Annotated in this window: 55 protein-coding genes and 1 riboswitch (2 of these 56 running past the window's edge); of the genes, 14 read left to right on the forward strand and 41 right to left on the reverse strand. The window is 65.6% G+C overall.

What is annotated here, in order from left to right:
- The 3 genes in view from M1D93_RS11340 to M1D93_RS11350 are tightly spaced (at most 6 nt apart) and all read right to left on the reverse strand, a layout consistent with a single transcriptional unit that may run on beyond the window.
- Nucleotides 1-691 carry the 5' portion of an NAD-dependent protein deacetylase gene (locus tag M1D93_RS11340; protein ID WP_461171655.1) on the reverse strand. It extends 230 nt beyond the left edge of the window, so the window shows 691 of its 921 coding nt (coding positions 1-691); the start codon lies at nt 689-691; the stop codon falls past the left edge of the window.
- A 6-nt stretch (nt 692-697) separates the two neighbouring features.
- On the reverse strand, nt 698-1,192 hold the full coding sequence (locus tag M1D93_RS11345; protein WP_461171656.1) for a peroxiredoxin: 495 nt from the start codon (nt 1,190-1,192) through the stop codon (nt 698-700).
- Complete coding sequence (locus M1D93_RS11350) at nt 1,189-1,608, reverse strand: DUF3052 domain-containing protein (RefSeq protein ID WP_163162713.1); 420 nt, start codon at nt 1,606-1,608, stop codon at nt 1,189-1,191. Before M1D93_RS11350 ends, M1D93_RS11345 begins: the two co-directional genes overlap by 4 nt.
- 424 nt (nt 1,609-2,032) lie before the next feature.
- Between M1D93_RS11350 and aceE the strand changes: the two genes are divergently transcribed.
- The 6 genes from aceE (at nt 2,033) to M1D93_RS11380 (ending at nt 10,001) form a co-directional block, all read left to right on the forward strand.
- The gene (gene aceE, locus M1D93_RS11355; protein ID WP_461171657.1) at nt 2,033-4,774 is read left to right on the forward strand and encodes a pyruvate dehydrogenase (acetyl-transferring), homodimeric type; all 2,742 of its coding nucleotides are present in this window, start codon (nt 2,033-2,035) and stop codon (nt 4,772-4,774) included.
- A gap of 173 nt (nt 4,775-4,947) precedes the next feature.
- Nucleotides 4,948-6,192, forward strand: a complete 1,245-nt coding sequence (locus M1D93_RS11360; protein WP_461171658.1) for a PucR family transcriptional regulator — start codon at nt 4,948-4,950, stop codon at nt 6,190-6,192.
- An 88-nt stretch (nt 6,193-6,280) separates the two neighbouring features.
- Nucleotides 6,281-7,210 carry an ACP S-malonyltransferase gene (locus tag M1D93_RS11365; protein ID WP_461171659.1) on the forward strand — a complete coding sequence of 310 codons (930 nt, stop codon included), beginning with the start codon at nt 6,281-6,283 and terminating at the stop codon, nt 7,208-7,210.
- A complete protein-coding gene (locus tag M1D93_RS11370; RefSeq protein WP_461171660.1) occupies nt 7,207-8,268 on the forward strand; it encodes a beta-ketoacyl-ACP synthase III in 1,062 nt (353 codons plus the stop codon). The genes M1D93_RS11365 and M1D93_RS11370 overlap by 4 nt, the downstream gene beginning before the upstream one ends.
- Nucleotides 8,269-8,347: 79 nt before the next feature.
- A complete protein-coding gene (locus M1D93_RS11375; RefSeq protein ID WP_009359314.1) occupies nt 8,348-8,593 on the forward strand; it encodes an acyl carrier protein in 246 nt (81 codons plus the stop codon).
- Between the two features lie 172 nt (nt 8,594-8,765).
- Entirely contained in the window at nt 8,766-10,001 is a 1,236-nt protein-coding gene (locus M1D93_RS11380) for a beta-ketoacyl-[acyl-carrier-protein] synthase family protein (protein WP_461171661.1), read from the forward strand.
- 140 nt (nt 10,002-10,141) lie between these two features.
- Here M1D93_RS11380 and M1D93_RS11385 read toward each other — a convergent pair whose 3' ends face one another.
- From M1D93_RS11385 to M1D93_RS11465, 17 genes are all read right to left on the reverse strand, one after another.
- Nucleotides 10,142-10,645 (reverse strand): DUF3145 domain-containing protein, encoded by a 504-nt coding sequence (locus M1D93_RS11385; protein WP_461171662.1) that lies wholly within the window; start codon nt 10,643-10,645, stop codon nt 10,142-10,144.
- Nucleotides 10,646-10,907: 262 nt separating this feature from the next.
- Complete coding sequence (locus M1D93_RS11390) at nt 10,908-11,834, reverse strand: tyrosine recombinase XerC (RefSeq protein WP_461171663.1); 927 nt, start codon at nt 11,832-11,834, stop codon at nt 10,908-10,910.
- Between the two features lie 96 nt (nt 11,835-11,930).
- A complete protein-coding gene (dprA, locus tag M1D93_RS11395; protein ID WP_461171664.1) occupies nt 11,931-13,130 on the reverse strand; it encodes a DNA-processing protein DprA in 1,200 nt (399 codons plus the stop codon).
- Nucleotides 13,127-14,671 (reverse strand): YifB family Mg chelatase-like AAA ATPase, encoded by a 1,545-nt coding sequence (locus tag M1D93_RS11400; protein WP_461171665.1) that lies wholly within the window; start codon nt 14,669-14,671, stop codon nt 13,127-13,129. The genes dprA and M1D93_RS11400 overlap by 4 nt, the downstream gene beginning before the upstream one ends.
- Entirely contained in the window at nt 14,672-15,028 is a 357-nt protein-coding gene (locus M1D93_RS11405; RefSeq protein ID WP_461171666.1) for a YraN family protein, read from the reverse strand.
- A 137-nt stretch (nt 15,029-15,165) separates the two neighbouring features.
- A complete protein-coding gene (locus M1D93_RS11410) occupies nt 15,166-15,492 on the reverse strand; it encodes a DUF2469 domain-containing protein (RefSeq protein ID WP_013601392.1) in 327 nt (108 codons plus the stop codon).
- Between the two features lie 51 nt (nt 15,493-15,543).
- Nucleotides 15,544-16,329 (reverse strand): ribonuclease HII, encoded by a 786-nt coding sequence (locus tag M1D93_RS11415; protein WP_461171667.1) that lies wholly within the window; start codon nt 16,327-16,329, stop codon nt 15,544-15,546.
- Between the two features lie 2 nt (nt 16,330-16,331).
- Nucleotides 16,332-17,159 (reverse strand): signal peptidase I, encoded by an 828-nt coding sequence (gene lepB / locus M1D93_RS11420; protein ID WP_461171668.1) that lies wholly within the window; start codon nt 17,157-17,159, stop codon nt 16,332-16,334.
- A complete protein-coding gene (lepB, locus tag M1D93_RS11425; protein ID WP_461171669.1) occupies nt 17,160-17,837 on the reverse strand; it encodes a signal peptidase I in 678 nt (225 codons plus the stop codon). It lies immediately after the preceding gene.
- A gap of 84 nt (nt 17,838-17,921) precedes the next feature.
- Nucleotides 17,922-18,281 (reverse strand): 50S ribosomal protein L19, encoded by a 360-nt coding sequence (rplS, locus tag M1D93_RS11430; protein ID WP_461171670.1) that lies wholly within the window; start codon nt 18,279-18,281, stop codon nt 17,922-17,924.
- 264 nt (nt 18,282-18,545) lie between these two features.
- Nucleotides 18,546-19,358 (reverse strand): tRNA (guanosine(37)-N1)-methyltransferase TrmD, encoded by an 813-nt coding sequence (gene trmD, locus M1D93_RS11435; protein ID WP_461171671.1) that lies wholly within the window; start codon nt 19,356-19,358, stop codon nt 18,546-18,548.
- Complete coding sequence (gene rimM / locus M1D93_RS11440) at nt 19,359-19,904, reverse strand: ribosome maturation factor RimM (RefSeq protein ID WP_461171672.1); 546 nt, start codon at nt 19,902-19,904, stop codon at nt 19,359-19,361.
- Nucleotides 19,905-20,009: 105 nt separating this feature from the next.
- Nucleotides 20,010-20,252 (reverse strand): RNA-binding protein, encoded by a 243-nt coding sequence (locus tag M1D93_RS11445; protein WP_013601399.1) that lies wholly within the window; start codon nt 20,250-20,252, stop codon nt 20,010-20,012.
- A 1-nt stretch (nt 20,253) separates the two neighbouring features.
- Entirely contained in the window at nt 20,254-20,670 is a 417-nt protein-coding gene (gene rpsP / locus M1D93_RS11450) for a 30S ribosomal protein S16 (protein WP_163162679.1), read from the reverse strand.
- 209 nt (nt 20,671-20,879) lie between these two features.
- Nucleotides 20,880-21,320 carry a hypothetical protein gene (locus M1D93_RS11455; protein WP_461171673.1) on the reverse strand — a complete coding sequence of 147 codons (441 nt, stop codon included), beginning with the start codon at nt 21,318-21,320 and terminating at the stop codon, nt 20,880-20,882.
- 120 nt (nt 21,321-21,440) lie between these two features.
- A complete protein-coding gene (locus M1D93_RS11460) occupies nt 21,441-22,316 on the reverse strand; it encodes a VOC family protein (protein ID WP_461171674.1) in 876 nt (291 codons plus the stop codon).
- A gap of 111 nt (nt 22,317-22,427) precedes the next feature.
- Nucleotides 22,428-23,510, reverse strand: coding sequence for an amidohydrolase family protein (locus tag M1D93_RS11465; RefSeq protein WP_461171675.1), 1,083 nt, complete (start codon nt 23,508-23,510; stop codon nt 22,428-22,430).
- Nucleotides 23,511-23,604: 94 nt separating this feature from the next.
- Nucleotides 23,605-23,712: riboswitch (TPP riboswitch) on the forward strand.
- 30 nt (nt 23,713-23,742) lie between these two features.
- Here M1D93_RS11465 and thiC point away from each other — a divergent pair.
- The gene (thiC, locus tag M1D93_RS11470) at nt 23,743-25,527 is read left to right on the forward strand and encodes a phosphomethylpyrimidine synthase ThiC (protein WP_461174999.1); all 1,785 of its coding nucleotides are present in this window, start codon (nt 23,743-23,745) and stop codon (nt 25,525-25,527) included.
- A 68-nt stretch (nt 25,528-25,595) separates the two neighbouring features.
- On the opposite strand, the gene M1D93_RS11475 is transcribed toward thiC, so the two are convergent.
- Nucleotides 25,596-26,330: an alpha/beta fold hydrolase gene (locus M1D93_RS11475; RefSeq protein WP_461171676.1), complete on the reverse strand. Its 735-nt coding sequence runs from the start codon at nt 26,328-26,330 to the stop codon at nt 25,596-25,598.
- A 102-nt stretch (nt 26,331-26,432) separates the two neighbouring features.
- Entirely contained in the window at nt 26,433-28,016 is a 1,584-nt protein-coding gene (ffh, locus tag M1D93_RS11480) for a signal recognition particle protein (RefSeq protein ID WP_461171677.1), read from the reverse strand.
- Between the two features lie 84 nt (nt 28,017-28,100).
- Here ffh and M1D93_RS11485 point away from each other — a divergent pair, with 84 nt between their 5' ends.
- Complete coding sequence (locus tag M1D93_RS11485; RefSeq protein WP_461171678.1) at nt 28,101-29,504, forward strand: glucose-6-phosphate dehydrogenase; 1,404 nt, start codon at nt 28,101-28,103, stop codon at nt 29,502-29,504.
- Nucleotides 29,505-29,645: 141 nt separating this feature from the next.
- On the opposite strand, the gene M1D93_RS11490 is transcribed toward M1D93_RS11485, so the two are convergent.
- Complete coding sequence (locus M1D93_RS11490) at nt 29,646-29,984, reverse strand: P-II family nitrogen regulator (RefSeq protein ID WP_050687078.1); 339 nt, start codon at nt 29,982-29,984, stop codon at nt 29,646-29,648.
- On the reverse strand, nt 29,981-31,336 hold the full coding sequence (locus M1D93_RS11495; protein WP_461171679.1) for an ammonium transporter: 1,356 nt from the start codon (nt 31,334-31,336) through the stop codon (nt 29,981-29,983). Before M1D93_RS11495 ends, M1D93_RS11490 begins: the two co-directional genes overlap by 4 nt.
- 225 nt (nt 31,337-31,561) lie before the next feature.
- Here M1D93_RS11495 and M1D93_RS11500 point away from each other — a divergent pair, with 225 nt between their 5' ends.
- Nucleotides 31,562-32,833: an MFS transporter gene (locus tag M1D93_RS11500; RefSeq protein ID WP_461171680.1), complete on the forward strand. Its 1,272-nt coding sequence runs from the start codon at nt 31,562-31,564 to the stop codon at nt 32,831-32,833.
- On the opposite strand, the gene ftsY is transcribed toward M1D93_RS11500, so the two are convergent.
- From ftsY to coaD, 7 genes are all read right to left on the reverse strand, one after another.
- A complete protein-coding gene (ftsY, locus tag M1D93_RS11505) occupies nt 32,830-34,038 on the reverse strand; it encodes a signal recognition particle-docking protein FtsY (protein ID WP_461171681.1) in 1,209 nt (402 codons plus the stop codon). The genes M1D93_RS11500 and ftsY overlap by 4 nt on opposite strands.
- Nucleotides 34,039-34,115: 77 nt before the next feature.
- Nucleotides 34,116-37,703 (reverse strand): chromosome segregation protein SMC, encoded by a 3,588-nt coding sequence (gene smc, locus M1D93_RS11510; RefSeq protein ID WP_461171682.1) that lies wholly within the window; start codon nt 37,701-37,703, stop codon nt 34,116-34,118.
- 133 nt (nt 37,704-37,836) lie between these two features.
- Nucleotides 37,837-38,841: a bifunctional DNA-formamidopyrimidine glycosylase/DNA-(apurinic or apyrimidinic site) lyase gene (mutM, locus tag M1D93_RS11515; protein ID WP_461171683.1), complete on the reverse strand. Its 1,005-nt coding sequence runs from the start codon at nt 38,839-38,841 to the stop codon at nt 37,837-37,839.
- Between the two features lie 5 nt (nt 38,842-38,846).
- Nucleotides 38,847-39,575 (reverse strand): ribonuclease III, encoded by a 729-nt coding sequence (gene rnc, locus M1D93_RS11520; protein WP_461175000.1) that lies wholly within the window; start codon nt 39,573-39,575, stop codon nt 38,847-38,849.
- 21 nt (nt 39,576-39,596) lie between these two features.
- On the reverse strand, nt 39,597-39,800 hold the full coding sequence (gene rpmF, locus M1D93_RS11525) for a 50S ribosomal protein L32 (RefSeq protein ID WP_009356569.1): 204 nt from the start codon (nt 39,798-39,800) through the stop codon (nt 39,597-39,599).
- A gap of 36 nt (nt 39,801-39,836) precedes the next feature.
- Complete coding sequence (locus M1D93_RS11530; protein ID WP_458782138.1) at nt 39,837-40,361, reverse strand: YceD family protein; 525 nt, start codon at nt 40,359-40,361, stop codon at nt 39,837-39,839.
- 123 nt (nt 40,362-40,484) lie between these two features.
- Nucleotides 40,485-40,985: a pantetheine-phosphate adenylyltransferase gene (gene coaD / locus M1D93_RS11535; protein ID WP_461171684.1), complete on the reverse strand. Its 501-nt coding sequence runs from the start codon at nt 40,983-40,985 to the stop codon at nt 40,485-40,487.
- Between the two features lie 43 nt (nt 40,986-41,028).
- On the opposite strand from coaD, the gene M1D93_RS11540 reads away from it, so the two are divergent.
- On the forward strand, nt 41,029-42,258 hold the full coding sequence (locus M1D93_RS11540; RefSeq protein ID WP_461171685.1) for an aminotransferase class I/II-fold pyridoxal phosphate-dependent enzyme: 1,230 nt from the start codon (nt 41,029-41,031) through the stop codon (nt 42,256-42,258).
- The gene (locus M1D93_RS11545; RefSeq protein WP_461171686.1) at nt 42,258-43,052 is read left to right on the forward strand and encodes a spermidine synthase; all 795 of its coding nucleotides are present in this window, start codon (nt 42,258-42,260) and stop codon (nt 43,050-43,052) included. Before M1D93_RS11540 ends, M1D93_RS11545 begins: the two co-directional genes overlap by 1 nt.
- Before the next feature lie 34 nt (nt 43,053-43,086).
- Here the strand turns inward: M1D93_RS11545 and rsmD are convergent, their stop codons facing one another.
- The 4 genes from rsmD to thiL are packed head-to-tail and all read right to left on the reverse strand — an operon-like array spanning nt 43,087 to nt 48,077.
- The gene (rsmD, locus tag M1D93_RS11550) at nt 43,087-43,722 is read right to left on the reverse strand and encodes a 16S rRNA (guanine(966)-N(2))-methyltransferase RsmD (RefSeq protein ID WP_461171687.1); all 636 of its coding nucleotides are present in this window, start codon (nt 43,720-43,722) and stop codon (nt 43,087-43,089) included.
- 45 nt (nt 43,723-43,767) lie between these two features.
- Entirely contained in the window at nt 43,768-46,032 is a 2,265-nt protein-coding gene (locus M1D93_RS11555; protein WP_461171688.1) for an ATP-dependent DNA helicase RecG, read from the reverse strand.
- On the reverse strand, nt 46,022-47,008 hold the full coding sequence (locus M1D93_RS11560) for a DAK2 domain-containing protein (RefSeq protein ID WP_461171689.1): 987 nt from the start codon (nt 47,006-47,008) through the stop codon (nt 46,022-46,024). Before M1D93_RS11560 ends, M1D93_RS11555 begins: the two co-directional genes overlap by 11 nt.
- 22 nt (nt 47,009-47,030) lie before the next feature.
- Nucleotides 47,031-48,077 carry a thiamine-phosphate kinase gene (gene thiL / locus M1D93_RS11565; RefSeq protein ID WP_461171690.1) on the reverse strand — a complete coding sequence of 349 codons (1,047 nt, stop codon included), beginning with the start codon at nt 48,075-48,077 and terminating at the stop codon, nt 47,031-47,033.
- A gap of 92 nt (nt 48,078-48,169) precedes the next feature.
- On the opposite strand from thiL, the gene M1D93_RS11570 reads away from it, so the two are divergent.
- Entirely contained in the window at nt 48,170-48,673 is a 504-nt protein-coding gene (locus M1D93_RS11570) for a DUF3515 domain-containing protein (RefSeq protein WP_461171691.1), read from the forward strand.
- A 32-nt stretch (nt 48,674-48,705) separates the two neighbouring features.
- Here M1D93_RS11570 and M1D93_RS11575 read toward each other — a convergent pair whose 3' ends face one another.
- The 6 genes from M1D93_RS11575 to leuC all read right to left on the reverse strand — a co-directional run bounded on the left by M1D93_RS11575 (nt 48,706) and on the right by leuC (nt 55,239).
- Complete coding sequence (locus M1D93_RS11575; RefSeq protein WP_461171692.1) at nt 48,706-49,854, reverse strand: D-alanine--D-alanine ligase family protein; 1,149 nt, start codon at nt 49,852-49,854, stop codon at nt 48,706-48,708.
- Nucleotides 49,855-49,856: 2 nt separating this feature from the next.
- Entirely contained in the window at nt 49,857-50,909 is a 1,053-nt protein-coding gene (locus tag M1D93_RS11580) for an NAD(P)H-dependent glycerol-3-phosphate dehydrogenase (protein ID WP_461171693.1), read from the reverse strand.
- Nucleotides 50,899-51,675 carry a lysophospholipid acyltransferase family protein gene (locus M1D93_RS11585; RefSeq protein WP_461171694.1) on the reverse strand — a complete coding sequence of 259 codons (777 nt, stop codon included), beginning with the start codon at nt 51,673-51,675 and terminating at the stop codon, nt 50,899-50,901. The genes M1D93_RS11580 and M1D93_RS11585 overlap by 11 nt, the downstream gene beginning before the upstream one ends.
- 10 nt (nt 51,676-51,685) lie before the next feature.
- Nucleotides 51,686-53,011 (reverse strand): UDP-N-acetylglucosamine 1-carboxyvinyltransferase, encoded by a 1,326-nt coding sequence (gene murA / locus M1D93_RS11590; RefSeq protein WP_461171695.1) that lies wholly within the window; start codon nt 53,009-53,011, stop codon nt 51,686-51,688.
- Nucleotides 53,012-53,161: 150 nt separating this feature from the next.
- Nucleotides 53,162-53,764, reverse strand: coding sequence for a 3-isopropylmalate dehydratase small subunit (gene leuD, locus M1D93_RS11595; protein ID WP_461171696.1), 603 nt, complete (start codon nt 53,762-53,764; stop codon nt 53,162-53,164).
- An 8-nt stretch (nt 53,765-53,772) separates the two neighbouring features.
- Nucleotides 53,773-55,239 carry a 3-isopropylmalate dehydratase large subunit gene (gene leuC, locus M1D93_RS11600; RefSeq protein WP_461171697.1) on the reverse strand — a complete coding sequence of 489 codons (1,467 nt, stop codon included), beginning with the start codon at nt 55,237-55,239 and terminating at the stop codon, nt 53,773-53,775.
- 112 nt (nt 55,240-55,351) lie between these two features.
- On the opposite strand from leuC, the gene M1D93_RS11605 reads away from it, so the two are divergent.
- Together M1D93_RS11605 and M1D93_RS11610 are read left to right on the forward strand one after the other, a co-directional pair.
- Nucleotides 55,352-56,071, forward strand: a complete 720-nt coding sequence (locus M1D93_RS11605; RefSeq protein ID WP_009356552.1) for an IclR family transcriptional regulator — start codon at nt 55,352-55,354, stop codon at nt 56,069-56,071.
- 53 nt (nt 56,072-56,124) lie between these two features.
- On the forward strand, nt 56,125-56,468 hold the 5' portion of the coding sequence (locus M1D93_RS11610; protein WP_461171698.1) for a DUF1697 domain-containing protein. The gene runs 238 nt beyond the window's last position; only the first 344 of its 582 coding nucleotides appear in the window; it begins with the start codon at nt 56,125-56,127; its stop codon lies beyond the right edge, outside the window.

Consider the following 56,468-nt stretch of genomic DNA (forward strand, 5'->3'; position numbering starts at 1 on the left):
CCCGCTCTTTGGGCACATTCTCGCCGAAGTACACAAAGTCCGGCTTAAGTGTTCCGCCGCAGGCAGGGCAGACAGCGACCACGAAGCTGCTGATCAACGCCTGGTCCTCCACTGTCGCGTCTGCATCCGGTGCTATCTCCACCAGGCCCGATTCCGCTGCCCCCGACAGGAAGTCCGGGTTCAGCTCCTCAAGCACTCCGGCCAAGAGGCGCCGGGAGTAGGTACGCCGGCATTGGAGGCAAACCACCTGGTCATACCTTCCATGCAGGTCAACCACATTGACACTGCCCGCGTCCTCGTGGAGCCGGTCAACGTTCTGCGTGATCAGGCCGGTAAGGTAGCCGCGCCGTTCAAGTTCGGCAGCGGCGTGGTGGCCCTGATTCGGGTCAGCATGCCGAAGATGCGACCAGCCGATATGGTTTCGCGCCCAGTAGCGCTGACGGTTGGCCTCGTCCTTAATGAACTCCTGGTACGTCATGGGAGAACGCGGAGGCGAGCCCGGTCCGCGGTAGTCCGGGATGCCTGAATCGGTACTCAGCCCGGCACCTGTCAGCAGGGCAAAGGGATTCCCGGCGAGGACCCCTCGAATCCGCAGCAGAGCGTCAAGATCCCCAGGCGAAGGCAGGGCGGCAGCCACGGGCGGCATGCTGGCGAAGCCTGTCAGGCCAACACCCGCCCGCCGCTGTTCCATGGCCGCTCAGGCCTGCCCCAGGCCAGCCAATGCGGTGCGGTATTCCTGAAGGTCCCGGGCCTGGCCGCGCGGGTTCACTACCGAGTAGCGGACGTATCCGCCGGCATCAATAATGAACGTGCCTCGCTTCGCCATGCCGCTGTCCGCGTCGAAGACGCCGTAGGCGCTGGCGACGCCGCCGTGGGGCCAGAAGTCGGCCAGCAGGTCGAAGCTGTAGCCTTCCTGCGCGGCGTATGCCCGCAGGCTGAATTTGCTGTCGACGGAGATGGCCAGGACCCGGGCATTCGCGTCCTCGAACATCGCCAGGTTGTCCCGTATCTCGCACAGCTCCCCCGTGCAGATGCCCGAAAAAGCGAACGGATAGAACACCAGGACCACGTTCTGGCCCCGTAAGGATGACAGCCGGACGGGTTCGCCAAACTGGTTGGCGAGTTCAAAGTCAGGCGCCGTCCCGCCGACAGCGGGAACAGCTGAAGTGGCAGCGTCAAGCGCTGCCGTCACTTGTTCTTCCTCATCACCAGGCGGGCTGCGCTCCAGTCCTTCGAGACGCCTGCCGAGGTTGTGACATGCAGGCCGGCCGTCGGGGCAGCTTCCTGGATGTCAGCCGGTGAAACATAGCCGGCCCTGCCGGACTTCGGGGTCAGGACCCAGACGACGCCGTTTTCGCTGAGGGTAGTCAGCGAATCCATCAGGCTGTCCACCAGGTCACCGTCGCCGTCGCGCCACCAGAAGATCACGGCGTCAGCCACTTCATGGTCGTCCTCATCCAGCAGCTCTGAGCCCGTGAGGTCTTCAATATCGTCACGTAAGTCGAAATCGACGTCGTCGTCGTAACCGAACTCCTGAATCAGATCCCCGTTCTTGAAACCCAATTTTTCCGCCACATTTACCGAAGTGGCGGCGTCGGCCTCGCTCACGTGTTCCTCCAATGCCTCATATATGCAGTGTGCATAGTGATTTCCATTACTCCCAGCCAACACCCTTTGTGCCTGCGCTTCAAGCTGACGCCCCCGGATGCCGCATATTCTGCGTCACACCTGGTGTGGCCAGCCCGCCCGCAGCGGCTTTTCGTCACACAACCAGTATGACGGCGAAATACAACCGAGCCGCCCAAGCCGCGGCTACGCATCGTGTTGCGGACAGAGTTAGAGTGGCAGGTGACAACTATGCCTGCGGGGCAACAACCCTGTAACTCCAATGCAGACGTAGGAATGCTAGGACCCTGCCCGGCACACATGACCGGGCTGTTGTAACCGATACGTCGCACACGGCGTATATACGCCGGGCGGTCACCCTGCCCGGCCTGAGTGCGCCATCAATGCGCGCAAAGAGAGGTTGGACGTGGCTGCAGGAGAAGATACCTCCCATATCCTCAGCGGGTTGACTAACCAGCTGCCTGATCGTGATCCGGAAGAGACCGCCGAGTGGGTTGAGTCCCTGGATTCGTTGATCAGGGAACAGGGTACCGAGCGTGCCCAATACATCATGCGGAGCCTGCTGCAGCGTGCCGGTGCGCAGAGCGTCGGGGTGCCGATGGTGACCACCACCGATTACGTGAACACCATCCCGGTGGACCAGGAAGCTGCGTTCCCGGGCAACGAGGAGTTCGAGCGCCGGTACCGGGCGTACATGCGGTGGAACGCCGCGGTGATGGTGCACCGGTCCCAGCGGCCCAACATCGGCGTGGGCGGGCACATTTCCACCTACGCCGGGGCCGCGACCCTGTACGAGGTGGGCTTTAACCACTTCTTCCGCGGCAAGGACCACCCCGGCGGCGGGGACCAGGTCTTCTTCCAGGGCCACGCCTCCCCCGGCATGTACGCGAGGGCGTTTATGGAAGGCCGGCTTTCCGAGGAGGACCTGGACGGGTTCCGGCAGGAAAAGTCCCGGGCCGGCCACGCCCTGTCCTCCTACCCGCACCCGCGCCTGATGCCCGCATTCTGGGAATTCCCGACGGTGTCGATGGGGATCGGGCCGATGAACGCGATCTACCAGGCCCAGTCCAACCGGTACCTGCACAACCGGGGCCTGAAAGACACCTCGGACCAGCAGGTCTGGGCGTTCCTGGGCGACGGCGAAATGGACGAGCCCGAATCCCGCGGCCTGCTCCAGCTCGCCGCGAACGAGAACCTGGACAACCTGAACTTCGTGATCAACTGCAACCTCCAGCGCCTGGACGGCCCGGTGCGCGGCAACGGCAAAATCATGCAGGAACTCGAAGCGTTCTTCCGCGGCGCGGGCTGGAACGTGATCAAGGTCGTCTGGGGCCGGGAATGGGATGACCTCCTCACCCGCGACACCGACGGGTCCCTGGTGAAGATCATGAACGAAACCCCCGACGGGGACTACCAGACCTACAAGGCCGAATCCGGCGGGTTCGTCCGCGAACACTTCTTCGGCAAAGACCCCCGGACCAAGGACCTCGTCGCAGACCTGAGCGATGACCAGATCTGGAACCTCAAACGCGGCGGCCACGACTACCGCAAGGTCTACGCCGCGTACAAGGCCGCCACCGAATTCAAGGGCAAACCCACCGTCATCCTCGCCAAAACCGTCAAAGGCTACGGACTCGGACCCCACTTCGAGGGCCGCAACGCGACCCACCAAATGAAAAAACTCACCCTGGACGACCTGAAGAAGTTCCGCGACCACCTGCGGATCCCCGTCACGGACGAACAGCTAGAAAAAGACCCGTACCAGCCCCCGTACTACCACCCCGGCACGGACGCCCCGGAAATCCAGTACATGATGGAGCGCCGCGCCGCCCTGGGCGGGTCGGTCCCGGAACGCCGGTCCAAGCACGCCGAGATCACCTTGCCGGACGCGAAGTCCTACGAGGTGGCCAAGCGCGGTTCGGGCAAGCAGCAGGCCGCCACCACCATGGCCTTTGTGCGCCTGCTCAAGGACCTGATGCGGGACAAGGACTTCGGCAAGCACATTGCCCCGATCATCCCGGATGAAGCGCGCACGTTCGGCATGGACGCCTTCTTCCCGACCGCGAAGATCTACAACCCCAAGGGCCAGAACTACCTGTCCGTGGACCGGGACCTGGTCCTGGCCTACAAGGAATCCCCTGCAGGGCAGTTGATCCACCCCGGGATCAACGAGGCTGGCGCCGTGGCAGCGTTCACTGCCGCCGGAACCGCGTACGCCACCCACGGCGTGCCCCTGGTCCCGGTCTACGTGTTCTACTCCATGTTCGGCTTCCAGCGCACCGGCGACGCCTTTTGGGCAGCAGCAGACCAAATGGCCCGCGGCTTCATCATCGGCGCCACCGCAGGACGGACCACCCTCACCGGCGAAGGGCTCCAGCACGCCGACGGGCACTCCCCCCTGCTCGCCTCCACCAACCCCGCAGTGGTCACCTACGACCCCGCCTACGGCTACGAAATGGGCCACATCATCCGCGACGGCCTCGAACGCATGTACGGGCCCAACTCGGACGACCGGAACCTCATGTACTACCTCACGGTATACAACGAGCCCATCACCCAGCCGGCTGAGCCGGAGGAACTGGACGTTGAAGGCGTGCTCAAGGGCATCTACCTGCTCGCCCCGGCAAAGATCGACGGTCCCCGGACCCAGATCCTGGCCTCCGGCGTGTCGGTGCCCTGGGCGCTCGAGGCCCAGCAGCTCCTCGCCGACGACTGGGGCGTCTCAGCCGATGTCTGGTCCGTCACGTCCTGGAACGAACTGCGCCGCGACGGCCTCGCCGCCGAAGAGGAAGCCTTCCTCAACCCCGGCGAACCCGCCCGCGTCCCCTTCGTCACCCGGCAACTCGAAGGAGCCACCGGCCCCATCGTCGCCGTCTCGGACTACATGAAAGCCGTCCCCGACCAGATCCGCCAGTTCGTCCCCAACGAATTCGCCACCCTCGGCGCCGACGGCTTCGGCTTCTCCGACACCCGCGCCGCAGCCCGCCGCTTCTTCAAGATCGACGTCCACTCCATCGTGGTCCGATCACTGGAGATGCTGGCCCGCCGCGGTGAGGTTGATCAGCAGGCACCTGCCAAGGCGATCGACAAGTACCGGCTGCACAACGTCAATGCAGGCTCCACCGGCAACGCCGGGGGCGAGTCCTAGGACACGCAGCTAACCTGCGGCGATCCTGCGGAGGTACTTGGCGGCGGCTCCCACCGAAAGGCGGGGGCCGCCGTCGTCCGTTGTGCGGCACGAATCCTCTGTGACGCACAACCAACCGGATTGTAGCCTTTGCACAAATGGAGCTTGCCGGGCAGTGGCCGTATGCTCAAAGAATGCCAGCACCAGCCGCCCCGTCCGCCAAGCGCAAACCGTCCACGCCGAGGGTTACGCCGGAGAAGTCCGAAACCCTCAAGAAGCTGCGGGCGAACGTGGGCCAGCTGTCCACCACCACGATGCGGGAGCTGGAAAAATCCCTGCCCTGGTACAGCCGGCTCAGCTCGGATGAACGTTCCGCCCTTGGCATGGTGGCCCAGAACGGCATCGCAGCGTTTGTGACCTGGTATGAACGCCCCAGTTCTCCGTCCTGGATCCTCACCGACGTCTTCGGGACAGCGCCAACGGAACTGACCCGGTCCATCAGCCTGCAGAAGGCGCTGCAGCTGATCAGGATCGTGGTGGAGGTGGTGGAGGACCAGGTGCCGGTCATCGCCCCGGAGGCTGACCAGCCGTCCCTTCGCGAGGCCGTCCTCCGCTACTCCCGCGAGGTGGCCTTCGCCGCCGCCGACGTTTATGCGCGGGCCGCCGAGTCACGCGGTTCCTGGGACACCCGCCTGGAAGCGCTGATCGTGGACGCCATCCTTCGCGGTGAAAACACTGACGCCCTGCGCTCCAGGATCGCTGCCCTGGGCTGGAAAGCGCAGGAACGCTTCACCGTGATGGTGGGCAACTCCCCCTCCGAGCCCAGCGCCAGCTACGTCAGCGAACTCCGGCGGATGGCAGGCCGCTACGCCGAGGACGCCCTCGTGGGCATCCAGGGCGATCGCCTGATCCTGATCCTGGGCGGCGTTTCGGACCGGGAAACGGCCTACGTAAAGCTCAGCGACATGTTTGCCCCCGGTCCCGTGGTGTACGGGCCCGAAGCCGGCTCGCTGCTGGAGGCCAGCAGCTCGGCGCAATCCGCCTTCGCCGGCCTGACCGCAGCCAGGGCCTGGCCCTCCGCGCCCCGGCCCGTTTCCGCCGACGACCTGCTGCCCGAGCGCGTGATCTCCGGAGACGAGGCCGCCCGCCGCTCGCTGGTCAAGAACATTTACCGCCCGCTCCTGGCCGCGTCCAACGGGCTGGTGGAAACCCTCGGGACCTACCTGGAACTCGGCCATTCCCTTGAGGCCACGGCCCGCGAACTCTTTGTCCACGCCAACACCGTCAGGTACCGGCTGAAGCGGGTTTGCGACGTCACCGGCTGGGATCCGCTCCTCCCGAGAGAGGCCTTTGTCCTCCAGGCGGCGCTTGTGGTGGGCCGTCTTTCCGCCCCGCCCAAAGCCCCCGTCGAGCGCCACCCGTCGCGGAACCAGCCCTGAGGCGTTGTAGACTTCCTACAACCTGACCCCGTGAGCTTGGTGCGGACAAACACCGCTGGATCACACAGTAATTTGGAAAGCTGGATACGTGCTTGCAATAGTCTGCCCTGGACAGGGCTCACAAACCCCGGGTTTTCTGGCCCCCTGGCTTGAACTGCCCCCGGTGGCAGGCCAACTGGCCTCCCTGAGCGACATCGCAGGCCTTGACCTGATCGCCCATGGAACCACCTCCGACGAAGAAACCATCAAGGACACTGCCGTGGCGCAGCCCCTGATCGTTGCGGCCGGGCTCGTAGCCGCGGCTTCCCTCTTCGACGTCGAGCTCAGCTCCCTGCCGGTGATCCTCGCCGGCCATTCCGTTGGTGAAATCACCGCTTCCGCCCTTGCCGGTGTCCTGACGGAGCAGGAAGCCATGACCTTTGTCCGCGAGCGTGCCAACAGCATGGCTGCTGCCGCGTCCGTCACACCTACCGGCATGAGCGCCGTCGTGGGCGGGGACCCGGCCGAGGTACTGGCAGCCATCGAAGCGGCCGGCGCCACCCCGGCAAACGTCAACGGTGCGGGTCAGACCGTTGCTGCAGGCACCTTCGAACAACTGAAGGCCCTCGGCGAAAACCCGCCTGCAAAGGCACGCGTGATCCCGCTGAAGGTGGCGGGCGCCTTCCACACGAGCCACATGTCACCCGCCGTCACCGCGCTCAAGGCGCTGGAGCCGGCGCTTAAGCCGCAGGCACCGAAGGTGCCCCTGCTGTCCAACTACGACGGCGGGGAAGTCACCGAGGGCGGCGCCGCCGTCGACAGCCTGATCGCCCAGGTGTCCCGCCCGGTCCGCTGGGACCTGTGCATGGAAAACCTGGTCCAGCGCGGTGTCACCGGTGTCATCGAACTTGCTCCTGCCGGTACCCTTGCCGGCCTCGCCAAGCGCGGCATGCCCGGCGTCAAGACCGTTGCGGTCAAGACCCCTGATGATCTTTCCGCCGCCCTGGCGCTCTTTGCAGAACTGGAGGGCAACGCATGAGCGTTCCCACGCTGAAACAGGCTCCCCTTCAGGAGCACACCCGGATCCTCGGGCTCGGTGCCTACCGGCCGGACGTCATCGTCACCAATGAGGACGTCTGCCAGTGGATTGATTCCTCGGATGAATGGATCCGGCAACGGACCGGAATCGTGACGCGGCACCGCGCCGCAGCCGACGTCAGCGTGATCGACATGGCAGAGGGCGCAGCCCGCGAAGCCATGGAAAAGGCCGGAATTGAAGCGTCGGATCTGGGTGCTGTCATAGTCTCCACGGTCACGCACCCCTACGCGACGCCCTCCGCCGCAGCCAGCCTTGCTGACCGCATCGGGGCCACCCCCGCACCTGCCTTTGATATCTCTGCAGCCTGCGCCGGCTACTGCTACGGCATTGCCCAGGGCGACGCGCTGGTCCGTTCCGGTACCGCCAAATACGTCCTGGTGGTCGGCGCAGAAAAGCTGTCCGATGTGATCGACAACCGGGAACGCACTATCTCCTTCCTGCTCGGAGACGGGGCCGGCGCGGTTGTCATCGGCCCCTCCGAAACTCCCGGCATCGCACCCTCTGTTTGGGGATCGGACGGCAGCAAGTGGGACGCCATCGGGATGACCCGCTCCATGCTCGACGTCCGTGACCTTGGCATGGCTGCCCGGCAGTCAGACTCCACCGGCGACCTCGCCCTGCTCGAAGAAGCCCAGGAGCTCTACCCCACCCTGCGGCAGGACGGCCAGACCGTGTTCCGCTGGGCTGTATGGGAGATGGCGAAAGTGGCACAGCAGGCGCTCGAAGCCGCCGGGGTGCAGGCCGAGGACCTCGTGGCTTTTATCCCCCACCAGGCCAACATGCGCATCATCGACGAGATGGTCAAGAAGCTCAAGCTGCCGGAGACAGTTACAGTGGCACGGGACATCGCCGACGCCGGGAACACCTCGGCAGCGTCCATCCCGCTGGCCACCCACCGCCTGCTGTCGGAAAAGCCGGAGCTGAGCGGCGGGCTGGCACTCCAGATCGGCTTCGGCGCCGGGCTGGTCTTCGGCGCCCAGGTAGTTGTCCTTCCCTAGAAACGCCCTCAACAGGCCGCAACCGCGACCTGAACCATTTCCGGCAGCCCTGCCGGCAATACAAGAAAAGGAGCCATCAATGGCTAGCAACGAAGAGATCCTGGCCGGCTTGGCTGAAATCGTTAACGAAGAAACCGGCCTGGCCCCCGAGGCTGTCGAGCTGGACAAGTCCTTCACCGAGGACCTGGACATCGACTCAATCTCCATGATGACCATTGTGGTCAACGCCGAAGAGAAGTTCGGCGTGCGCATCCCGGACGAAGAGGTCAAGAACCTCAAGACCGTCGGCGACGCCGTCAGCTTCATCGCCGGAGCCCAGGCCTAGTCAAGGCTTTCGCCGTTCATCGGCTTGGCAGGGCTGCCGGTCCGGACGACCGGGCCGGCAGCCCGCCGCATTTTTCCGGCACCTTGCTCCAGTTGGAACGGTGCCGACCACTATTACGCGGGACCCTCCGGACAGCCGGAGCCGGAATCCCCACCGACGAAAGAGTGATCCCATGACACGCAAAGTAGTCATTACCGGTCTGGGTGCCACAACGCCCATCGGCGGCGATGTACCCACGATGTGGAACAACGCGCTCAAGGGGGTCTCCGGTGCCCGCACCCTGGAGGACGATTGGGTAGCCAAGTACGAACTGCCCGTTCACTTCGCCGCCCGCTGCAGCACGCCCGCGCTCGAGGTACTTAGCAGGGTCGAGGCCAAGCGGATGGACCCCTCCACGCAGTTCGGTGTCATCGCTGCCCGCGAGGCCTGGGCCGACTCCGGCATCACCGACTTCGACAAGGACCGGCTGGCGGTTGCCTTCGCCACCGGCATCGGCGGGGTCTGGACCCTGCTGGACGCGTGGGACACGCTGAAGGAAAAAGGTCCCCGCCGTGTGCTTCCCATGACTGTTCCCATGCTGATGCCTAACGGTGTTGCAGCGGCCGTCAGTCTGGACCTGGGTGCCCGCGCCGGCGCCCACACACCGGTTTCGGCCTGCGCCTCCGGCACCGAGGCCCTGCACCTGGGCCTGGACCTGATCCGTTCGGGCAAGGCAGACGTGGTGATGTGCGGCGGCGCCGAAGCAGCCATCCACCCGATGCCCCTGGCGGCGTTCGCTTCCATGCAGGCCTTGTCGCGCCGCAATGACGATCCGCAGGCCGCCTCCCGTCCGTACGACATGGGCCGCGACGGCTTCGTGATGGGCGAAGGCGCAGGCGCACTGGTCCTCGAAGCTGAGGAACACGCCCTGGCCCGCGGGGCCCGGATCTACGGCGAACTCGCCGGGACCTCCGTCACGGCTGACGCGTACCACATCACTGCCCCTGACCCTGCAGGCCTCGGCGCAACCCGTGCCCTCAAGGCGGCCATGTTCGACGGCCGTATCCAGGCCGAGGACGTGGTCCACGTGAACGCCCATGCAACGTCCACGCCGGTGGGTGACAAGCCCGAGTACACGGCCCTCCGCGCCGCACTTGGCAACCACATCGACAACGTTGCGGTGTCCGCGACCAAGTCGCAGATGGGTCACCTCCTGGGTGCTTCCGGTGCCGTTGAGGCCGTGCTCACGGTCCTGGCAGTGTACGACCGGAAGGCGCCTGTCACGATCAACCTCGAGAACCAGGATCCTGAGATCCCGCTTGACGTGGTCACGTCCGCCAGGGACCTGCCGGCCGGCAACATTGTGGCCCTGAGCAACTCCTTCGGCTTCGGCGGACACAACGCCGTGGTGGCTGTGCGCAGCGTGTAGTTCTGCTCCGGGCTTTGCCGCCCGCATGCAAGAGGAGGCCCCGCCAGCCGGCGGGGCCTCCTCTTTTGCTATGGAGATTGCTTCGGGGTGTTACGGGGCTCCCGCTACAGGAGTTACGACGGCGGCCGTTGGCTAAGCGGTCAGCCCACCTGGTGCAGCCAGCGGACGGGAGCGCCCTCGGCAGCGTGGCGGAAAGGCTCCAGCTCCTCATCCCAGGCCTCGCCGAGAGCCAGGGACAGTTCATGATAGACCGCGGCGGGGTCGCCTGCGCCAGACTCGTAGGCGTAACGGATTCTGTCTTCTGACACCATAATATTGCCGTGCACGTCGGTGACGGCATGGAAGATGCCCAGTTCGGGTGTATGGGACCAGCGGCCGCCATCAACCCCCTGGCTGGGTTCCTCGGTGACCTCGTAGCGTAGGTGGGCCCAGCCGCGCAGCGCGGACGCCAGCTGAGCGCCCGTTCCGGGCACGCCCGTCCACGAAAGCTCGGCCCGGAACATTCCGGGCGCAGCAGGCTGAGGGGTCCACTCAAGATCCGTCCGCTTATCCACGACGGAGCCGATGGCCCACTCCACGTGAGGGCACAAAGCAGTAGGGGCTGAGTGAACAAACAGCACACCGCGGGTCATTGCAACAGACATTCCATCCTCCATAGCTCTAGGTACGTCTTCCCCAACGACCTCTGCCTGGATGGAACTGCCGTGCGCTGTTCTGCGGTGCAACTCCTTGCCACATATTTAATTTGTTCGGATTAAGCAGCGTCCGGACTTGCTGTTCTGCAGGAAGCGAAGGAGCTTCAAGCGGGACTTGAAAGTTGCCGGACGTGACTCTTATTGTGCCGTACGCCAGGTAATTACGCCAGTGCGATTCGCGATTACGGTTTGGCCCGGCGCCTGTTCGGTGTCATGCCCGGGGATGCGCCTGCTGGTAGCTTTGCCGCAGCCGGTCCACTGAGACATGCGTGTAGATCTGGGTGGTTGCCAGGCTGCTGTGGCCCAGGATTTCCTGGACGGCACGGAGATCGGCGCCGCCGTCCAACAGGTGGGTTGCTGCCGAGTGACGAAGGGCGTGGGGGCCCGACGCGGACGTGTCACCCAAGGCCTCCAGGAGCCCGTTGACCACCTCCCGGACCTGCCGCTGGTCCACGCGGCGGCCCCTGGAGCCCAGGAAGAGGGCGGGGCCGCTGTTGTCCTTGGCAAGCAGCGGCCGGCCGCGCCGCAGCCAGTCGTCCAGTGCCAGGGCCGCCGGAACTCCGTAGGGAACAGTGCGTTCCTTGTTGCCTTTTCCGATGACGCGCAGCGTGCGCCGGTCGGGGTCCAGGTCATCGATGTCCAGCCCTGCCAGCTCACCGACCCGGATTCCGGTGGCATAGAGCAGTTCGACGACGGCGCGGTTCCGGACAGGCAGCGGCCCGCCGCCGGCCGCGGCTTCTTCCAGGCCGGTCAGCAGCCGTGTCAGTTGTTGTGACTGCAGGACGCCCGGCAGGTGGCGTTCCCGTTTGGGAGCCTTGAGCCGTAGTGCCGGGTCCGAGCCGATGCGCTCTTCCGTCAGGGCCCACGCCGTGAAGGCACGGACGGTGGCGGCCCGCCGGGCAAGGGTGGAGCGGGAGACACCCGACTGGCTTTGCGTTCCCAGCCAGCGCCGAAGGGTGCCGAGCTCAAGGTCCTCCAGCCGGGCGGTACCTTCGGACGCGGCGTGGGCCAGGAAGCTGCGCAAGTCCCCAAGGTAGGCACGCAAGGTGTGCGCCGATACGGCCCGTTCCCCCGACAGGTAGCTTGAGAAGGCAGCTAATGCCTGGCTCAGCTCCCGCGGCAATTCCTCGTCTTTCACCCTCCTACTGTCTCAGGTGAGGCCGCTGTCCCACGGCCTGACACGGCACGCCGCAACCGCCAGTGTGAGTCCTGCTGGCCAACCGCCCTCCAGCAGTCAGGCGGTTGCCTTGCCGCGTTTCCAGCCGCCTCTTTCGGATACCGCCAGCCCGAGCAGTCCGAGCCGACCCAGCCCCGCCCGGACGGATTCCTGGCTCAGGCCGGCGACGGAACACAGTTTCTCGACCGACGTGGTGGCGCGCAGCGGAAGTGCATCCAGGAGGATCAGGTCTTCGAGGGTCAGCCCGTCCTGGACCTCGGCTCCAGCCTGGCGGGGCTGCGGCAGCCCTGTTCCACTTGGCGCTGCGAGCTCCACAATTTCCGCGGCGTCAGTGACGCAGACAGCACCGCCGTCCCGGAGCAGCCGGTGGCATCCAGCCGAATTGGCGCTATGGACCGAACCGGGAACAGCCCCGACAGCGCGGCCGAGCGTTTCGGCGTGGTGGGCTGTGTTCAGCGCCCCGGAACGCCATCGGGCCTCCACCACAACAGTCACAGCGGACAGGGCGGCGATCAGGCGGTTCCGTTGAAGGAAGCGGTAACGAGTGGGTGCCGACCCGGGCGGAACCTCTGCGATCACCGCGCCTTGGTTGCAGACGGCACGGAGGAGGTCCTCATTGCCTGACGGGTAAAAGCGGTCCACTCCCCCGGCCATCACGGCAATGGTGGGCACTGTGCCGGTACCGCCTGCCAGCGCGGCGCGGTGGGCATGCGCGTCTATGCCATAGGCACCACCGGAAACGACGGTGAAGCCGCGCTGCGCCAAGGAATATGCAATGTCTCCGGTCACAGACGCACCGTAGCTGGTGCTGTCCCGGGACCCGACCAGGGCGATGCACTTGTCCGCGCCGGGGAGAGGCTGCTCCTGTCCCCGCCACCACAGGCAGATGGGTTCCTGGATACCAAGGTCGGCGAACTGCCCGGGCCACAATTCATCCGACGGAATAATCAACCTGCCGCCAAGCCTCGCCATGGTGGCGAGGTCCCGCTCGGGAGCGAGATCCGGAATACGCGGCTGCCAACGTTTTAGGGATGCCGCCATACCGGCCCAGCTGGTGGCGGAACCACTGTCCGCAAGCAGGGCGGTGACCTCCTGCTCCAGTTCAGGTCCGTAAGCAACCTGGCCGGTGGCAATCCGAAGGGCGTCAACGGCGCCGCATACCTGCACGAGGGCCAGGCCTGCCGCATCCTGTGGCTCCATAAGCCGGGCAAGCGCGGCGCGGGAAAGCCTCTCTGCGTCCACTGCTGCCTGATTCATGCCGCGACCGCCGCTGCCTGCCGCAGCCCCAGGGCCTGCCCAATATCATCCATCTCAGGTCTTTCCCGGTGCCCAAGGTCTGCCAGCGTCCAGGCCAGGCGCAGTACCCTGTCGTAGCCACGGGCAGTGAGGACGCCGCGCTCCAGGGAATGGTCGAGGATGCGCGTGGCGAGAGGAGGCAGCCGAAGCTCTCCGCGGAGCACGCGGCCCGGTACCTGCGAGTTCGTTTCCAGACCGAAGGGGGCCAACCTTTCACGCTGCCGCCCGCGGGCATTCCGGACGCGGGCGGCCACGGAAGCGGTATCCTCCTCCGCACCCCCCTGACCGAACTCGGCCAGGGAAACCCTCTCCACCTGCAATTGGATATCCACACGGTCCAGGAGCGGCCCGGACATCCTCGCCAGATAGCGTCTGCGCATCATGGGCGTGCAGGTACAGTCCAGCCCCTTACCGGACGCCTTGCCGCAGGGGCAGGGGTTGGCTGCCAGGACGAGCTGGAACCGGGCAGGATACGCTGCGGTCCCGGCGGAGCGGTGGATTACGAGCTCACCGCTCTCCAGCGGCTGGCGCAGGGCGTCCAGCACGCGGCGCTCGTACTCCGGCGCCTCGTCCAGGAACAGCACGCCCCTATGGGCGCGGGAGGCGGCCCCGGGCCTCGGAAGGCCGGAGCCGCCGCCGATGATCGCTGCCGCCGTCGCGGAGTGGTGCGGGCTTTCGAAGGGCGGCCGCCGCAGCAGGTGGACCGACGACGAAGGCAGCCCGCAGAGCGAGTGGATGGCCGTGACTTCCATTGCCTCGTGGTCCGCGAGGTCCGGCAAAAGCCCGGGAAGGCGCTCTGCCAGCATTGTTTTGCCTGCGCCCGGTGGCCCCGTGAGGAGCAGGTGATGGGCTCCGGCGGCTGCCACTTCGAGGGCCCGCCGGGCGTCCCCCTGGCCGGAAACATCAGCCATATCCGGGTACACCCCTGCGTCCTCCGGGCCATCGCAGGTTTGTTCAGCGTCCTCCGGTTCGAAATCCAGTGCCAGTTCCTGCGGGTCCGCCCCGGAATCCAGAGCGAGCCGGGCAAGGGTCCGGTAACCCCTGACGTTCGCGCCCGGCACGAGCGCTGCCTCCGCCAGGTTCGCCTGTGCCACCACAATGTCCGGATACCCGGCTTGGACGGCCGCCATCACGGCCGGAAGAATGCCCCGGACCGGGCGCAGCCTGCCGTCCAGCCCCAGTTCCGCTATGAAGACCGTGTTACCGGTGGGTTTGATGTCGTTCGCGGCGCGGAGCACAGCCATGGTGACCGCAAGGTCGAAGCCCGACCCCCGCTTGGGAAGAGAGGCAGGAATAAGGTTCGCGGTGATCTTCCGGCGGCTCAGCGGGATCCCGGAATTTTTCGCGGCCGACCGGATGCGTTCCTTGGCCTCATTCAGGGAGGCGTCGGGCAGGCCGAGAAGCACAAATGCCGGCAAGGTCTGACCGATGTCAGCCTCGACTTCCACGATGTACCCGTTCAGGCCCACCAAGGCGATGGAGTACGTTCTTCCCAGGGCCACTCAGCCCACCCCCTTGAGGTGCTCCACCAAAGGTTCGCCGCCGCCGTCGTCCACTACTGCGATCACGTCCACGCGCCGCAGCGGCATCCGCAGCTCCCGATCGCGGCACCACGCCGAGCCGAGCCGGTGCAGGCGGGCGAGTTTCTCCGGCCCCACCGCTTCAAAGGGGTGGCCGTAATCGAGGGAACGGCGGGTCTTTACTTCGGCGATGACCAGGGCGTCGCCGTCCAGGGCCACAATGTCGATTTCGCCTTCGGTGCAGCGCCAGTTGCGCTCCACAACGAGCATCCCGAGGGACTCAAGAAAGCCGACGGCGAGGTCCTCACCGTGCCGGCCCAACAGGTCTTTCGATTTCATTTCTTACCTCCGCAACCAGCCTGCGGCAGCGTGGTTGCGGAGGTAAGGGAGCTTAACCCGTATGTGGACTAACGCCCCTGTGAAGGAAAAGTCGGCTGCGCAGATGGCCCCGCGGGCGAACCGCGGTCTGTCAGGAGTTACTGGCCCAGGTCAACGTCCTTGGGCAGGGCCAGTTCCTCGTTGCGCGGAAGCTCTTCCACGTTGACATCCTTGAACGTCAGGACACGGACGCTTTTGACGAACCGGGCCGATCGATACACGTCCCACACCCAGGCGTCCTGCAGCGTCAGGTCAAAGTAGACCTCGCCGTCCGCGCTGCGGGCCTGCAGGTCTACATGGTTGGCCAGGTAGAAGCGCCGTTCGGTCTCGACAACGTAGCTGAACAGTCCGACGACGTCGCGGTATTCACGATAGAGCTGCAGCTCCATGTCGGTCTCATAGTTTTCAAGATCCTCAGCACTCATGATTCCATCTTGCACCATGTCCGGCGCCCCTGGCGCCCGCGCCGGCCAGAGTCAGTCTTCCGGGCCGGGTTCGTCCGCTGCGGGTTCGTCCCCGCCGGACAGCCCGCCCTCCAGCAGTTCCCCGCCGAGGAGACGCCAGCTGACGCGGTGGTAGGGCGTAGGCCCGGCCACGCGGAGGACGTCACGGTGCAGCACGGTGGCATAGCCCTTGTTGATGTCCCAGCCAAAGTCCGGGTACTCACCATGAAGCTCCCGCATCATCCTGTCCCGCTCCACCTTGGCGATAACGCTGGCAGCGGCAACGCTCAGGCACTGCATGTCGGCCTTGATCTTGGTGTGAACCGGGGCGTCACAGCCCGCTTCAAGCACCGGCTCGTCAAAAAGCGACAGCTGGTCAGCCGGCGAAAGCCAGTTGTGGCTGCCGTCCAGGAGCACGAGGTCGGGAGTGACTCCCCCGGCGAGAATCTCCTGCCAGGCGCGGGTTCCTGCCAGTCGCAGTGCAGCGATGATGCCGAGGGAATCAATCTCCTGCGCCGACGCGTGACCAACCGCGGACGCCACACTCCACCGACGGACCAGCGGGTCAAGCCGTTCCCGTTCAGCGGGGGTCAGCAGCTTGCTGTCCCTCACGCCGGCCAAGGGCTTTTGGCGTTCCAGGTCCACCACGGCGATGCCAACGCTGACCGGACCGGCAAGGGCGCCCCGGCCCACCTCGTCCACCCCTGCAAGATAGCGGATGCCCTGGGCCTTGAAGGTCCGTTCGTGCCTTAGGGTAGGGGCCTTGGTGCGTGAGGGAATCTTTTTGGAACCTGGCTTGGCCTGAACTGCGGATGACATGGTCAGGGAGCTGCCGGTACGTTCCGGAACACGTCCGGATAGTTGCCCAGGGTTGTGATCCGGCTCAGCGGCCAGGCGATGACCGCGGCTTTGCCTTCGAGATCTGCAACGTCGATGAATCCGCCGTCGGAATCCATGTGCGCCCTGGAGTCAGCGGAATGGTTCCGGTTATCGCCCATCACCCACACCTTGCCTTCGGGGACAGTCACGTCGAAGTTGCGTATCTGCGGGGCCTCAGCCGGATTGACGTAGCTTTCGTTGATGGGCCTCCCGTTAATGGTCAGTCTACCGCCGTCGTCACAGCAGACCACGTGGTCCCCCGGCAGCCCGATGACCCTCTTGACCAGGTGCTGCTCAGAGTTGTCCGGCAGAAGGCCAACAAAGGTCAGTCCGTCCTGGACCCAACTGAACGGTCCTTCGGTTTTTTCCTCGGCAGGCGGCAGCCAACCCTTCGTGTCGCGGAATACCACCACGTCGCCGCGGTTCAGCGAGAAGGGTTCGGGCACCAGGAGATTAACAAAAATCCGGTCATCGATGTCCAAGGTGTTGACCATGGACTCGGAGGGAATGAAGAACGCACGGAACAGGAAGGTTTTGATCAGGAAGGAGAGCACGACGGCGATCACCACCACCGTGGCGATTTCCTTCAGCCAGGCAACCACCTGGCTCCGGCCGGAGCTCTCGCGGGCCTTGGCCGCGGCGCGGCTGCCCGCGGACGCGGGAGCAGCTGATGCCGGACCCGCGGCGGCTGCCTCGGGCGCGCCGTGCGCCCGGGAATCCGAGTCGCCGTCGGGACGCGGTTCGGGTGTCCGCGCGTGGTTCTCGGGCATCTACTGTCCGTTCTCTGTTAAGGGTCCTGCCGCTGGCGGCCGAGGTACTTCAGCAAATCTATCAAGCGGCCATATGATCTGGACCGGCCTGCCGATAACACGGTCCACCGGCACCATTCCCCCGCCGGGCGCACCGAGCAGGCTCCGGGAATCGGCGGACAGCGACCGGTGGTCACCCAGCAGCCACAGCCGCCCGTCCGGCACCTTTGCAGTGAACTTCTGCGTACTGGGGGCATCGCCGGGAAAAATGTAGGGCTCGTCCAGTGGCTGGCCGTTAATGGTGATCCTGCCGTCGGCATCACAGCAGACCACGGTGTCCCCTGGTATGCCGATGACCCGTTTTACATAGGTGGTGTCGCTGCCGGTGAGGCCAAGCCACTGGGTGGTGGCGGTCGCGGCGTCCGCCATTGGACCCTTGCCGCTGTTGAGCGGCGCGAAGGTTCCCCGGCCGTCGAAGACCACGATGTCGCCCCGCCGGATGGATTCGGACCGGAAGTCAGTCCGCGACACAAGGATCCGGTCCCCGCCCTTGAGGACCGGTTCCATGGACTCGGACGGAATGAAGTAGACGTCGAGCCACAGCGAGCGGACCAACCCGCCTACCGCAATGGCGAGGACAAGGGCGAGGAACACAAAACGCCAGCCCGTTTTCCGGGGCTGGCGTTTTGTCTGGTCCATAAGTCCGTATCCTGGGCGCTGGTGCATGGCTCCGGCGCTGGCCGGATACGGCTGCGGCCCTGCCTTTGTAGGTCTGTAAAGGACTTACTTGGCGGTGCTGAAGTCGCGCTTTTCCTTGATCTTGGCAGCCTTACCGCGCAGTGCACGCATGTAGTAAAGCTTGGCGCGGCGCACGTCACCCTTGGTGACGAGCTCGATCTTTTCGATGATCGGGGAGTGCACCGGGAAGGTACGCTCCACGCCGACGCCGAAAGAGACCTTGCGGACTGTGAACGTCTCACGAACGCCCTCACCCTGGCGGCCCAGGACGAAGCCCTGGAAAACCTGGACACGGGTGTTCTTGCCTTCGATGATGTTCACGTGAACCTTGAGGGTGTCACCTGCGCGGAACGCGGGAACATCGGTACGCAGCGAAGCTGCATCTACGGAATCGAGAATATGCATGATTGCACTCCTGGTGAACGCCACAGGTCATTCACTTTGGGTCACGGCAGCCAAGCCCGGACGCTTGCAGCGCTGCCGGGAATTTCTGCCGAAAGGTAAGTGGTCCGTCCTCTTTCACTGATTGAAGAGGCCGGTTGTCTTAGCTGTTGGTTTCGCTCCCCCTGTGGCAGGTGCGGACCCAGTAGACACAACGACTAATTTTGCCACAGTCCGCCACGTACAACCAATTCCCAGGCCTTAACACCGCCCGCACACGCAGCCGGGTCAGTGCGGCTGTTCCCCCGGCGCGTCCGGCCGGCGCCGCAGCCGGCCGTCGACGACGTCGTAGCCCAGGTCCTGCAGGGCGGCGCGGTCGGCACGGGGCAGCTTCGCGGCGTCGAACGTTTCGAGCAGGTCCGGGCGGCGCTCCGCCGTCCGGCGGAACTGTTCGCTGCGGCGCCACTGCGCTATCTTCCCGTGGTTGCCGCTAAGCAGGACGGCCGGAACTTCACGCTCCCGCCACACAGAAGGTTTGGTGTAGACGGGATACTCCAGCAGCCCGTCGGAGTGGGACTCCTCCACCAGCGACTCGGGATTGCCCACCACACCCGGCAGGAGCCTTCCGATGGCCTCCACCATGGCCAGGACGGCGACTTCACCGCCGTTCAGGACATAGTCGCCCAGGCTGACGGGGCGGACGGTGAAGTGCTCGCGGGACCACTCGATGACCCGCTCATCGATGCCCTCGTAGCGTCCACAGGCAAACGCGAGATGCTCCTGTTCCGCCAACTCATAGGCGAGGGCCTGGGTGAAGCGTTCCCCCGCCGGCGACGGAACGATCAGAACCGGCTTGTCCGCATCTTCCGGACGGTCGGCAGCGATGGAGAAGAGGGCCTGCGCCCACGGTTCAGGCTTCATGACCATCCCGGCGCCGCCGCCGTAGGGCGTGTCATCCACCGTGCGGTGCTTGTCCGTGGTGAAGGCGCGGAGGTCGTGGACGCGCAGGTCCAGGATCCCGTCCTGGCGGGCCTTGCCGATCAGCGACAGTTCCAGCGGCGCCAGGTACTCGGGAAAGATGCTGACGACGTCGATCCGCATTTACGCTTTGCCTTCAGTTTCCTGGGCGGCGTCCTGGTCTGAGTTGAGTTCGAACAGGCCGTCCGGCGGGGTGAGGAGGATGAAGCCTTCCTCGATGTTGACCTCGGGCACGATCTGCTCGACGAAGGGAATGAGGATCTCTTCCCCCTCCGGGGTTTTGACCAGAAGCAGGTCCTGCACGGGCATTGTGTTGAGGGCGGCAACCTTCCCGACCACGCGGGACCCCACCCGGGCTTCCAGACCCACGAGCTCATGCTCGTACCAGCCTTCGTCGTCGTCCTCGTCCAGCTCTTCGGTTTCGATGAAAAGCTTGGCTCCGCGGAGGGTTTCCGCTTCATTGCGGGTCTCAATCCCGTCAAAACCCAGCAGGAGGATGTCCTTGTTCCAGCGGGCGCTGTTGACGGTCAGCGGGCCGGCAGATGCCGGTTCAACAACAAATTCCGTGCCCGGCACAAACCGGTCCTCAGGGGCGTCGGTCAGGACCTGGACGGTAACTTCCCCGCGAATGCCGTGGGGTTTGCCGATTCGTGCCACCTGGAGCTGCATGTGTTCCTCTGTCTTGGATGTGGTTGGCGGTGTTCTGCGGAAAGCACTCCGGCCCCTCCACCGTTGGTGGAGGGGCCGGAGCAAAAAACTGATGTTGCTGAGCGCTCAGCGGCGGCGGTCAGTGTCGACGACGTCGACCCTTACCGGTTCGCCGCCGGCCAGGGCAGCCACAACGGTGCGCAGTGCGCGTGCCGTGCGGCCCTGGCGGCCGATCACCCGTCCGAGGTCGTCCTGGTGGACCCGCACCTCGAGGGTGTCCCCGCGGCGGTTGCTCTTCGAGCTGACCTTGACGTCATCCGGGGAATCGACGATTCCCCGGACCAGGTGCTCCAGCGCTTCTGCCAGCAATTTACTCAGCCTCGGTGGTCTCTGCTTCGGCCGGTGCCTCGGCTGCGTCAGACTTGGATGCCTTCTTGGTGATGGCTTCCGGGATGATCACGGAACCCTTTTCCGGAGCAACGAAGGCTTCCTTCTGGGTCTTGGTCCGCAGGGTGCCTTCCTGGCCCGGGAGGCCCTTGAACTTCTGCCAGTCACCGGTGATCTTCAGGATCGCGGCAACCTGCTCGGACGGCTGGGCGCCGACGGACAGCCAGTACTGGGCACGCTCGGAGTTGACCTCGATGTATGAGGGCTCCTCGGTGGGGTGGTACTTGCCGATCTCCTCGATGGCGCGGCCGTCACGCTTGGTGCGTGAGTCTGCAACGACGATGCGGTAGTACGGTGCGCGCATTTTGCCAAAGCGCTTAAGGCGAATCTTTACGGCCACTTTTGTGGTCACTCCTGTTTCAGAAAAGGGGGTGAACCCGGCGTTCTGCACCCGTGGGGCGGGCCGTACTTGCGGGTTCGAAGGACAGGATCCGGACGCGGAGAGAGGGGCCACGCAGATCGAGTACCTGTTTATTGTGCCAGATGAGCGTCCTAATTTCGACTTGACACCCCAACCCAGCTGTCACCGGTGCGAAGCGGAAGCCTGCGTCAGGAGGACCAGACGTACAGCCCGCTGCGCTCGGAATCGTCGATTCCGCCGGCCAGTTCCGCCAGCTGCTCCACATAGGCACGGGCCTGGGCAGCGTCGAAAGGCATGTCGTCCTGCGCCGCCCACTGTTCGGCGACGTCATCGAGCACATTGCCCTCCCCTTCCACCTCGTAGGTCAGGAGGTCGGCCAGGGCGCGGACCATGGCCGGTGGTACCGCCAGGAGCGAATCGCTTGCCACGTCCACCATGGTCAGCTCATAGTCGGCACCGCCGGCATGAACGGCAGTGCCTGCAAGCTCACCGAGCTGTTCAACTTCGAAGTCGCTGATTTCCGGGATCCGCACGGCCTGCGTCGCCGGCCCGCTGCCGCCCTGGTCCAGGATGCCGGCGCGCTTCAGCGCGCCGTCGTGGGTAGCGACAAAGATCTCGGTAAAGCCCATGGGAATGCCCTCATTCCGTCGACGATGCGGCCCACGCAGGGCGGCACCTGCCGCCCCGGCCGTTCCGTTTCAGCCTAGTACAAGGCCCGCCCCGGTCCACGTGGAGCAGCTGCAGCGGCGTCAGCGGACCGCTACGCGGATCCGGTTGCGCCACGGATCCTCAAACCGAAGTTCCGCCCCGGTGTGGTGCGACGGCAGTCCGGCGACCTTCAGCCGGTCTGCGAGCGCCCCGAGGTCGTCCCCGGACGGCACCTCGATGAGCACCTCGCCAAGGCCAAGGGTGTCCTTGCGGGGACCGGCGCCGCGGCTGTTCCACACGTTCATGGCCATGTGGTGGTGGTAGCCGCCGGCCGAAACAAACAAAGCCTGCCCGTGCCAGCCGGCGGTTTTCTCAAACCCGAGGACTCCTACGTAGAAGTCGCGGGCCAACTGGACGTCGCCCACCTGGAGATGGACGTGGCCCACCCCTGCCGCGCTCCCGTGCTGGCGCTGAAGGGACTCTTCGGTGAGGTGCTGCTCGAGGTACCGCTGCGGCGGCAGGGCGAGGCTGTCCATCACAACGTCAGTGCCGTTCCAGGACCAGTTGCTGCGCGGCCGGTCCCAGTAGAGTTCGATGCCGTTGCCTTCCGGATCATTGAAGTAGAAGGCCTCGCTGACGAGGTGGTCGGCGCTGCCTGTGAAGGAACGCGGCTCAAACTGCGCGGCGGTGGCGATGGTGGCGGCCAGGTCCGCCTGGTTCTCGAATAGGAGCGCCGTGTGAAAAAGACCGGCCTCTCCCCTGCCCGGGAGGTTCAGCCCCGGAGCGGGCGCGAGGTGGACCAGCGGCTTCTGCAGCCGTCCCAGGTAGAGTCCGCCGTCCTGCTCGGCGATGACCTCAAGACCGAGGGCACGCTGGTAGTAATCCGTCATCACCTTCATGTCGCCCACCTTGAGCATCACGGTGCCCATGGCGAGGTCGGCAGGAAGAAGATCCTGGCTGGCGGCTTCTGCAGTCATTGAAAACTCCCGGTGCTGGGGCCCTGCGGGTTGTGGGCCTATACCCTTAAAATTACTTGAAGCTTCAATTTATTCCAAGTGCGTTGAATGTGAGCTGCAGCCTCGCCCCGTTCACCGGATGACGCGGCCACCCAGCACAACGTGTGCCAGGTCGCTGACCACGGCCGGAACCTGCCGGGGATCCTCCCGGCACAGGACGACGTCGGCCCTGGCCCCCTCCTGCAGCCCCTCAGCACCCAGCCACCTGCGGGCGGCCCAACAGGCAGCGTCGAGGGCAGCGGCCATTGGCAGGCCCGCGCGGTGAAGGGCCAGAATTTCATCGGCGATCCTGCCGTGCCGGATGACGCTGCCGGCATCGGTACCGGCATAAATCTGCACCCCTGCTTCATACGCCTCCAGCACCCGCTCCGCCCGGCGCTCCCAGAGCGCGCGCATATGTGCGGCGTACCGGGGGAACTTGTGCTCCGCCTGGTCGGCGATGTCCGGAAACGTCGCGATGTTGATGAGGGTGGGCACAATGGGAACGCCCTGCTCGACGAACCGCGGCAGGTGCCGTGGCAGGAGCCCGGTGGCATGCTCGATGCAGTCAATCCGCGCGTCCAGCATCTGGTCCAGGGTTTCTTCGGCAAAACAATGGGCAGTGATCCGGGCGCCCTCGTCGTGCACCGCCTGCACGGCGTCCTTGACGACGTCGGCGGGAAACGACGGCGCCAGGTCGCCGGCGTCGCGGTCAATCCAGTCCCCGACAAGTTTGACCCAGCCGTCACCGTCGCGGGCCTGCTTCCGGACGGCTTCCACCAGGCCCTGCGGTTCCACTTCCTCGGCGAAGCCCCGCAAATACCGGCGGGTCCGTGCAACATGCCTGCCGGCGCGGATCAGTACGGGGGCATTGCTGCTGTCCTGAAGGAAGCGCGTGTCTACAGGGGAACCTGCGTCCCGCACCAGCAGCGTTCCGGCGTTCAGGTCGGTCCTGGCCTGTTCCTCCGAAGTTGCTGCGTCAACCGCACCTCCGGGCCCCAGCCCGATATGGCAGTGGGCATCCACGAATCCAGGCAGCACCCAGCCGTCCAGGATCCTGTCCGGTTCCCCTGCCGGCCGGTGGTACGTCAGCCTGCCGTCAACTGACCACAATCCCCGCCGCTCGCTGTCCGGCCCGGTGAGGACGGTTCCCGTGAAGTTGATGATTTCTGCCATGGATTTGCCTCTTTCCCGCCCCGTCAGGCTAGCACCGCCGGGATATGGCAGGAGCCCCTCCCCCTGGCCCCTTTCCGGGGTGTGGTAGCTTTCATCTTGACCACACGGGTGCCCCTGCAGGGGCTGAGATCGGGCTGACGCAGCCTGCGACCGTTGAACCTGTCCGGGTAATGCCGGCGAAGGAAGTGAGTATTTCTTGAGTACACCAATTTCCCAATTGAACCCTGCCCGCATGGTAGCCGGCGAGGCGGCGGACGGCCGGCTCCAGGCCCCCGTCACGCAATCGCTGCAGTCCCACTCCCTGGCTTTTGTCCACGATGAAGCATCCGGGATACAGGTGCCCGTGACGGAAATAGCCCTGGCGGCTTCACCCAACGGCGACTCCAACGGCCCGTTCCGGATCTACCGCACTGCCGGCCCGGGGAGCGACCCCGTACGCGGCCTCGACCCTTACCGCTCCGCGTGGATCGAAGAGCGCGGCGACACGGAAACTTATCGCGGCCGCGCAAGGAACCTGTTCGACGACGGCCGCTCCGCTGTGCGCCGCGGTGCCGCCAGCGCGGAGTGGAAGGGGGAACGTCCGGTGCCCCGCCGCGCCGTCGAAGGCCGGACGGTGACGCAGATGCACTATGCGCGGCAGGGCGTCATCACCCCCGAAATGCGCTTCGTGGCGTTGCGGGAGAACTGCGATGTGGAACTGGTCCGCAGCGAACTGGCCGCAGGCCGGGCCATTATTCCGAGCAACATCAATCATCCCGAGTCGGAACCCATGGTCATCGGCAAAGCCTTCCTGGTGAAGATCAACGCCAACATCGGCAACTCGGCGGTCACCAGTTCCATCGCCGAAGAGGTGGACAAGCTGCAGTGGGCCACCCAGTGGGGCGCCGACACGGTGATGGACCTTTCCACCGGCGACGACATCCACACCACCAGGGAATGGATCATCCGCAACTCCCCCGTTCCGATCGGCACCGTGCCCATCTACCAGGCCCTGGAGAAAGTCAACGGTGAAGCGAACGCGCTGACCTGGGAGATCTTTCGCGACACCGTCATTGAACAGTGCGAACAGGGCGTGGACTACATGACCATCCACGCCGGCGTCCTCCTCCGGTACGTTCCCCTGACCGCCAACCGTGTGACCGGCATCGTATCCCGCGGCGGATCGATCATGGCCGGCTGGTGCCTGGCCCACCACCAGGAAAATTTCCTCTACACGCACTTCGACGAGCTCTGCGAAATCTTCGCACGATACGACGTCGCGTTTTCATTGGGCGACGGCCTGCGGCCGGGGGCGACGGCCGATGCCAACGATGCCGCGCAGTTCGCCGAGCTGGATACCCTCGCGGAACTGACGCAGCGCGCCTGGGAGTACGACGTCCAGGTAATGGTGGAAGGCCCCGGCCACATTCCGTTCCACCTGGTCCGGGAAAACGTCGAACGCCAGCAGGAGCTGTGCAAGGGCGCGCCCTTCTACACCCTGGGCCCGCTCGTTACCGATGTGGCACCCGGGTACGACCACATCACGTCTGCGATCGGCGCCACGGAAATCGCCCGCTACGGCACGGCCATGCTGTGCTACGTCACCCCAAAGGAACACCTGGGCCTGCCCAACAAGGACGACGTCAAAACAGGAGTGATCACGTACAAGATCGCAGCGCACGCCGCAGACCTCGCCAAGGGCCACCCGGGGGCGCACGAACGCGATGACGCCCTGTCCAAGGCACGCTTTGAGTTCCGCTGGCGGGACCAGTTCGCGTTGTCCCTGGACCCGGTGACGGCCGAGGCCTTCCACGATGAAACGCTCCCCGCGGAGCCGGCCAAGACAGCGCATTTCTGCTCCATGTGCGGTCCCAAGTTCTGTTCCATGAGGATCAGCCAGGACATCCGGGACGAATACGGGTCAGCGGAGCAGCAGGCTGCCGCCGCGGGAATGCGCGGGAAAAGCGAGGAATTCCTGGCAGCCGGCGGCAAGGTCTACCTGCCGGAGCTGCAAGTTCGCGTGAAGGGCCGCCCGTAGCTGCACCACGCTTTCCGTCCGGCAGGCTATTGGGGGCCTGCCGGACGGGGAAGCTGTACCGGCAGGTTTCAGGAAGCCCTGGCAGGCTGGCTCCTGCTGACCTCGCTGATGAACGACCGGATAATGCGGTCACCTTCCCGGGAGTCATGGGGCCGGTGCCCTCCCGCCGCCGTGCGGTGCAGGGCGCCGGTCTCACGCAGGTAGCCGGCGATCTCCTCGTAGAGCGGCTCCCATCCACCGGTGAGCACCATGGTGGGAACGCCGGGAACAATATGCAGCGGCGCCTCCCAGGAGGGGGCCTGCAGCCGCAGCCTCCTGGCCGAGCGCTTCTCCTCCGCTGTGGCCGGCTGCTGCAGGTCCGTGGCATAGACCCGCCGGACGAACTCGCGCTGGAAATCCTCGTCGCTCATGTGGTCCCGGACATCGAACAGGGGCTGCATCAGCCCGATATGGGCCGCCGTGGCCGGCAGTTCCGCGGTGAGCGAGAGGCAGGCCGGTTCCACCAGCGTCAAGGAAAAGACGAGGTCGGGACGTTCGACGGCGGCCATCATCGCTGCGATGGCTCCCTGGGAATGCGCGACGACGTGCCCGCCGGCGGCGCCCCTGCCATCATCGGCAAGGGACCGCAACACAATGGCGGCGTCCTCGTCAAAGGAGGACTCAACAGGATCAGCCACAGGATGGTACCCGTGGCGGCGCAGGAACAGTGCGTCGTAGGACAGCGCCATGCCGTGCTGGCGCGGCCAGGCCGCGGAGCCGAAGCTGCCGGCGCCGTGGACGAACACTACCCTCTGCTTGAACATGACCCAACCCTATTCCACGGCACCAACATCCCAGGCGGGCAGCGCCCAGTGTCGTTTTGACCGCTCGAAACGACGCGTGGCGCTGCCTGGTTGCAGATGTGGTTACTGGCCGAGGAACTTGTCGAAACCCTTGGGCAGGTTCAGCTGCGAGGGGTCAAAGTCGCCCTGCTGCTGGCCAAAGGCCGCGCCGGTGGGCAATGCCTTGGCGGCGTTCGCGCGGCGGGCCTCGGCATCCTTGCGCTCCTGGGCGGCCTTGGCCGGGTTGCCCGACTTGGCCTTCTTCTTTGGCGCGTTCTTGGCATTCTTCCGCGCTCCGCCGCCGGCACCGGGCATACCGGGCATACCAGGCATTCCCGGCATGCCGCCCTGGGCCATCTTCTTCATCATCTTCTGGGCCTGCGCGAAACGCTCCAGGAGGCCATTGACTTCGGAGACGTGCACGCCGGAACCGCGGGCGATGCGGGCGCGGCGGGAGCCGTTGATGATCTTGGGAGCCACACGCTCGTGCGGCGTCATGGAGCGGACGATGGCTTCGACGCGGTCGATCTCGCGCTCGTCAAACTGCTCAAGCTGCTGGCGGATGTTCTGCGCGCCCGGCATCATCATGAGCATCTTCTTCATGGAGCCCATGTTGCGGATCTGCTGCATCTGCGCCAGGAAGTCGTCCAGGGTGAAGTCTTCCTGGTCGGCGAACTTCTTCGCCATCCGGGCAGCTTCGTCCTTGTCCCAGGACTTCTCGGCCTGCTCGATGAGGGTGAGGACATCGCCCATGTCGAGGATGCGGGACGCCATCCGGTCCGGGTGGAAGAGCTCGAAGTCGTCAAGGCCTTCGCCGGTGGAGGCGAACATCACCGGCTTACCGGTGACGGACGCAACGGAAAGTGCGGCACCGCCGCGGGCATCGCCGTCGAGCTTTGACAGGACGATGCCGGTGAAGTTGACGCCCTCGTCGAAGGCGTGCGCGGTGTTGACGGCGTCCTGGCCGATCATGGCGTCCAGGACGAACAGCACTTCGTTCGGCACGATGGCGCGGCGGATCTGGCGTGCCTGCTCCATCATGTCGGCATCAACGCCGAGGCGGCCGGCGGTGTCCACGATGACAACGTCGTGAAGTTTCTGGCGGGCTTCCTCAACACCGGCGCGGGCAACCGCTACGGGGTCCCCAGCGGGGTGCTCAAGCTCGCTCGAGGTGGCACCGGGGTGCGGCGCGAACACGGGCACCTTGGCGCGCTGGCCAACCACCTGGAGCTGCGTGACAGCGTTGGGGCGCTGCAGGTCGCAGGCCACCAGCAGAGGGCTGTGGCCCTGGGCCTTCAGCCACTTCGACAGCTTGCCGGCGAGGGTGGTCTTGCCGGCGCCCTGGAGGCCGGCCAGCATGATGATGGTGGGACCGTTTTTGGCCAGCCGGATGCGGCGGGTCTCGCCGCCGAGGATCTCCACCAGTTCCTCATTGACGATCTTGACGATCTGTTGGCTGGGATTCAGGGCCCCGGAAACTTCGGCACCCAGGGCGCGTTCGCGCACCCTGCCGGTGAATTCACGGACAACGGGAACGGCAACGTCCGCATCCAGGAGGGCGCGGCGGATCTCCCGGACTGTGGCGTCAACATCGGCCTCAGTGAGGCGGCCCTTGCCGCGGAGATTCTTGAAGGTTGCTGTCAACCGGTCAGAGAGTGAATTGAACACGCGCCGTGCACTTCTTTCAGTGGATGATCGGGACTCGACTATCTAGGGTACCAAGTCGGGCCCGCAAGGTGGCATGCTGGCAAAATGACGAGCCAAACAACTGTGAAAACCCTGCTCATCCTCGGTGCTTCCGGCGACCTCACCGGCCGGCTGCTCCTCCCCGGCCTGGCGCGGCTTGTGGCAACGGGCCGCGCGGCAGGGCTCCGGCTCGTCGGCGCAGGCTCCGATTCCTGGACCCCTGAACAGTGGCGGGAGAGGGTCCGTACGTCCTTCGCGAAGACCGCGGACGCGGCCGGCCCCGAGGGCGTGCGGGCACTGGAGGATCTGGAAAAGGAGACGGTTTACCACCAACTGGATGTCACGGCTGACGGTCCGCTGGCGTCACTGCTCGCCACGCTTGAGGGTCCCACCGCCGTCTACTTCGCCCTGCCGCCCCGGATCAGCCAACTGGCTTGTGAAGCCCTCCGGCCGGAGCAGGTTCCGCCGGGCACCAGGCTGGTCATGGAAAAGCCCTTCGGTTCCAGCGAGGAATCCGCCCGCTCGCTGAACCGGACCCTGGTGCGCCTGGTACCGGAGGACCATATCCACAGGGTGGACCACTTCCTGGGCAAGGCTACAGTGCTGAACATTCTTGGCCTGCGCTTCGCCAACAACTTCCTGGAGCCCGTGTGGAACCGTGAGCACGTGGAGAAGGTGGAGATCATCTTCGACGAGGACCTCGCACTGGAGGGCCGGGCCCGCTACTACGACGGCGCCGGTGCGCTCCGGGACATGATCCAAAGCCACCTGCTCCAGATCATGGCCCTCATGGCGATGGAGCCGCCGTCGACCATCAGCGAACGGGACCTGCGCGACGCCGTTTCCACGGTCCTGCGCGCGGGCAGCGTCCGCGCTCCCTATGCGGCTTCAACCCACCGGGCACGGTACACCGCCGGGACCCTGGCGGGGAAGGAAGTCCCCGACTACGCGATGGAAGAGGGGGTGGACGCGTCGCAGGGAACTGAGACCCTGGCGCAGATCGAGGTGGGGATCGACAACTGGCGCTGGAAGGGCGTTCCGTTCATCCTGCGCTCCGGAAAGGCGATGGGCGTGAAGCGCAAGGAGGCAGTGGTGACGTTCAGGCCGGTCCCCCACCTTCCCAAGGGCTTCACCGGGGTGGACTCGCCGAACCAGCTCAGGATCGGCTTCGGCCCCGACACCCTCGAATTCGACGTCGATGTGAACGGTCCCGGCGAGATCCTCAGCCTCAGCCGGGTCACGCTCGAAGCGGAACTGAGCGCATCCGAACTCCTGCCCTACGGTGAAGTGCTGGAGGGCGTTCTCACCGGCGATCCGCTGCTCTCCGTCCGGGGTGATACGGCAGAAGACTGCTGGCGGATTGTCGAGCCGGTCCTGAAGGCCTGGCAACAGGACACGGTCCCGCTGGAGGAGTACGACGCCGGATCGGCCGGGCCCGTGGAATGGTCCAGCACCGCCAGCGCTGACTAAGGTGGGGCGCTGCTCCGCCCGGCGCGACGCCTCGCAGGGCGTCCAGGCGACCGGGCATACAAAAGGGAAACGAAAGAGCGGGCGGAAAACCTTCCGGTTTCCCGCCCGCTCTTCCTGGACTGTTGGCGAGGTATCGTCCGCTTAGATGGCGGCGACTCCCCGTTCCCCGGTCCGGACCCGCACTGCCTCAAAGACGTCCATGGTCCAGACTTTGCCGTCCCCGGCCCGGCCGGTGTTCGAGCTGGCGATGATGACATCCAGGATGTCGTCAGCCTGCTCGTCCGTTGCCAGGACTTCCACCCGGATCTTCGGCAGGAGATCGACGTTGTACTCGGCTCCGCGGTACACCTCTGTGTAGCCGCGCTGCCGGCCGTAGCCGCTTGCCGCGCTGACCGTCAGGCCCTGTACGCCGTAGGACTCCAGCCCTTCCCGAATGGCTTCGAGCTTCTCCGGCCTGACGATTGCGGTAATCAGTTTCATGCCCCCACGCTTTCCTTGCCTGTTGCTGATGCGGTCTTCTGCTCAGCCGGTGCGGGCTGGGCGGAAGAACCCTGCTGGTTCTTGCCGGTGATCATGTCGTGCAGCGGCTGGAAGCTTCCGCCGTGTCCGCCAACACCGAACTCGTAGGCGGTTTCAGCGTGCAGGCTGAGGTCCACACCCACCGATTCCTGTTCCTGGGAAACCCGGAAGCCCATCGTCTTGTGGATGGCCAGGGCGATGATCGCGGTCAGGATTGCCGAGTAGGCGATGGCGATACCGGCCGCTGCGAGCTGGGCCCACATCTGGGTCATGCCGCCGCCGTAGAAGAGGCCGCCGCCCACGCCGTCAGCGGGCAGTGCGATGAAGCCGAGGGCCACAGTGCCGATGATGCCGGAGACGAGGTGGACGCCGACGACGTCCAGCGAGTCATCGAAGCCCCAGCGGAACTTCAGTCCAACAGCCAGGGCGGAGGCTACGCCGGCCACAACGCCGAGGCCGAGGGCGCCAACAGGGCTGACGTTGGCGCAGGCAGGGGTGATGGCCACCAGGCCGGCGACGACACCGGAGGCTGCCCCGAGGGAGGTGGGGTGGCCATCGCGGATACGTTCCGTGACAAGCCAGCCGAGCATGGCGGCAGCGGGAGCGGCGAGCGTGTTGACCCAAATGAGGCCGCCCTGCTCAGCCGTGGTGGCGGCGCCGCCGTTGAAACCGAACCAGCCGAACCACAGAATGGCTGCGCCGAGCATCACGAACGGGATGTTGTGCGGGCGGTGGTTGGGATCCTTGCCGAAGCCCTTGCGGTTGCCAATGATGAGGACGAGTACCAATGCGGCCACGCCTGCGTTGATGTGGACCACGGTGCCGCCGGCGAAGTCGATGGCCGGGCCAATGGCCTGGCCCACAGCACCTTCAGGACCAAAGAGGCCGCCGCCCCAGACCATGTAGGCCAGGGGGCAGTAAACCAGTGTGACCCAGACGGGGACGAAGACGCTCCAGGCGCCGAACTTTGCCCGGTCCGCGATGGCACCGCTGATCAGTGCGACGGTGATGATGGCGAAGGTGGCAGCGTAGCCCACCTTGATCAGTCCGTCAGGAGTGTCGATACCTTCAAGGCCGAAGGTGGCCAACGGGTTCCCGACGATCTGAAGGAACCCCTCACCGGAGCTCATGGAGGCGCCCCAGAGGACCCAGACAACGCCCACCATGCCGATGGAGATGAAGCTCATCATCATCATGTTCAATGCGGCCTTGGCGCGGGTCATGCCGCCGTAGAAAAATGCCAGACCCGGCGTCATCAGCAGCACGAGGGCTGCCGACACCATGATCCATACGTGACCTGGGGTAAGTTCCATGGTGCACGTCCTCTCTGGTCGAAGATTGCGGAGTCCTCCGCCTGCCAACGCCTTTTCGCGTCCTGTAACGAGTTTGTCCGCGCCGTGTTTCGCCCACGGAGGATTTAGATTGCCGGCCTGTTACAACAACCTCTATGAAGTAAATGGTGCATATCGCGCTTGTTACGGTGGTGTTTCATCGTTTTCGCCGGCACCCGGCCTCCAGACTGCAAGGATTTGCGCATCATGACGGCATCACCCCGCGGAAGCGGCGCCACTTCAAGGATCCTGGCCCGCCTGAGGCCGCAACGGGACCGGCTTCCGCGCGACATTAAGGTGATGCTCGTCGCAGCGTTCCTGATTGCGCTGGGATTCGGGCTTGTTGCGCCCGTATTGCCGCAGTTTGCCACCACGTTCGGGGTGGGAAACACCGAGGCGTCAGTGATTGTTGCCATCTTCGCTTTTATGCGGCTCGTGTTCGCCCCGGCGGGCGGCAGCCTGATTGGCCGGCTGGGTGAACGGCCCGTCTACGTGGCCGGGCTGCTGATTGTCGCCGTGTCCACGGCGGCCTGCGCGTTCGCCCGGGACTACTGGCAGCTGCTGCTCTTTCGCGGGCTGGGCGGCGCAGGTTCCGTGATGTTCACTGTGGCGTCCATGGCCCTGGTGATTCGGTTGGCGCCCCCGGAGAGCAGGGGCAGGGTGTCGGGCGCGTACGCGTCAGCGTTCCTTATCGGCAATGTCTGCGGGCCGATTGTGGGTGGGCTGCTGGCAGGGTTCGGCCTTCGGATTCCGTTCCTCGCGTACGCCGCAGCCCTGGTCGTGGCGGCCCTGGTGGTCCAGACGCAACTGAGCCACGAGCGCCGCGGATCTGCGGAAGCGCAGCAGCGCATGCCGGACATGCTGCTCGGAGAGGCCCTGGCGACAGGACCGTACAGGGCGGCCCTGATGTCCAGCTTCGCCAACGGGTGGGCCACCTTCGGCGTACGCATGGCCACAGTTCCCCTGTTTGCCGCTGCCGCCTTCGGAGCCGGGCCCGAGGCAGCAGGGCTGGCTTTGGCGGTATTCGCCGCAGGCAACGCCGTGGCGCTGACGTTCTCGGGACGCCTGGCGGACAGCATGGGCCGCAAGCCCATGATGATCTCGGGCCTGCTGGTGGCGGCCGCTTCAACAGCAGGCATCGGCTTCACCGGCGAACTGGCGTGGTTCCTGGCCGCGTCAGCGCTTGCCGGGGTGGGCTCAGGGCTGTTCGGACCCGCCCAGCAGGCCGCCATCGCCGATGTGATCGGCAACGGGCGGTCCGGCGGCAAGGTCCTGGCGGTGTACCAGATGACGTCCGACGTCGGCGCGATCGTTGGGCCCGTGCTGGCCGGCGTGCTGGCAGACCGCCTGGGTTATGGCTGGGCTTTTGGCGTCACTGGCGGCATCATGCTGGTTGCTGCCTGTGCCTGGCTCACCACCCGCGAGACCCTTCGGGCCGCCAAGGGCGTAAACGGTGGGGACGGTGCGGACGGGCGCTAGTTCAGCAGGGCGTCCACAAACGCTTCAGCCTCGAACGGGGCAAGGTCGTCAGCGCCCTCACCCAGCCCGATGAGCTTGACCGGAACGCCGAGGGTCTTTTGGATGGCCACGACGATGCCGCCCTTGGCCGTGCCGTCCAGCTTCGTCAGGACGATACCGGTGATGTTGACCACCTCGGAGAAGACGCGTGCCTGGTTCAGGCCGTTCTGGCCAGTGGTTGCATCCAGCACCAGGAGGACCTCGTCCACCTCGGCCAGCTTCTCCACCACGCGCTTGACCTTCCCCAGTTCGTCCATGAGGCCCACCTTGTTCTGAAGGCGGCCGGCCGTGTCGATCATCACCACGTCGACTTCCTGGTCGATGCCAGCCTTCACTGCTTCGTAGGCAACGGAGGCCGGATCGGCACCCTCGATGTCCGACTTCACGGTGGGGACACCTACGCGCTGGCCCCACGTGGCCAGCTGCTCCGCGGCCGCAGCACGGAACGTGTCCGCGGCGCCGAGGAGGACGTCCTTGTCCTCGGCCACCAGCACGCGGGCAAGCTTGCCCACGGTGGTGGTCTTGCCCACGCCGTTCACGCCCACCACCATCATGACGGCCGGCTTGTCAGCGTGGCGCTGCACGTTCAGGGTGCGGTCCATGGTGGGGTCCACAAGTTTGATGAGTTCTTCCCGGAGCAGCACCTTGACCTGGTCGGGGGTCCGGGTGCCCAGCACCTTGACCCGCTCGCGCAGGGCGTCCACGAGCTGCATGGTGGGTTCGGTGCCAAGGTCGGCCAGAAGGAGGGTTTCCTCGACTTCGTCCCAGACATCCTCGTCGATCCTGTCACTGGAAAGCAGTGCCAGGAGGCCCTTGCCCATGATGTTGTTGGAGCGGACCAGCCGTTCGCGAAGGCGCATGAGGCGGCCGGCAACCGGCAGCGGGGTTTCCACCGGAATGACTTCCAGGCCCGCTGCGTCGTCAGGGACCGTGGTGGTGTCCAGAGCGTCCAGGTCTACGCCGTCGGGGGCTTTGCGGTCCGTCACCGCGGCCGGGCTGTCATCGACGGCCGTGCTCCCGCTCCGCGGCAGGACGGGGTCGTTCGCATCCCTGGTGCCGGGGTACTGGGTGATGTTCTTCCGCGTCTTGAGCAGGACCGGAATCAGCCCGCCAATAACCGCCAAGGCAGCAACAATGGACAAAATTATGGGGAGGATGTCATTCACTCCCCTAGCTTCTCATAACGCAGCGGGCGTTACGGGCGGCGCAGGCGCAGGGGCAGCCCAGGGGCGGTTAACCCTGCCTACACCTCCGCGCCCAGGCGCTGGCTGATAACGGTGGAGACGCCGTCGCCCCTCATGGTCACACCATAGAGGGCATCGGCTACTTCCATGGTCCGCTTCTGGTGGGTGATGACAATGAGCTGGCTGGACTCCCGGAGTTCCTCGAAGATGGTGATGAGGCGGCCCAGGTTTGTGTCATCCAGGGCAGCTTCCACCTCGTCCATCACATAGAACGGCGAGGGCCGCGCCTTGAAGATCGCAACCAGCAGGGCCACTGCCGTCAGGGAGCGTTCGCCGCCGGACAGGAGCGAAAGCCGCTTGATTTTCTTGCCGGCAGGGCGGGCCTCCACCTCGATGCCGGTGGTAAGCATGTCCCCCGGGTCCGTGAGTACCAGCCGTCCCTCTCCGCCTGGAAACAACCGGGCGAAGACCCCGGTGAACTGCGCCTGGGTATCCTCGAAGGCTTCCGTGAAAACCCGCTGGACCCGGTCGTCCACTTCCTTGATGATGTCCAAAAGGTCCTTGCGGCTGGCCTTCAGGTCCTCCAGTTGCGTGCTGAGGAACTGGTGGCGCTCTTCAAGCGCGGCGAATTCCTCCAGCGCCAGGGGGTTGACCCGGCCCAGGCTGGCGAGATCGCGTTCTGCCTTCCGGAGCCGCTTCTCCTGCTCCTCGCGGATATAGGGCTTGCCCTCGATAATTTCGGCTCCGCCGGCGTCCACCGGGGCACGCAGTGCGGCCCACTTGTCGCTGCTTTCTTCGGCCGGGACCGGAACGGGGACTTCCGGCCCATAGTCCGCCACCAAGGCATCCGGGGTGATCCCGAGTTCCTCGATGGAGCGGCTTTCCAGGGCTTCGATGCGGGCACGTTGCTGGGTGCGGGCCAGTTCATCGCGGTGGACGTTGTCCGTGAGCTCGGCAAGTTCCCGCGCGAGCAGGTCATTCGCTGTCCGGATGTGCAGCAGTTCCTTGTCCCGCTGTTCCCGGTTCTCTTCAGCAAGATCACGTTCGTGCCTTGCCAGGTCTACGGACACATCCATGTACCGCAGGGCCAGTTCGACGGCGGCGGCTACGGCGGCAGCCCGTTTCGCCTGGGCCCGGCGGCGGCGGGCGCGTTCGGCGGCTTCCTCCCGGGCGCGGCGCTCTGTGGCAGCGGCGCGCTCCAGCGAATCGACGCGGTTCCGGGTTGCGGTCAACTGCTCTTCGGCGCTGCGCAGTGACAGCCTGGCCTCCACCTCGGCAGCGCGGGCTGTTGAGGCAGCCTGCGCGAGGGCGTCCCGGTGCTCTGTGGAGGGCTCCTCTTCCAGCGGCGCATCCTGGGCTGCGGCAAGCCGCGTTGCGACGGCGGCGAGCGCTTCCTGCTCGGCCGCCACATTGGCTTCGGCTCGGGCCAGCGACGCCGCAAGCCGTTCGCTTTCACCCACCGCGCTGCGGAGTACTGAGTTGAGGTGGCCGAGGCGTTCGGCCACGGCCGCCAGCCTGGCATCTGATTCGTGCAGCCGGTCGAGGGCGGCGTCGGCGCGTTCCTGCGTCTCAGCCCGCCGCGCCTCTGCCCCGGCCAGGGCAAACCTGTTCCGCTCCAGCTCGGCAGTGACGGACGAAAGCTGGCTTTCGGCGTCGTCCACGGCAGCCTGGACCTCAAGGAGGGACGGGGCCTTTGCCGAGCCGCCAGTAGCTGAAACCGCGGTGAAAACATCCCCTGCCCGGGTTACCGCGGTGGTTGCGGGGTGTGCGGACACCAGCGCGGCTGCCGCCTTGACATCGGCGACGACGGCGGCGCCGGCCAGCAAGTGCCTTACCGCCGGCGCTGCGCGTCCTGCGTCCTGCACCAGTCCCGCTGCCCAAGTGGCCCCTTCCGGCAGGGGCGCGCCTTCATCCGCTTCCGCTCCCTGCGCCGCAGCCGCAGCATCGAGCAGGAACGTGGCCCTCCCGGCGTCGTCGTCCTTGAGCAGTTGAACCACAGCGGCTGCAGCCTGATGGTTCTGTACGAGGACGGCGTCCGAGGCTGCCCCCAGGGCGGCGGCGATGGCCGTTTCATAGCCTGGTTCCACCGTCAGCTCGCCGGCGAGGGTTCCCAATACCCCTGCCAGTCCGGAATTAAGGATGTGCCCGGCACCGTCCTTGCGGTTCAGCCCAAGTTGCAGGGCGTCCCGGCGGGCCACCAGCGCATCACGCTTGCGGATTCCCTCGCTGACGGCCGCTTTGAAGCCCGAGATGTCCTGGAGCACTGCATCGAGCGCTTCGCTGGCGGCCTCGTAGTCGGCGTCCAGGGACTCCTCCCCTTCTTCCACCCCTGCCACCTGGTTTTCGAGCGCAGTGAACTCGGACTGGGCGCGTGCGCGCCGTTCCGCCCCGGCGGCCTGGGATTCCCGGAGCCGGCCCAGTTCGGCTTGCGCTGATTCCACCCGTGACCTGGCCGCAGCAACCTGCCCGGCCAGCCTGGCCAGTCCCTCACGCCGGTCCGCGGCTGCCCGCAGCACCGCCGTGAGCCGCTTGTCCTCGGCCAGGGCGGCAGCCTCCGCTTCCGCCTTCGCGGCGCTGGCGGCCTCAAGGCCACTGCGCATACTAAGGATGTCGCGTTCGAGCCCGGCAAGTTCCCCGCGCACCCGTGCAGCCTGCCGCTCGAGCTGTTCAGGATCGCGGCCAGCTGGCGGGGGCTCCGTGGACCCGAGCAGGCGGGTGCGTTCCTGCGCCAACGTCCCGAGGGAACGGAGCCGTTCACGCGAGGCGGTCAGCCGGTACCAGGTGTCCCTCGCCTCGTTCAGCTTGGGGGTGGCTTCCGCGGCCAACTGCTCCAGGGCAGCCTGCTGCCGGCGCCCCGCTTCCAGGTCCTGCTCGACGGCGGCGCGCCGGGATTTGAGCGCAGCTTCGTCCGCGACGTCCTGCTCCAATGCTTGCTGCAGCTGGACGAGGTCGTCCGCGAGAAGCCGGGCCCGGGCATCACGGACGTCGAACTGGACGCGCTGGGCGCGCCGGGCCACCTCTGCCTGTTTGCCCAGCGGGGTCAGTTGACGCCTGATTTCCCCGGTCAGGTCGGTAAGCCGCTGCAGGTTGGCCTGCATGGCCTCCAGCTTGCGGACTGTCCGCTCCTTGCGGCGCCGGTGCTTCAGGATTCCGGCGGCTTCCTCAATGAAGCCGCGGCGGTCCTCCGGAGTGGCGTGGAGTACCCGGTCCAGCTGGCCCTGGCCCACTATGACGTGCATCTCCCGGCCCAGGCCTGAGTCGGACAGCAGTTCCTGGATGTCGAGCAGCCGGCAGCCCGCACCGTTGATGGCGTACTCGGAACCGCCGGCCCTGAAGAGCGTCCGGGAAATGGTGACTTCGCTGTACTCGATAGGCAGGGCACCATCAGTGTTGTCAATGGTCAGCGACACGTGGGCGCGCCCGAGCGGGGCCCGGCCGGACGTTCCGGCGAAAATGACGTCTTCCATCTTGCCGCCGCGCAGGGTCTTGGCCCCCTGCTCCCCCATGACCCAGGCCAGGGCGTCCACCACATTGGACTTGCCGGAACCGTTGGGGCCCACGACGGCAGTGACGCCGGGTTCAAAATTGAAAGTGGTGGCGGACGCAAACGACTTGAACCCCCGGACGGTCAGGCTTTTGAGGTGCAAGGCTTTTGGATCTCCTGGATGGCTGGGACGGATGCTTCCCTGCACCAAATCTACTGCTTACCGGCGAAATGGCCCGGATTGACGGGCCACTACTCCTGCGCGAGGGCACCAGGACATCCGGCCGGCGGTTCTACTACCAGCGGCCGTTGCGGGGACGGGGCTGGCACACGGGACAGGTGTGTGAGGAACGGTTCATGAACTGCTCGCGGCGGATGGTTGCGTGGATTCCCGCAGCGGCGCACCGCTTGCACGGCTGCCCCTCGCGGCCGTAGGCGTTGAGGGACCGGTCGAAGTATCCCGAGGCGCCGTTGACGTTCACGTACAAGGAGTCGAAGCTGGTTCCGCCGGCGGCAAGCGCATCCAGCATGACCTCCCGGGCGCTGCCCAGAACCCGTTCCGCTTCGGCCCGGCGCAGGGTGTCGGTGGGCCGGGCGAAGTGGAGGCGGGCGCGCCACAGCGCCTCGTCCGCGTAGATATTTCCGATGCCGGACACCAGGCCCTGGTCCAGCAGGGCCCGCTTCAGGCCCGTTTTGCGGCTGCGGAGGCGGCGGTAGAAAAGGTCAAAGGAAAACGCCGGATCCAGGGGGTCCCGCGCAATGTGCGCCGCTTCCTCTGCGATCAGCGGAAGGGGCGATTCAGCGAGGCCGCCCGGGCCGCCGTCGTCCGTTGGCACCAAAGCGGTGACGAACAGCCCGCCAAAGATCCGCTGGTCCACGAACCGCAACTGCTCCGGCATGCCGTCGCGCGAACTTAGCCGGATCCTTACTTTAAGGTGTTTTTCATCCGCAACACTGCCGTCCTGCATCAGCAGTTGGCCGCTCATGCCCAGATGCGCCATCAGCGCCACCTTCCGGGGGCCGGCAGGCCCGTCAGGAAGAGGCTCGTCAGGGAGCGGCACGTCAGGACGCGGCACGCCAGCAAGGGCAGATTCATCCAGCAGGGGCATCCACAGGAACTTGCCCCGCCGCACGACGTCGGCAACGGTTGCTCCTTCGAGGTTTCCGATGAAGTCTTCGGTGCCCAGCGCGTGACGGCGGATGGAGCGCTGGTCCAGGACCTCCACGCGTTCGATGGTCCTGCCGCGGACCCAGCTCACCAGGCCGCGGCGGACCACCTCAACCTCGGGGAGTTCAGGCATGCCGCCTACTTGGCAGCTACGGAACCGGCGGACTTGCCGGCCGGCGCGGAACCGGCGTTGCCGGTGAGCGCCCGCCAGGCGTCGGCGGCAGCTTCCTGCTCCGCTTCCTTTTTCGAGTGGCCGGTGCCCTTGCCGTAGGCCGTCCCGCCGATGTTCAGGACGGCAGCAAAGATCCGCGCATGGTCCGGGCCGGAACCTTCCACTGCATAGTGGATGGTTCCCAGCTGGCGGCTGGCTGCCAGTTCCTGGATGCTGGTCTTCCAGTCGGTTCCCGCGCCCAGGGCAGCAGCATCCTTGAGCAGCGGCCCGATCAGCCGCATCACGAGCTGGCGGGCCGTCTCGATGTCGTTGGACACGTAGGTGGCACCGATGAGCGCCTCCATGGTGTCGGCAAGGATGGAGGCCTTGTTTTTGCCCTCGGTGAGCTTTTCGCCCTGCCCGAGGTAGATGTAGTCGCCGATGCCGAGGCTGCGTCCGATGCCTGCGAGGGCACGGGTGCTGACCACGGCGGAGCGCCGCTTGGCAAGGTCACCTTCGGGCAGGTCCGGGTTGTCCCGGTACAGAGCGTCCGTCACGGAGAAGCCCAGGATGGAATCACCCAGGAATTCGAGCCGCTCATTGGTAGGGATGCCGCCGTTTTCGTAGGCGTAGGAACGGTGTGTGAGCGCAAGACGAAGCGTCCCGGCGTCAATAGAGACACCGAGACGCTTCAAAAGCTCTTCAGTTGAAGACATCATGTCAGCCGGAGGGGCCGATTAGACGTCCGCGACCTTGCGGCCCTTGTACTCAAGGAACAGCGCAGTGCCGGCCGAGTCGGTGACAACCTTTGCCTGGTGCGGCAGGCTGTAAGTAACCTGGCCGTTCTCCACGGTCTTCACCAGGTGGGGGGCGGTCGCCTTCCACTGCGAGCGGCGGGCGCGGGTATTCGAGCGAGACATTTTCCGCTTGGGAACAGCCACGGCTAACTCATTTCTCTCTAGACAAACACGTACAAATCAATTTTGCCGGTCAGGCTTAGCCATATCAGCTAGGGCAGCCCAGCGAGGATCCAGGACCTCGTGGTGGTGCCCCGGCTCGTCTTCCAGGCGAACTCCGCATTCGGAGCAAAGGCCCTGGCAGTCTTCCCGGCACACCGGCTGGAACGGCAGATTGGTGACAACCGCGTCCCGCAACACCGGTTCAAGATCGATTACATCGTGCTCGACTCGACGTTGCTCTTCATCATCTTCTTCGTCCGAAAGCTCTGCGCCTTCATAGAAGAAAAGTTCTTGCACATTGACCTCGAGGTCATACGCAAGGGGATCCAGGCATCGCCCGCATTCACCGGTTACTTCGGCAAGCGCGGTTCCTGATACCAGAATTCCTTCGTGTACGGCCTCAAGCCTCAGATCCAGCTCGATATCCGAGCCTTCCTGAACACCAATAAGCGCCACACCAAGATCACTTGGTGCGGGTACATGTTCCTTCAGTGTCCGCATGCTTCCCGGACTGCGTCCGAGGTCCTTGACGTCGAACGCCAGGGGCGAACCAGCATCTCGTTTAATGAGAACTCCTGTTGAACATATGACCGACGTACCATCTTAGCCTGAAGAGCCACGGGGACTCAAACCAGGCAGCCGGCGGCGCCGAAGTACCGGACTAGCCTACCCTCTTGGCTGCTGTTCAGGCGCAGACTCGCCCGGAAGCATCCTTCGATGCACCGACCTGGGGACATAGTCCGAAACGCTGCCGCCCAGGCTCGCAACCTCTTTGATGAGGGTGGAGGACAAATGCACGTAGTGGGCCTCGGCCGGCAGGAACACTGTCTCCACGCCGCTGAGCTGGCGGTTCATGGTGGCCATGGGAAGCTCGTAGTCGAAATCCGAGGAGGACCGAAGGCCTTTAACAATCGCTGAAACGCCGCGCTGCCGGCAATACTCGGCGAGGAGACCTTCCCCAACGGGTTCCACCACAATGCCTTTAAGGGAAGCAAGGGTTTCCCGCGCCATCTCCAGCCGCTCTCCCAAAGGGAACCTGTACGTCTTGGCAGGGTTGGTGGACACAGCAACGATGACCTCGTCAAAGAGGCCTGCAGCCCGTGCAATGACCTCGAGATGGCCGTTGTGGATGGGGTCAAAGGATCCGGGGCAGACAGCTCGTCTCATGCTCCGAACCTACCCCATGAAAAGGCCGGGATACCATGACTGGATGCATCCACGACGGGAAATTTCCACCCCCCTGGCCCCCGCCCCCTGGCAGCGGACGGCGCTCGGAGCCAACCTCCTGGGGCCCGACGGCGGGCTCGGAATCACGATCTTCGAGGAAATGACCGCCTTGGCGGTGCAGACCGGCGCAATCAACCTGGGCCAGGGCTTTCCGGATGAGGACGGGCCGCTGGAGATACGCGAAGCCGCCCGCGAGGCGATCGCCTCCGGGGCAAACCAGTACGCGCCGGGCAAAGGCCTGCCGGGACTCCGGGAAGCAGTGGCTGCGCACCAGGAAAGGTTCTACGGACTCTCCCCCGACCCGCAGACCGAGGTGATCGTCACTACCGGCGCCACCGAGGGCATTGCCGCCTCCCTGCTGGCGTTTGCAGGACCAGGGGACGAAGTCCTGACCTTTGAACCGTTCTACGATTCCTACGGCGCAGTCATCGGCCTCTCAGGTGCCACGCACGTGACGGCTCCCCTGCTGGCCCCGGACTTCATGCCGGACCTCACCGCGCTGGAGGCAGCCTTCAACGAGCGGACCCGGATCGTGTTGCTGAACAATCCCCATAACCCCACCGGCGCCGTCTTTCCGCGCCCGGTGCTGCAGCGCGTCGTGGACTTGGCCCGGAAGCACGACTGCCTGATCGTCACTGACGAGGTGTACGAACATCTCACCTTCGGCGACCGCCACGTCCCGGTGGCCTCCCTGCCGGGAGCCGCCGACCGGACCATCACCATTTCCTCAGCCGGCAAGACGTTCTCTCTGACCGGCTGGAAGATTGGCTGGCTTACCGGCCCGGAGGAGCTCGTGTCCGCGGTACGCACGGTTAAACAGTTCCTCACCTACAGTTCGGGCACGCCGTTCCAGTCAGCCATTGCGGGCGGGCTCGGCCTGCCGGACGCTTTTTACAGCGGTGTTGCGGCCACCCTGAAGCACAAGCGCGACATCCTCAGCGAAGGCCTTCGGGCAGCCGGTTTCGACGTTTTCACACCGCAGGGAACGTACTTCGTCAACGTGGACACCGCGCCGCTGGGCATCCATGACTCCGTGGACCTTGCACGCCGGCTCCCGGACCTGGTGGGCGTGGCCGCGATCCCGGTTCCCGTTTTCTGCCACCCCGAAGGTGCTGAGAGGACGCGGAGCCTCCTTCGGTTTGCGTTCTGCAAGAAGACCGAAGTCCTGGAGGAGGCGGCCGCCCGGCTCGCCACCCTCAGCGGACGGCTCTGATGCCGGCAGGCAGCGGCGGGAGGGTGGAACGGTTCCTGCGAACCACCGGGCAGCACGCAACCATTGAACCGGACGCCTTCACCAGCGGCAGCTACGTACTGAGCATCGGCGGCGCGGAGCAGTCCCACGTGAACCTTGCACACCCGGACGAGATTTTCTACGAGTACCTGCGGCGGATCGGCCACCTGGTGGACCTGGCCGCATCACCCGGACAGCCCGTGACGGCATTGCATCTGGGAGCCGGGGCGCTGACGCTGGCACGCTACATCGAGGCGACCCGGCCCGGATCCGTTCAGTACGCGGTGGAACTGGAACGCGAACTGCTGGATTTCGTCCTGCGCCACCTGCCCCTCCCGGAGGGGACGGACCTGCACACCATTATCGGCGACGCCCGCGCTGCCCTCGCTGACCTCGAGCCCGGACTCCGGTTCGACGTCGTGATCCTCGACATTTTCTCCGGGCCGGAAGCACCGGCACACCTTGCCTGCACACAGTTTTACAGTGAGGTGCGGGAACGGCTCACCCCGGGCGGGCTGCTGATTGTCAACGTGGGCGACGAGCCGGGCCTCACCCTGGTCCGCAGCCAGGTCGCGGCGATGCGGCAGGCAATGGGCGACGTAGCGGCGTTTGCCGAAGCGGGCATGTTCGAGGGCCGCTACCCGGGCAACATCGTCCTCGCCGGCACGCAGACGCCCTGGCCGGAAGGCTGGTCCGAAGCATTGGTGTCCCGCGGCCCGCATCCCGCCAAAGTCCTGGCCGGCGTGGACCTGGACATGCTCGCGCCCCGAACCTGATCACCCAGTCCTGGTAAGCCTAGTCCTGGTAAGCCTAGTCCTGATCAACCACATCCTGATCGACCAGGTCCTGGTCAACCACGTCAGGGTCAATGGCGTCCGGTACAAAAGGCTCTGCGTACCACAGCCGGGTCTCACCGTATTTCTTCTCCGCGAACCGAGCCAGGCCGCCGGGCCAAGCCGGCTCAGGGGAACGGGACGACCGTTCCACCACCACCACAGCCGCCGGCGAAAGGTGGGCAGCGAGCTTTTCGAGCACCGCGGACAGCGCGGCCTCCTCCAGCGGATAGGGCGGGTCCAGGAACACCAGGTCCCAGGTTGCGGTGGCGGCGGCGCGTTCCAGGAAAGGCTCCACCTTCGAGCGGTGGACCGTCACGGCTTTGCGGCCCAAAACACCATTGATCAAGTCAGCGTTGCGCTGGCAAACGGCGCTTGCCTTCGCGTCGAATTCCACCAGGTCCACGGTCTGCGCGCCCCTGCTGCCGCTCTCCACCCCCAGCGAACCTGAGCCCGCATAGAGGTCCAGGACCCGCGCACCGGTGATGACGTCAAAGGCGTCCAGCCGCGAGAACAGCGCCTCCTTGACGCGGTCAGTGGTGGGCCTGGTCAGGGAACCCGGAACAGGCTGGAGCGGCGTACCGCCGGCAGCGCCGGAGATGATGCGGCTCATTCGGAACCCCCGCTTCGGACGCCGTGTGCTCTGGACTCAACCGTGCTAACCGCGTTCAAGAAACGCCTCCTTCTCGGGGTTCAGGTACTTGTCGATGGCCTCTGCGAGATCCGGGTGTGCGCCCAGGGACGGGTCCTGCGCCACAATCTGCTGGGCGTCGTCCCGGGCGCGGCTGATGACAGCTTCATGCTCGAGCACACGCAAAAGTCTCAGGGTGGAGCGCCCGCCGGACTGGGAGGCGCCCAGGATGTCACCCTCGCGGCGCAGCTTCAGGTCCTCCTGGGACAGTTCGAAACCATCCGTGGTGGCCGCCACGGCGTCCAGCCTCCGCCGGCTGGGGTGTTCAGGTTCCAGCGCGGTGACCAGCAGGCAGGTCCCCGGCAGGCCGCCCCGGCCCACCCGGCCGCGCAGCTGGTGCAGCTGGGAGATGCCGAACCTGTCGGCGTCGAGAATGACCATAAGGGTGGCGTTGGGAACGTCCACGCCCACCTCGATCACGGTGGTGGAGACCAGCAGCTTGACGGTGTTTGCCGTAAAGCCCGCCATGGCGGCGGTCTTCACTTCGGGCGGCTGGCGGCCGTGCAGTGGTGCCAACGGAACCCCGGAAAGGGCGGGCTCGTCCAGAAGCTGTTCGACAACGGCGTTAACCGATGCCAGTTCCCGTCCGTTTTCGCCATCCGAGCCCTCGGCCAGGTCGGCTTCCCCGGGGCTGAAATCGCCGTCGTCATCGGTGCCGATCTTCGGGCAGACGACGTACACCTGGTGTCCGGCGTCGATTTCCTCACGGGAACGGGCCCAGATGCGGCCGGCCCAGGCAGGATTCTCCGCAAGCCCCACCAGATGCGTGCTGATAGGTGCCCGGCCCTCGGGGAGCTCGTCGAGGACCGACGTCTCAAGGTCCCCGAACACGGTCATGGCAACGGTCCGCGGGATGGGGGTGGCGGTCATGACCAGCAGGTGGGGCGGCTTCCTGGCTTTGGCGCGCAGTGCATCGCGTTGCTCCACGCCGAAGCGGTGCTGCTCGTCCACCACGATCAGGCCAAGATCGTAGAACGTGACGTTTCCGCTGAGGAGGGCATGGGTGCCGATGATGATCCCGGCCGTGCCGGAGGCGGCGTCGAGCAGGGCCTGCTTTCGGGCGGCGGCAGGCATGGAACCGGTCAGCAGCGTGACCTGGACGGACGCGTCGTCGAGCCCTCCCAGCAGACCGTCCCTGGAGAGCGGCCCGAGTGAGCGGCGGATCGACTCGAAGTGCTGGGCGGCGAGGACTTCGGTGGGCGCCAGCAGTGCCGCCTGTCCCCCGGCGTCCACCACCTGCAGCATGGCACGCAGCGCCACGATGGTCTTACCGGACCCTACTTCGCCCTGCAGCAGCCGGTTCATGGGAGCGTCCCGGGCAAGTTCCGCTGCGAAGGTCTTCCCGACGGCGGCCTGCCCGGCTGTGAGGGTAAACGGGAGGTTGGCATCGAACGCGGCAAGGAGGCCGTCAGCGACCGGCCGGCGTGCCGTGGCTTCTTCCGCGGCCAGCTGTGCCCGGCGCCTGGCCAGCGCGGACTGCAGTACCAGCGCCTCGTGGTACCGGAACCGGTCGCGCGCCCGGCGCCAGTCGTCAGAGGACTCGGGAGCGTGGATGAGCCGGTACGCCTGGGCCAGCGGCAGGAAACCTTCGCGGGCAGCGACTGCCGGGGGGACGGGATCGGGCAGGGCGTCCAGGTCCAGGGTTTCCAACAGTGTGCCGATGGTCTTCTGGATTTTCCAGCTGGGAAGTTTCGCCGTTGCCGGGTAGACCGGGATGGGCATGGCCGCGAGTTTTTCCGGGTCCTGGCCGCCCTCGCTGAACGGGTCTTCGTCCAGGAGCTGAAAGTCCGGGTTGGTCAGGCCAAGCGATCCCTTGAAGCTTGTGACTTTTCCCGAGAACAGGGCCCGGCGTCCCTGCAGGAGTTCCGCTTTCGCTTTGTATCCGTTGAAGAAGCTGATTTTGAGGGTGCCGGGAACTTTGCCGCGGTAGTCCCGGCCGCCTACCAGCCGAAGCCCCTGCTGCCCGTCGTCGTCGGACACTATGACGTCGGTGATGGTTCCCCGCCGCGCCTGCATGTTCCGTGTGCTGCTGGACAGCACCCTGGCAATGAGGGTGACTTCCTCGTCGAGCGGAAGCTCGCTGATGGGCGTAAGCTCGCCCCGGGACATGTAGCGGCGCGGAAAGTAATGCAGCAGGCCTTCCACTGTGGTGATGCCGAGGTGTTTTTCGATCACCGCCGCGGAACGTTTTCCTATCCTGCGCTCCAGCGCAAGGTCCATTTCAGCGTTCATGCCCACTGGAGTTCACTGCATCCGTGTGCGGTTCCCGCGGCAGGGCGAGTTCGCTGATACTGATCTGGGCCGGCTCCCCGAGGGACCGGATGATGGCAACGGCGGCTTCGGGGGCGGGAACGTGGACGTGGACACGCCAGCGGTAGTTCCCGTCGCTGTCGGGGTTGCTGCCCACCTGGCTCATGATGACGGACTCGCCGATCTCATCGAGCTGTTGCCGGAGGCTGGCGGCATTCAGGGGCGAGAGGTTGATGGTGCACATCACTTCGACGCCGTCGTCATCCGGCATGGCAGTGTGGATGTGGGGATCTGACACGTCATAGCCGTGCAGCCCATCGAGGAGCTCGCTTTGGAGTTCCTCGCCCAGGACGGCGGACCGGAGGCAGTCCAGGATCAGGAGCATTCCCACTCCGCCGGCGTCCACCACCCGCGCGGATGTCAGGGCATCGAGCTGGTCCTCAGTGCGGATGACGGCGGCCAGGGCCGCTTCGACGGCGGCATCCAGGGCCAGGCCCAGGGCGTGGTTGCTGTCATCATGGTTTTGTCCGGCATCCACGGCGGCGGCGGCCCGTGCCGCAGCCTCCATGACTGAAAGCATCGTTCCCGGGACGGGATCACTGAGGGCCGACCACGCGCGGATTTGGGCGCGGTTCAGGGCAGCCGCCAGCAGTGTGGAGGTCAGGCGGGTGTGGCCTGCCAGTGGTTCGGCCGCCGCGCAAAGGAAAACGGAGAACAGGGTGCCGGAATTTCCCCTTGCCTCTTCCATGGCCGCCTGGCCGGCAGTGGCCAGTACAGCCCCAACGTCCAGTTGTGCAGGCTGGTCGCCGGCTGCCGCGGCAGAGCGGGCGGCTGCGCGGACGGTGATGTACAAGTTGGTGCCTGTGTCGCCGTCCGCCACCGGGAAGATATTGATGGCGTTGAGGCGGTCGCTGTGGTTCCCCAGCACGGTCTCAGCCTTGCCCAACCACCTCTTCATCGCTTGCGCGTTGGCGGCAACCTTAGTCTGCAAAGTGATCCCATCCCCCGGTGTCTGCGGACCGGCCCGCTATTGTGACGCTCGGGCTTTCGTTGCTTCCCACTGCTTGTACTGAGCCTATCGCAGTGAATCCGCGGGGCAGCTGAACATCTGGCGGGAATGTGGCGAGCAGCCCGTGGTCCTCCCCGCCGCCCAGCACCCACGGCATCGGATCTGTTCCCAGCAGTTCCGAGGCGGGCCGCAGCACCTCCGCCAGCGTCCGTAACGGCGCCGGATCCAAATCCAGGTGGACGCCGCTGGCAACCGCCAGCCGCAACCCGTCCCGCAGCAGGCCATCCGAGACATCCAGCATGGCAGTGGCGCCCGCGGCCCTGGCCGCAGGGCCGGCGGAAAGAGGAGGCCTGGGCCTGCACTGGAGGTCCAGGAAGACACGCTGTTCAGGGCCAAGGACGTTGACGTTTACGGCAGACTCGAGGATGGCCAGGCCGGCGGCAGCATGGCCGGCCGTTCCGGCAAGCGCCAGGACATTCCCGGGCCGGGAGCCCGAGCGAAGGACCGGGTGGTGGCCATCGAGGCTGCCCAGGACCGCAACCGTGACGGAAATTTCCCGGCCGCGGCCCAAGTCGCCTCCCGCCACCGAACACCTGCCTGCTCCCAGGCCCCTGATTCCCGCTGTCAGTCCATCCGCCAGGTCCTCCACCCAATCAATGGGCGTCTCCGGGGGAAGGGTGAGGCTCACCACCAAGGACATGGCGGTGGCTCCCATCGCATTGATGTCGCTGAGGTTCTGCGCCGCGGCTTTCCAACCGACGTCGAAACCAGTGGTCCGGTAGCCGTTGGGCCATTCCAGCCGGAAATCCTGGTCCTGGACCTGGGTGTCAATACTGATGACCGTCCTGCCGTCCGGCGCCGCGACAACGGCGGCATCGTCGCCGGGACCGAGCAGGGTGGCCCGGGAGTGGTCAGATCCCAGGGAAAGGCGTGGAAATATCCGCGCCAGCAGCTCTGCTTCGGAGAGGGCGGCGACGGCGGGCGGCTGCACTTGGACGGTCAAACGCTTTTCAGGCACGCCACTACGCTACAGCGGGCATCCGACAACGGCGGCCCGGACCGCCATAACCGTGTCAGGAACAGCGGGGCCGCAGGGATAGTCTTGAAGATATGCACCGTCCACAGCTGTCCCTGCCCGCCCGAGCTGCCAGGATGGCGCTGACTGGGATTGTTGCTTCCCTCGCCCTGGCGGCGTGCTCCCCTGCCGTGGACGTCCCCGCAGCCCGGGATGCCGCCAACCCCGCGTGCGCTCCCATGATGGTGGCCTTGCCGGAAGCCATCGGTGATTCGGCGCTGCGCAAGACGAACAGCCAGGCCACTGCGGTATGGGGTGACCCTTCCCTTGTGGTACTTCGCTGCGGGGTGAATGTGCCCGGGCCCACCACCGACCGGTGCGTGACCGTCAACGGGATCGACTGGGTGATCAAGGAAGGCGACCCCGTCTGGACACTGACCACCTACGGCAGGGAACCCGCCGCCGAAATACTGATGGATCCGGACAAGATCAGCTCTGCCACTGTCCTGGCCGATCTTGCCGCGGCTGCCGGTGAGATCCCGCCCCTCAGGAACTGCGTGGGCCAGGAAGAGCTGCAGAACCTGCCGAAAAGCCAGTAGCTTCGACTGGCTCAACCACCAACGAGCGACTCCTAGCGGAGGCCCGTCTTCCGGTTCAAGGCCAGGTAGATGAGTTCGTCAATCAGCTCGGCGTAGTCCAGCCCGGATGCGGCCCACATCTGCGGGTACATGCTCTTGGGCGTGAAGCCGGGCATGGTGTTGATCTCGTTGATGATCAGCTGGCCGTCCGGCGTGTAGAAGAAATCCACCCGGCTCAGGCCCTCTGCGCCCACCGCGTCAAAGGCGGCTGCGGAGAGCTCCCGTACCCTGGCGATCGCTTCCTCCGGGAGGTCTGCCGGGCAGCTCAGTGATGCGGCATCGTCCTCGACGTACTTCGCGTTGAAGTCGTAGAACTCGTGGCTCCCGCCAGCGACGGAGATCTCGCCGGGCATGGAGGTCCGGGGAGCGTCGGTGCCCCTGCCTTCCAGGACGGCGCACTCGATTTCCCGGCCGGTGATTCCGGCTTCGATGACCAGTTTGAGGTCGTGCCGCCGTGCTTCCTCGATGGCGGCGTCGAGCTCATCGAGTGAGTCCACCTTGGAGATTCCCATGGACGATCCGGCCCGGGCAGGCTTAACGAAAACGGGGAAGCCGAGCAGGTCCACCTGTTTCCGAACGGATTCCGCGTCCTTGCGCCATTGCCTGTCGGTCACGGCGATGTAGGGACCAACCTGAAGGCCTGCGGCTTCAAAAACAACTTTCATATAATGCTTGTCCATGCCCACTGCCGAGGCCAGGACGCCGGCTCCGACGTACCGGGTGTCGGAGAGTTCCAGCAGCCCCTGGATGGTGCCGTCTTCTCCGAAGGGGCCGTGAAGCAGCGGGAATACGACGTCCACGGCACCGAGTTCCTGGGGGACCTCGTTCGGCGCGGCCACAATCAGCTGGTGTTCGCCGCCGATCTGGGCCAGCGTCACGGTTTGCGTCGACGGGAGCACCTCCGGCAGGGAGGACGCTGCCAGGGACCATTGGGCGGTGTCGCCCGCGGCCAGCACCCACTGCCCTGACTTGGCGATCCCGATGGGGATGACCTCGTACTTATCCTTGTTGATCGCACCGAGGACACCGGCGGCGGTCACGCAGCTGACGGCATGTTCGCTGGAACGGCCGCCGAAAAGTACGGCCACCCTGGGCTTGGACCCGCCGGCCGGTTCTGCTGCGGTCAGTTTGTCATGGGACATTGTCAGTAATCGCCTTCAGGTTTCAGTTCCCGGGCCAGCAGGACAGGCCCCAGTTGGTCAACGGACAGCTTGCCTGCCAGCACGGCGACGACGGCGGCCGTGATGGGCATGTCGACGCCCAGCTTTGCTGCCAGTTCATGGACGGCCTGGCCGGATTTGATGCCTTCGGCGGTCTGGGTCATTTTTTGGCCCACTTCCTCCAGCGTGAGGCCCTGGCCCAGCAGCCGGCCTGCAGTATGGTTCCGCGACAGGGGCGAGGAGCAGGTCGCCACCAGGTCGCCGAGGCCGGCCAGGCCGGCCATCGTTTTCGCGTCCCCACCCAAGGCCAGGGCAAGGCGGGACGTCTCAGCGAGTCCGCGGGTGATCACCGAGGCTTTGGTGTTGTCCCCCATTTGCCTGCCCTCGCAGATGCCCACCGCCAGCGCAATGACATTTTTGACGATGCCGCCGATTTCCACGCCGACGATGTCCGAGGTGGTGTAAGGCCGGAAGTAGGGGGCTGTGCAGCTGCGTGCGATCCAGCCTGCCGTAGCCGGGTCTGTGCAGGCCACCACGGAGGCCGTGGGCTCTTCGCGGGCAATCTCCATGGCAAGGTTTGGTCCTGAGACGATGGCAATGCAGTCGGTGGGCAGTCCGAGTTCCTCGCTGATGACCTCGCTCATCCGGGCGTCGGTGCCCAGCTCAAGGCCCTTCATCAGGGAAACCACCGTCGCCCCGGGGGCGATCATGTCCTTCCAGCCGCGCAACTGCGGCCGCAGGGACTGGGCCGGCACGGCCAGGACCACCAGATCCGCGCCGTCGAATACCTCGCGCACATCCGTCGACGCCGTGATGCTGTCCGGGAGGGCAATGTCCTTCAGGTACTGCGAGTTGCGGTGGTAGGTGTTGATTTCCTCCACCACTTCGCTCCGCCGGCCCCAGAGGCGGATGGCGCGCGGCTCGCCTGCCGCCGTTGCCGCATCCGCCAGGATCTTGGCGAACGTCGTCCCCCAGGAGCCCGCGCCCAGCACTGCTACGGAACGGGCCGAACCGAGGTGATTACCCTCAAGCGTCACCGGCCATCCGTTCGCCGGTTTGCTGCTGCCCGCGCTCCACGAAGCGGCCGTGTTTTGCCTGCTGCTGCTTGGCCGGATCCCAGCGCTCCGCCGGAGGCTGCTCGCCGCGGATCTCCCCGACGAGTTGCGTGATGGCATCCATAATGGCGTCGGTGGCCCCGGTCAGCGTGGCCTTGTCCAGGGGACGGCCGGTGAACGCGCTCAAATCCACGGGCTCGCCCACTACCACCCTCGACTTCTTGCGCGGGAACAGGTGGAACCGCTTGCCATATCGCGGGAAGACCTCGTGGGCTCCCCAGTGGGCAATCGGAACCACCGGAATGCCGCCCTCAAGGGCAAGCCGGGCAGCACCGGTGTGGCCCTTCATGGGCCACAGGTCCGGATCCCGGGTGAGGGTGCCTTCGGGATAGATGATGATCGCTCCGCCCTCGGCGACAATCTCCTGCGCGAGCTGAAGGGACCGGTTCGCTCCCGCCGTCGAACGCTCCACGGGAATCTGCTTCGTTGCGCGCAGGACCCAGCCCAGAACCGGAACCTTGAAGAGTCCGGATTTCGCCAGGAAGTGCGGTGCACGCTTGTGGTTATAGAGCAGGTGGCCGATGATCAGCGGGTCGATCTCGGTGCAGTGGTTAGGCGCTGCGATGAAACCGCCGGCGGGCAGCTTTTCGGTGCCCTCCCACTTCTTGTCCATCATGAGATTGAACAAGGGACGAACTATTGCTGCGACCACCGCAAGGGTCGCGCGGCTCTTGGCCGATTCCTTCACGTCGGTACCGCTACTTCGTTGTGGTGATGTCGAAGTCCGCACCCAGTCCCGCGAGCTTTTCGGTGAAACGCTCGTAGCCCCGGTTGATGATGTCGATTCCGGTCACGCGTGAGGTTCCGGTGGCGGCGAGGGCCGCGATCAGGTGGCTGAAGCCGCCGCGCAGGTCCGGAACGTCGATGTCGGTTCCCTTGAGCTGTGTGGGCCCTGAAATAACGGCGGAGTGCAGGAAGTTGCGCTGGCCGAACCTGCAGGGCACGCTGCCCAGGCACTCCCGGTGCACCTGGATGCTGGCGCCCATCCGGATCAGGGCATCAGTGAAGCCAAAGCGGTTCTCGTAGACCGTCTCGTGGACGATGGAGACGCCCTCGGCCTGGGTCAGCGCCACCACCAGCGGCTGCTGCCAGTCGGTCATAAAGCCGGGGTGCACGTCCGTTTCCAGGACCAGCGGGTTGAGCTTCCCGCCGCGGTGGTAGAAGCGGATGCCTTCCTCACCGATGTCCATGCCGCCCCCCACCTTGCGGTAGGTGTTGAGGAAAGTCATCATGTCGCGCTGGGAGGCGCCTTCAACGTAGATGTCGCCCTTTGTCACCAGGGCAGCGGAAGCCCATGACGCCGACTCGTTGCGGTCCGAAAGCGCCCGGTGGTTGTAGCCGCCAAGGTCGCGGACACCTTCGATGCGGATGGTGCGGTCGGTCTGGACGCTGATGATCGCACCCATCTTCTGCAGCACAGCGATGAGGTCGATGATTTCCGGCTCCGTTGCGGCCCCGGAAAGTTCTGTGATGCCCTCGGCGCGGGTGGCGCTCAGCAGCACCTGCTCGGTGGCGCCGACCGAAGGGTAGGGAAGGGAGATCTTCGCGCCGTGCAGCCCCTTGGGAGCGGAGATGTGGATGCCGCCGGGCCGCTTTTCCACCACGGCACCGAACTGGCGCAGCACGTCCAGGTGGTAATCGATGGGACGGTCGCCGATCTTGCAGCCGCCGAGATCGGGGATGAACGCTTCGCCGATGGCGTGGATCAGGGGGCCGCACAGCAGGATGGGAATCCGGGAGTCACCGGCATGCGCGTCGATGGCGGTGCTCGGCGCAGTCTTGGCTGCCTTCGGGTCCAGCGTCAGGTCCCCGTTGACCGGGTCCTTATCTACTGTCACTCCGTGCAGCTGGAGGAGGGAGGTGACTACCTCCACGTCCTTGATCTCCGGCACGTTCCGCAACACCGACGGTTCGTTGCCCAGCAGGGCAGCCACCATGGCCTTGGGAACGAGATTCTTCGCTCCCCGGACGGTGACGCGGCCTGTCAGCGGGACTCCGCCGCGGATGGTCAGAACACTACTCATATACCGGTTTCCTAACGATGACTAGCCCCCAAATCCTTGCAAAGGCTCCAACCAAGCATAGGAGGTCGCGTTACCGAACCGAAATACGCGGGCGACGGCGGCAGGGCGTGGCGCACCGCCGTCGCCCTTGTCAGAGCTGCTGGAGCCGGCTCAGGAAAGGCGGGCCGGCAGGGTTTTGGGCTTGAAGGCGGGCCGGGTGGCTTCGTAGGCCGTGATGTCCGCCTCGTGCTGGAGGGTCAGCCCGATATCGTCCAGGCCTTCGAGCAGGCGCCACCGGGTGTAATCGTCGATTTCAAACGGTGCCACGATGTTGCCGCACACCACCGTTTTGGAGACGAGGTCCACGGTGACCTCGGTTCCGGGAGCGTTCTCCAGTTCCTTCCAGATCAGTTCGATGTCGTCCTGGGCGACTTCGGCTGCCAGCAGTCCCTGCTTGCCCGAGTTGCCGCGGAAAATGTCGGCGAACCGGGAGGAGAGCACGGTTTTGAAACCGTAGTCCTTCAGTGCCCATACCGCATGCTCGCGGGAGGACCCGGTGCCGAAATCCCGACCAGCCACGAGGACGGATCCGGCGCTGAAAGGCGCCTGGTTCAGGATGAAGGACGGGTCCTTGCGCCATGCCGAGAACAGGGCGTCCTCGAAGCCGGTGCGGGTGATGCGCTTGAGGTAGACAGCGGGGATGATCTGGTCCGTGTCCACGTTGCTCTGGCGGAGCGGGACGCCGATTCCGGTGTGGGTGGTGAACTTTTCCATGGCGTGTCCTAGGCGGCGTCGGTGCGGATGGGGGTCTGGACAGGCTCAACCGCCGGATCGGGATCCAGGTCCGACGGCGAGCTGAGCGTGCCGCGGATGGCGGTGGCCGCGGCAACCACCGGGGAGACCAGGTGGGTGCGGCCGCCCTTGCCCTGGCGCCCTTCGAAGTTGCGGTTGGAGGTGGAGGCACAGCGCTCCCCCACTTCCAGCTGGTCCGGGTTCATGCCCAGGCACATGGAGCAGCCGGCGAAACGCCATTCGGCGCCGAAGTCCTTGAAGACCTTGTCCAGCCCCTCGGCCTCCGCTTCCAGGCGGACCCGTGCCGAACCGGGCACCACCAGCATCCGGATGTTCGGGTCCTTTTGGCGTCCGCGGATGATGTCCGCGGCGGCGCGCAGGTCCTCCATCCGGGAGTTGGTGCAGGAGCCCAGGAACACGGTGTCCACCCGGATGTCCTTCATGGGTGTGCCGGCTTCCAGTCCCATGTACTGCAAGGCGCGTTCCGCTGCGGCCTTGGCGTTTTCGTCGCCGAAGTCCTCGGGGGACGGGACAGACTCGGACAACGAGACGCCCTGCCCGGGGTTGGTGCCCCAGGTGACGAAGGGCTCCAGCGTGTCGGCGTCCAGGTCCACCTGGGCGTCGAAGGTGGCGTCGTCGTCGGTGCGCAGCGTGTTCCAGTACTCGACGGCGGCGTCCCAGTCAGCACCCTCAGGGGCGTGCGGGCGGCCTTTCATGAACTCGTAGGTGGTTTCGTCCGGCGCCACCATGCCGGCACGCGCGCCGGCTTCAATGGACATGTTGCAGATGGTCATGCGGGCGTCCATGGACAGCGCGCGGATGGCGGAACCGCGGTATTCCAGGACGTAGCCCTGGCCGCCGCCGGTGCCGATCTTGGCGATGACGGCGAGGATGATGTCCTTGGCCGTGACACCGGGACGCAGTGTCCCCTCGACGTTGATGGCCATCGTTTTGAACGGCTTCAGGGACAGCGTCTGGGTGGCCATGACATGCTCCACCTCGGAAGTTCCAATGCCCATGGCCAGGGCGCCGAAAGCTCCATGCGTGGAGGTGTGCGAGTCGCCGCAGACCACCGTCATGCCGGGCTGCGTCAGCCCCAACTGCGGCCCCACCACGTGGACGATGCCCTGCTCGGCGTCACCGAGGGAATGCAGGCGGACACCGAATTCAGCACAGTTGTTCCGCAGCGTCTGGATCTGCGTGCGGCTGGTCAGGTCGGCGATAGGCTTATCGATGTCCAGCGTGGGAGTGTTGTGGTCCTCCGTGGCGATGGTCAGGTCCGGCCGGCGCAGTTTCCTGCCGGCCAGCCGCAGGCCCTCAAAGGCTTGCGGGGATGTGACCTCGTGGACAAGGTGGAGGTCGATGAAGAGAAGGTCGGGCTGGGCATTGGCTCCGTCGCCATCGCCTTTGCGCACCACGTGCGCGTCCCAGACTTTCTCGGCCAATGTCTTTGCCATGGCCATCTCCCTTCACTGCTGTTTGGCTGATGTATTCCACTGAACCAGTACGCCTTGCACTGCGCCAGCCGAAAGATTTGCATCTCAGATAATGAGACGGCAATATCATTACATGGACAATTCTAGTGGAGTCGGTGTCATAGATAAAGCGGCCCAGGTGCTTGATGCACTGGAGGCCGGCCCCACCACTCTGGCGCAGCTGGTCGCGGCTACCGGCCTTGCGCGCCCCACTGTCCATCGTCTTGCCCTTGCCTTGGTGCACCACCGGCTGGTGAGCCGTGACATACAGGGGCGTTTTGTCCTGGGAAGCCGCCTGGTGGAGCTCGCTTCCGCTGCCGGCGAGGACCGTCTGATTGCTTCTGCGGGTCCGGTGCTGATGCAGTTGCGCGACGCCACGGGCGAAAGTGCCCAGATCTTCCGCCGCCAGGGCGACTGGCGCGTGTGCGTGGCCTCCGCCGAGCGCCCTATTGGCTTGCGCGACACCATCCCGGTAGGCACACAGCTGTCCATGAAGGCAGGATCGGCGGCACAGGTGCTGCTCGCCTGGGAGGACCACGACCGCCTGCTGGAAGGGCTGCAGTCGGCCCGCTTCACGCCCACCGTCCTGGCAGGCGTACGACGGCGGGGCTGGGGCCAGAGCCTCGGCGAACGCGAGCCGGGGGTAGCCTCAGTTTCCGCACCGGTGCGTGGTCCTTCCGGCCGGGTGATAGCCGCCGTTTCAATTTCCGGCCCGATCGAGCGCCTCACCCGCCAGCCGGGCCGGCTGCATGCAGAAGTGGTCTGCAACGCCGGCCGTATCCTCACCGAGGCCCTGCGCAAGAACAACGACTAACGTGAGAACAGCGGCCGGCAGCCTCATTGGCTGCGGGCGCTAGGATTCTCGCCATGGGCAGCTATGCAGTGTTTCTCCGGGGCATCAACGTGGGCGGCATCAACGTCACAATGGCCGACCTCCGGGGGGCCCTGAAGGACGCGGGCTTTTCCGATGCCCGCACCCTGCTTGCCAGCGGAAACGTGGTGCTGGCCAGCAGCCTGGATGCGGCTGCTGTAAAGCGGGAGTGCGAAAAATGCCTCCGTGACGCCTTTGGCTATGACGCCTGGGTGGTGGTGCTCGATGCAGGCAGGGTGGCCGAACTCGTGGAAGCATGCCCCTACCCGGACGACGATAAAAGCACCCACACCTACATCACGCTTTCCTCGGACCAAGCAATGCTTGATGAACTTGACGC

The sequence above is a fragment of the Arthrobacter sp. Z1-9 genome, from assembly GCF_054792695.1.

Bases quoted from the DNA above. Each gene is read 5' to 3' on its own strand.
- M1D93_RS11360 (WP_461171658.1), top strand. From the start codon at position 4,948: ATGCCAGCACCAGCCGCCCCGTCCGCCAAGCGCAAACCGTCCACGCCG.
- M1D93_RS11370 (WP_461171660.1), top strand. From the start codon at position 7,207: ATGAGCGTTCCCACGCTGAAACAGGCTCCCCTTCAGGAGCACACCCGG.
- M1D93_RS11375 (WP_009359314.1), top strand. From the start codon at position 8,348: ATGGCTAGCAACGAAGAGATCCTGGCCGGCTTGGCTGAAATCGTTAAC.
- M1D93_RS11380 (WP_461171661.1), top strand. From the start codon at position 8,766: ATGACACGCAAAGTAGTCATTACCGGTCTGGGTGCCACAACGCCCATC.
- M1D93_RS11385 (WP_461171662.1), bottom strand. From the start codon at position 10,645: ATGTCTGTTGCAATGACCCGCGGTGTGCTGTTTGTTCACTCAGCCCCT.
- dprA (WP_461171664.1), bottom strand. From the start codon at position 13,130: ATGAATCAGGCAGCAGTGGACGCAGAGAGGCTTTCCCGCGCCGCGCTT.
- M1D93_RS11405 (WP_461171666.1), bottom strand. From the start codon at position 15,028: ATGAAATCGAAAGACCTGTTGGGCCGGCACGGTGAGGACCTCGCCGTC.
- M1D93_RS11410 (WP_013601392.1), bottom strand. From the start codon at position 15,492: ATGAGTGCTGAGGATCTTGAAAACTATGAGACCGACATGGAGCTGCAG.
- M1D93_RS11415 (WP_461171667.1), bottom strand. From the start codon at position 16,329: ATGTCATCCGCAGTTCAGGCCAAGCCAGGTTCCAAAAAGATTCCCTCA.
- lepB (WP_461171668.1), bottom strand. From the start codon at position 17,159: ATGCCCGAGAACCACGCGCGGACACCCGAACCGCGTCCCGACGGCGAC.
- lepB (WP_461171669.1), bottom strand. From the start codon at position 17,837: ATGGACCAGACAAAACGCCAGCCCCGGAAAACGGGCTGGCGTTTTGTG.
- rplS (WP_461171670.1), bottom strand. From the start codon at position 18,281: ATGCATATTCTCGATTCCGTAGATGCAGCTTCGCTGCGTACCGATGTT.
- trmD (WP_461171671.1), bottom strand. From the start codon at position 19,358: ATGCGGATCGACGTCGTCAGCATCTTTCCCGAGTACCTGGCGCCGCTG.
- rimM (WP_461171672.1), bottom strand. From the start codon at position 19,904: ATGCAGCTCCAGGTGGCACGAATCGGCAAACCCCACGGCATTCGCGGG.
- M1D93_RS11455 (WP_461171673.1), bottom strand. From the start codon at position 21,320: ATGGGCTTTACCGAGATCTTTGTCGCTACCCACGACGGCGCGCTGAAG.
- M1D93_RS11460 (WP_461171674.1), bottom strand. From the start codon at position 22,316: ATGACTGCAGAAGCCGCCAGCCAGGATCTTCTTCCTGCCGACCTCGCC.
- M1D93_RS11465 (WP_461171675.1), bottom strand. From the start codon at position 23,510: ATGGCAGAAATCATCAACTTCACGGGAACCGTCCTCACCGGGCCGGAC.
- thiC (WP_461174999.1), top strand. From the start codon at position 23,743: ATGGTAGCCGGCGAGGCGGCGGACGGCCGGCTCCAGGCCCCCGTCACG.
- M1D93_RS11475 (WP_461171676.1), bottom strand. From the start codon at position 26,330: ATGTTCAAGCAGAGGGTAGTGTTCGTCCACGGCGCCGGCAGCTTCGGC.
- M1D93_RS11485 (WP_461171678.1), top strand. From the start codon at position 28,101: ATGACGAGCCAAACAACTGTGAAAACCCTGCTCATCCTCGGTGCTTCC.
- M1D93_RS11490 (WP_050687078.1), bottom strand. From the start codon at position 29,984: ATGAAACTGATTACCGCAATCGTCAGGCCGGAGAAGCTCGAAGCCATT.
- M1D93_RS11495 (WP_461171679.1), bottom strand. From the start codon at position 31,336: ATGGAACTTACCCCAGGTCACGTATGGATCATGGTGTCGGCAGCCCTC.
- M1D93_RS11500 (WP_461171680.1), top strand. From the start codon at position 31,562: ATGACGGCATCACCCCGCGGAAGCGGCGCCACTTCAAGGATCCTGGCC.
- mutM (WP_461171683.1), bottom strand. From the start codon at position 38,841: ATGCCTGAACTCCCCGAGGTTGAGGTGGTCCGCCGCGGCCTGGTGAGC.
- rnc (WP_461175000.1), bottom strand. From the start codon at position 39,575: ATGTCTTCAACTGAAGAGCTTTTGAAGCGTCTCGGTGTCTCTATTGAC.
- coaD (WP_461171684.1), bottom strand. From the start codon at position 40,985: ATGAGACGAGCTGTCTGCCCCGGATCCTTTGACCCCATCCACAACGGC.
- M1D93_RS11540 (WP_461171685.1), top strand. From the start codon at position 41,029: ATGCATCCACGACGGGAAATTTCCACCCCCCTGGCCCCCGCCCCCTGG.
- M1D93_RS11545 (WP_461171686.1), top strand. From the start codon at position 42,258: ATGCCGGCAGGCAGCGGCGGGAGGGTGGAACGGTTCCTGCGAACCACC.
- rsmD (WP_461171687.1), bottom strand. From the start codon at position 43,722: ATGAGCCGCATCATCTCCGGCGCTGCCGGCGGTACGCCGCTCCAGCCT.
- M1D93_RS11555 (WP_461171688.1), bottom strand. From the start codon at position 46,032: ATGAACGCTGAAATGGACCTTGCGCTGGAGCGCAGGATAGGAAAACGT.
- M1D93_RS11560 (WP_461171689.1), bottom strand. From the start codon at position 47,008: ATGAAGAGGTGGTTGGGCAAGGCTGAGACCGTGCTGGGGAACCACAGC.
- M1D93_RS11570 (WP_461171691.1), top strand. From the start codon at position 48,170: ATGCACCGTCCACAGCTGTCCCTGCCCGCCCGAGCTGCCAGGATGGCG.
- M1D93_RS11575 (WP_461171692.1), bottom strand. From the start codon at position 49,854: ATGTCCCATGACAAACTGACCGCAGCAGAACCGGCCGGCGGGTCCAAG.
- murA (WP_461171695.1), bottom strand. From the start codon at position 53,011: ATGAGTAGTGTTCTGACCATCCGCGGCGGAGTCCCGCTGACAGGCCGC.
- leuD (WP_461171696.1), bottom strand. From the start codon at position 53,764: ATGGAAAAGTTCACCACCCACACCGGAATCGGCGTCCCGCTCCGCCAG.
- leuC (WP_461171697.1), bottom strand. From the start codon at position 55,239: ATGGCAAAGACATTGGCCGAGAAAGTCTGGGACGCGCACGTGGTGCGC.
- M1D93_RS11605 (WP_009356552.1), top strand. From the start codon at position 55,352: ATGGACAATTCTAGTGGAGTCGGTGTCATAGATAAAGCGGCCCAGGTG.